The sequence below is a fragment of the Ursidibacter arcticus genome, assembly GCF_009761375.1.
GTDB classification, from domain to species: Bacteria; Pseudomonadota; Gammaproteobacteria; order Enterobacterales; family Pasteurellaceae; genus Ursidibacter; species Ursidibacter arcticus.
The window spans coordinates 1-57,671 of sequence record NZ_LEKM01000221.1 but is presented as its reverse complement, the minus strand read 5'-3'; the positions used below and the strand labels follow the sequence as shown (position 1 = coordinate 57,671).

Below are 57,671 nucleotides of genomic sequence, written 5' to 3'. Positions count from 1 at the left end.
TAACCGCCGCTTAACAGGTAAAACTTATCACGTCTATATCAAGCCACCACGAGAAGTGGAGGAAGAAGCAATAAGAGTTCACGGTATTACCAATGAAATGTTGGTGGATAAACCCACTTTTGCCGAAATTGCGGATGAATTTCTTGAGTTTATTAAAGGGGCAGAGCTAATTATTCATAATGCCCCCTTTGACGTAGGCTTTATCGATCACGAATTTTCATTTTTAGCAAATCCCCCTGACAAAGTTGCCGAAATGTGTACGGTAACAGATAGCTTACAGCTCGCTCGCAAAATGTACCCTGGCAAGCGAAATAATTTAGATGCTCTTTGTGATCGATTAGGTATCGATAATAGCAAACGTGTATTACACGGAGCTTTACTGGATGCGGAAATCCTTGCTGATGTATTCTTAATGATGACAGGTGGGCAAATTGCACTGCTAGCTGATGAAGAAACAGAAACAAATGCTATCGACAGTGATAGCCATTTTGTGCAAACCGCTATCAATAGTGAAGGTTTAATCGTGTTACAACCAACCGAAGAAGAACAACAAGCACATTTAGACTACTTGAAGTTACTTGATAAAAAATCTAAAGGAAATTGCTTATGGGCAAAAATAGCCACTGATGATGACACTACCATAAACTAAAAAATGCACGAACTGTATAGTAAAAAAGCAACCAAAAACAATTTTTGAAAAAAGTATTTGACGCTACATAACGAAATTATTATTATACGCCTCGTTCGCTGCGGAGTGGTAGTTCAGCTGGTTAGAATACCTGCCTGTCACGCAGGGGGTCGCGGGTTCGAGTCCCGTCCATTCCGCCAACTAATTTAAACGTCATAATATACCTCCTTAGTACGTTAGAAAGAGCCACTTAATAGTGGCTTTTTCGTTTCTAGCCTAAGTGGTGTAATGGACAAAAATTTGTTTTTGTCCATTACACCCCAATAGCAGAAATCCCCGATAATGATGAATTATTCGGGGATTTTTTACTGGAATTAAATTACTTCAATCCTAGTTTTTTCTCTAAATAGTGGATATTAGTCCCACCTTTACGGAAGTTTTCATCAGATAAAATTTGCTGATGAAGTGGGATATTCGTTTTAATCCCTTCAATAATGGTTTCTGATAACGCATTTTCCATACGGCGAATGGCAATATCTCGATTTTCAGCATAGGTGATCAGTTTACCAATCATTGAGTCATAATGTGGTGGAACAGAATAGCCTGCATAAATATGAGAATCCCAACGAACACCTAAACCGCCAGGGATATGTAAGCGAGTGATTTTGCCTGGTGAAGGTAAGAATGTATTTGGATCTTCCGCATTGATACGGCACTCAATCGCGTGTCCACGCACTTTAATATCTTCTTGTTTAACTGAAATAGGTAAGCCAGCAGCAACACGAAGTTGTTCTTTTACTAAGTCGATACCTGTAATCATTTCTGTAACAGGATGTTCTACTTGTAAACGAGTATTCATTTCGATGAAATAAAACTCACCGTTTTCATATAAGAACTCGAAAGTACCCGCTCCACGATAGCCAATTTCAATACACGCATTAGCACAACGCTCACCGATAAATTTGCGTAATTCTTCAGTAATACCTGGTGCAGGTGCTTCTTCAACGACTTTTTGATGGCGACGTTGCATTGAACAGTCACGTTCTGCTAAATACACTGCATTTCCGTGCGTATCTGCAAGCACTTGAATTTCAATATGGCGTGGATTTTCTAGGTATTTTTCCATATAAACCATATCGTTATTAAATGCGGCTTTCGCTTCTGCTTTTGTCATCGCAATAGATTCTTCCAAATCTTTTTCGTGATGAACAACTCGCATTCCACGACCACCACCACCACCAGATGCTTTAATAATCACAGGGTAGCCAATTTTTTGAGCGATCTCTTTATTCTTTTGAACATCATTCCCAATCGGACCACCAGAACCTGGTACACAAGGCACTCCTGCCTTTTTCATTGCATTGATAGCAGAAACTTTATCTCCCATTAGACGAATAACATCTGCTGTTGGGCCGATAAAAGTAAAACCTGACATTTCTACTTGTTCTGCAAAATTAGCATTTTCAGATAAAAAACCATAACCAGGGTGAATTGCGTCCGCCCCAGTAACTTCTGCCGCTGCAATAATCGCAGGAATATTTAAATAACTTTTGGTTGATGGTGCTGGCCCAATACAAATGGTTTCATCAGCAAGAAGAACGTGTTTTAGTTCACGATCTGCCGTAGAGTGAACCGCCACCGTTTTGATACCGAGTTCTTTACACGCGCGTAAAATGCGTAACGCAATTTCACCACGGTTTGCAATGACAACTTTTTCTAACATTGGCATTTTTCCTTAAAATGACAAGCGGTTATATTTTGCGAAAAAAATGCAAGATCTCACCGCTTGAGAGAAATGAATTATTCAATAATGAAAAGTTTTTGATCAAATTCAACCGCTTCACCATCATTTACTAAGATAGCTTTTACCACCCCAGCTTTATCTGATTCAATACGGTTCATCATTTTCATTGCTTCAACGATACAGAGCGTATCACCAGCTTTTACCGTTTTACCCACTTCGACAAATGGTGCTGCATCTGGGCTTGGGCTACGGTAGAAAGTACCAACCATTGGAGAAAGAATTGCGTGCCCACTCACTTCTGCAGCAGCTGCTGGAGTTGCAACTGCTTGTGGAGCAGGAGTTGCAGGCGTGGCGGTTGTTGCAGGTGCAACTTGTGGTGCTGCAACATATTGTACCGCAGCTTGTGTTGCAACAGGTGCAGCTCGGCTAATGCGTACTGTACCTTCTTCTTCTGAAACTTCTAATTCAGTAATACCTGATTCTTCAACAAGTTCGATAAGTTTTTTGATTTTGCGAATATCCATAGTGAGATCCGTTCTAAAGTAAAAAATAAATAAGGACTCTGTGCAAAATGTACAGAGCAAAACGCTACATAGGTTACCCGAATTCCTGCTAATTTGCGATAAAATTATTATAAAATTGGCGAAATTCGCCCAATTTTCTAACTGATCGTAGCAGTTTAGGATATAAAAATAGCGTTTAATTACGATCTCTCGAAACTAATAAGCCTTGATTTCAAACTCTTGCTGTAATTTTTCAATACTGTCGATTTTCTCGAAGCCTTTCAAATTAGCAGGTTGATTGATTTTGTCATTAACACCTATCGCTTGGCTAGCAAAAACAAAACCACTTTGTTCTATAACCGCTTTTTGATAAAACGAGATAATATCTTGTTGGGTCAGCTGTTTGATTTGCTCAATAATTTGCGTTTTGCGGTCAAACTTGTTATTTCCACGAGCAAAATCCGTAAGATATTCACTGAACTCCTGTTCTAGTGATTCGGGCTTATGCTGTAATAACTCAATCAAACTGTTGCGATATTTTTCAAACTCTGCTTGTGGCATCTCTTTGAGCTTGGTAAAGGTTTCTGCAAAGAAACGTTCATTATGTTGCATAATAGTTTGGGCTGATGCTGTTGGGCTTTGCACCAAGAATTGCAATCCCGATGTTTTACCTACTGCAGTCGTTGTGGCATAGACCACATAGCCAAGCTGTTTGTCGGTGCGTAAATCGTCAAAATACCAACGAGAAATAATGCTTTTCAGTAATGATGCTCGACTGACGCCTTCTAACTCTTGATAATTCGTTGGGAAAAAGGCAATAGCAAAAGCATTATCTTGATGTGGAATCTGTTTAATATAATTTATTTTACGTTGGCTTTGGTTAATATCCAAATAATGACCAAAATCTAACGTTTTATTATTATTTTTGAGTAATTTTTCTGTTTCTAATGCAATGTTTTTTACCTGTTCATCAGATAAATTTCCCACAGATAATAAACGCAAACTGGTTGGTTGAGTTAAAAGTTTTTCACGAATAAAAGCAATATCCGATAATTTAACTTGAGCAATCATTTCTCGTTTTTTGCTATTTTCAGCATAAGGATAATTTGCAAAATTACCTAAAGCCATATTCGCTTGACGAGCTGCATTATCTTTATCTAAACGATCTAATGCCTCTAAATAACGCTGTTTTGCTTGTGCAAGAAAATGTTCGCTTAATTCAAATTGTTTAAAGTTTAAAATGCTATCTTGCAAGAATTTTGCCATATTCTGCGTATAGCCTTCTACGCTAATTGCCACACCATTTTCGCCTAAAACTGGGGAAAGTGACATTCCAGCTACTGATGCCTGAAATGCCAATTTAGTACGCGCTAAATCTGCCATATAGCCAAGTAATACAGCACTCACGCCTTGTTTTAAATCCACTACTTCAGGAGAGATTTTTAAACCTAGCAACAAGGCAACTTTTGGCTCATTTGGGAAATAATGGCTTGGCATTGCATAAATTTCCGTCCCAGCTTGTTTATCAATAAGCTGTGGTTTTTTACGAGAATTATCCACCTTATTTAGTGAGAAATCTGTTGCAAAATAAGGGTTTAATTCAGGTAACTTAATTTCTGGGTTATGGGCAAAATTAAGCCATTGTTGTCTTTGTTCGGCACTAAATTTTGCAACAGAATAAGGTGCTTCGAAATATTTAGTTTTTTTATCTGTTGAGACTTTATCGTCAATCAACATAATACGGGCATTATCAATATGCATTTCTGCTAGTTTTGCTTGAATAGCTTTTTTATCTATCGTTTCGATGAGATAAGGCTGGTCGATAATATGTTCTAATGGATAATTCAACATTTGGCTAACCAGTTGAGCAACATAATTTCCGCTTTTTTCGACTTGTAAATGTTGAAACTCTTGATTTAGACTCTCTTTTAATTCATTAAAATAACTCTCTTGAATACCTGATTGTTTTATTTTTTCTATTTGCTGAAATACTAATGAAATAATTTTATCTTTTTCAGCAAGCCCTTTTTCAGTTAATTGAATATAGAAAGTAAAATCACCACGATTACGGCTTACATCATCAGATGAAGCTGCTTGAATACCACTATCAGATAAACCTTGTTTAATTAAATAATCTGATAATGTACCATCGCTATTATTACTAAATACATAAGATAGGTAATTACCTGATTTTGCTTTGAATGCAGATTTATCTTCTGGTAAATCAAAAGAAATGGCTAACATTTTATTAGGCTTAACAGGTTTATAAGAAATGAATACCCCTTTATCTTCTGCTCTAAAAAATGGCACAGTAACTTTAGGTTCAGATAATTTTTTATTTTCTACCTTACCTAAGGTATTTTCAGCTAATTTAGCCAGTTTTTCGATTGGTTGGTTAGAATATAAAACGGCTTTCATTAAATTTGAAGAATAATATTTTTGGTAGAATTTTACTAATTCTTCTTGTAATTTACTGTCTGCTTTATCTGATAAGGTTATATTATTTCCTACTGCAAATTTAGTAATAGGGTGATTAGGATTTGCAGTAGCTAAATTAACATCGTGCATTAAAAAACCATCATTAGATTTCGCTCTCACCATTTCAGCATTCACTGCATTAACTTCTTTTTTCGCATTACTTTCTGACAATAGTGGTTGAGCAAAAGCATCACTTAAACGAGACACAGCTTCATCAAAAGCATTATTATTCACTTCTAAGTAATAAACGGTGCGATCTGATGCTGTATAAGCATTATTGTATCCACCATTTTTAGTTAGAAAACCATCTAAACTATTGGTTTCAGGGAAAGATTTTGACCCCATTAAGATCATATGTTCAAGGTAGTGAGCAAGCCCTTGCTGTAATATTGGATCTTCCATTGAACCAATTGGTAAGCCAACAGACATCAATGATTTATTTGCTTTCTCATCAGAAATCAACAATACTTCCATTCCATTTGCCAATTTAATTCCTTGATAAATGGCTTTATCTGTGGGGCTTTTGTTGATAACGATATTGATTAGCTCAAAGCCTTTTTGCTGTTGGCTAACGGTGATAGCGGTCGGATTTTGCGTAGAATTTGCAAAAACTTGTGTAGAACTAACCGCTCCTAACGCAAGAATAGCTTGTAATGTATAGCTCAATACAGATTTTCTCATTATTTCTCTCCTTTTATATGTTCAACCATTGTGGAAAACCAGTCGAGTGTACGCTGGTGAATTTCAAGATAATTTAATTCATTTTGCTGCATTAAAATACGTTCAATATAATTATCGTCTAATACAGACACTGCATTTGCACAATAATTCGCTATATTGATATCCTTTTTATTTAAATCTTTAAAATAACCTATAAGATTATAGTTAATCACAATTTGTAACATTTCTCCGCTATTTAAATAATCTTCAATATAGCGAGTAAGTAATGATCTCGCATCTTCTTTACTAATAGCTAAGAATGTCAATAATTTTACATCTTGATTATCACGATAATAGAATTTAATTTGTTTTATACCAACATTAGATAATGTTAAGATTAGATGATATATCCATATCTGAATTATGTCTTTATCACGCAATTTTCCTACTCGCCACAGAACAATTTCATCATTGAATTTATTTTTTATATTGCCAACTAATCTAAAATTATTTCCTAATAGTGTAAATCTCTCATCAATCTCGATGATATCACTTGGTTGAGATAAATAGCCATCAATTTTCTCTTTGATTTTTTCTATATTATCAATTAAATTCTCTTTAGATAAAGTCTCAAAGTATTTTACAGGCAAATTACCTTTTAAACGTTCATTCGTGAAGAAATGTTCAAAATTTTCTTTATCTTCTTTAACTAAATGGTCTAATAAAATAAATTTATCTAAATGAGATAATGAAAAATTTTCCGCATCGGATATTTCATCTTCGTATCTTTCAAAATTAACACCAAGATGAACATTAAAAAAGAATTTCACTGGTGATTGTAAATACTTAATTAAATGTTGAATATCAATTTCAGTCTGTACTTCAACATTATCACGAGTAATTGGAGTAATAAAAAATTTAGCTTCAGTACTTTGCTTATTATTTTCCAGCCATTCTTTATCGTAACTAATATGGCTATCTTGAACATTCTTAGGGCTAAATACTGTCATTGGATGATGACTAATTTCAATCTCTTTATAGTAGCTCTGTTCAGGGATAATATTTTCTTGCACAAAATTCAGTAGCTGTGAGACCAATACCGAAGGCAATTTTTCTGAATTATCAGTTAAGGAGCGTCCAATATAACTAATATAAAAAATATTTTGAGCCGATAATAAGGCTTCTAAAAATAGATAACGATCATCATCACGTCTTGCTCGATCTCCTTTTTGTGGTGCATATTGCATTAAATCAAAACTATTTAAGGTTTGCTGACGCGGAAAATTCCCTTCATTCATTCCAAGCAAACAGACAACTTTAAAAGGGATAGCTCGCATTGGTAATAAGGTACAGAAATTCACTTTCCCCATTAAGAAATTTAGATTACTGCGTTCTTGATTTAAATAGCGTTCAAATAATTGGGCGATAACTTCAATATTGAGCTTTTCTGTAAATTTAGCTGTTTCAATATAATTAACAACTTTTTCAATAGTTTGCTGTAATACTAAAATTGTTTCTGCATATTCATTATTATCTGCATAAAATTGGTTAATCAACTCTGTTAATTGTATTTTCCAATCATCAATCCCTTGAGCATATTGAATAAAACTAAACCAAGCGGTGAGATTTTCAATAAATTTTGCAATGCTACCTACAAGTTCAGCACTGAGTCCATAGCTCTCATTAAAAGCTAAAACATCTTGCCAGCTATTATTTTGCTCTTTTAAACTCGTTCCGAGTAATAGTCGGTTAATGCCATTTTCCCAAGAGTTATAATTTTGCCAGTCTAGATTATCTTTATTAAATCCGTAGCGAATACCTGATGAAATTACCCATTGTTTAATTATCGCAAATTGTTCTTCAGATAAATTGAATTTATCTCTGATGGCTTTCACATCAAATAAATCTAGCACTTCTTCTGTTGTCATTTTTCTCTCTTTAAAAGAGAGCAATTGTAAGAAACTCGCAATAATCGGATTTACATAGCTAATTTTCTGATCGGATAATGTAAAAGGTATAAAACGGGGATCTTGATAAGCATAGCGTGAAAATACAGCATTGATATAAGGTGCGTAACTATCGATATCTGCAGACATTACAATAATATCTTTAGGTGATAACTCTGGGTTTTGCTCAAACATAAAGAGAAGTTGGTTATGCAAAACTTCAATTTCTCGCATTTTGCTATGACAAGAATGAATTTGAATAGAGCGATCATCTTCTGCAATAGATAATTCAGGTTTATTCTCGAAATTTAAAATAGATTGTTTTATCTGTGTTAAAAGCACACTATTTTCTTGTACTATTGGTGTAAATAAATTGACTTCTTGATGCTGTTTTTCAACTAATAAATTTAGAAATTCTTTACCTTGTTTTCCCCAAGTGTTCAGTAAATAATTGCCTTGATATATAGAATTCTCTAATTCTTGAGCTGATAATTTATGTTTCAATACCAGCTTTTCTAATAATTTTTCTTCTTGATTATCAGCCCAGAAAATTTGGCTAGGATTAGTAAAAAATAGATGTATTTGGCAATGTTCACTTAATTTATGTAAGACATTGATTTGTGTTAATGGTAAAGATGAAATACCAAAAATAAAAATACGTTTAGGTAGTTTCTGTTTTTCTATTTCAGTTAAATTCTCTAATTTTTCAAAATAACGTTGTTGTAAATAGGCACGATGGGAAGTATTAAAAACAATTTCATCACTGTCCTGTTTTAAATCATTAACTAACGCATTCCACAATAGGCTTTGCCATTGAATATTTTGCCAAATTTCAGTTTCATCTTTGGAAATAAAAGGACTCTGCTGTTTAAGCTGAGTAAAATGGCTTTCGAGATTTCCTTTTTCCCAATCAATCAGCCAATCTGGGCGATAAACTAAATATTGGTCAAATAAATCAGCTATTTTACTGGCGAGTTGAAACAATTTGAGTTGCTCAAAAGGGTTTAAATAGGCTTTGAGTGGTGAAAAATTAGGGTCTTCTAAATAGTCAGGAATTAAACGCATTAAACGCCATATCATTGCATCACGTTCAAAAATATTCTCTTTGGGGAGTTCAGGAAAAAGCAAGCGATACTGCTGCCATAGGAAACTTGTCGGGTAAGGAAAGTGAATATTTCCAGCAATACCGAGCTTGTCCGAAATTTGAATTTGTAACCATTGTGCCATTCCTAGACTTTGTACCAAAATGGTTTCTGGCTCAAAGGGATTGGGATTTGGATCTTCTTGTAAAATTCGGATAAGAAGTTCTTTTTGTAGATCTAATTGATCTGAGTGATAAACAATAAACATAGCCATTCCTTTTGTGTGATGAGCTATTTTACTCTGTTCACTTTGAATGATCTACCTACTCCGCAGTGCCAATTTCTACCTTTCCAAGCGGAAAGATAACAATGATTTTTTGCTCTAAACAGCTGATTTCAAAATTAAGATTATTTTGTTTAACCATTTTTTCGCAAGGTTCATTAACAGCTTTTAAATTGAGCTGATTTTCTGCAATCTGTAAGGCTTGTTGCTGTTGATAAAGATAATTTGCCTGTTTATTTTGCAACGATTGCCAATTAGCATAAGCTAAAAATAAAATCATAAAGAGAGAAATTGCGATAAGTAGGCTTGTTAATGTTTCTGCTTTTACTATTTTAGTCATTTGCTAATATATTACTTGAGTTTGGGAGATATTGCCAATAGGAGAATTGTTTCTCTATGGCATCAACAACAGATCGCTTATAAGTTAAATTACGTTCTTCACGAAAGTTGTCATAAGATGAATAGAGTACGCCATAAATTTTTTTACCTTTAATATCAAAATAGTAATCGGTGATAATAATTCCATAGAAATCTTTTTTTAAGCTCTCGTCTATATCATTTTCCATTATGACGATTTGTGGATTATTTTCACTACTATCAGGTAATTCATCTAAAGAAGAAACATAATGTAGAGCAGGTTGATATGTTTCTAAATCTAGCCAATTAAGAATATTATCTACTTGAATGTATTTATCTTTTGTTGGCTTGGGTTGAATAAAAATACTCTTAAAATCACAACTGTATTGATATTGAATATTACTAGCGTACTTAGTTATCCTTTCTTGTTTATATTTATTACATTCATTGTTTAATTCATCTGAAGATTTTTGTAATTCAGTGAGTAATTTATATTTCTGATTAAGGTATTGATGATAGCTATTCTGCGTATAATAGTTTCTATATAGAATATCTTGTTGAGATAAAAATATCACTGCCAAAATAGCCACAATAAGTAGTAATGAAGTTAATAATGCACTTGCAGGATATGTTCTGCTCATTTTATTTCCCATTTAGTATATGAATATAGCTATTAAGTTCATATTTTATTTTAGGGTCATTAGCATTAGCTGTAATAAGGTGGATATGTATTAAATGATCTTTATTCTTCCAACTAAAGTTAAGTTTTTCCACGAAATAATCAGCTAGATCAGACATCTTACGCCAATTTCCTTTTTGACAATTAAATAAATAATCTTTACATTCACTATTATGACAACTATCTATATTTTTATCTTCAAATACATAAACCATATTATTTTCGAATTTGAAACCAAAGAATTCTTTACTCATCTCTTTTGTGTTATTTAATTGATTTATAATGCAACTTTGCTTTTTATTTCTATTACCAATGCAACCATCACCATTGAGATCATAGAAAAAAGCAAAGCACTGTTTATTTAAGAAATAATGTTGATCATTATCAGAGAATAACTCAAAATTAGATTGCTCTCGATAATCACCTTGATAAGCAAGATGTTGTATGTTTTGTTGCAAATAATTGATAATTTGATGAGACTGTTTTTGTAAGTTAAATAATTTCTCTTGTCTATATTGATTAACGTAAAAATGATTTAGTAAGTTAGCAATAGAGAATAAGATAATTGTTCCAATAAAGAGTACAACTAGTATTTCAATAAGCGTAAAGGCACTATAAGTTCGTATTACAATTCGATCTTTTATTTTTCTGAATAACATTTACTACTCCATTTTGTTCAAAATGTAATGTTTCACTTAATTTGTTAATTGATACCCCTAAACATTTTGATTCCACCCGACCTGATTTACCATCTAAATTGATAAATGTTTTGGGATATAAACTTTTACTTCTAAAATTCACACCGTAATGTTTATGCTTATATATTAAATAATTTCCTGAAATATCACAGCTAGAAAGGTTTAAACAATCACAGCTTAATTTCTTTTTATCATCGACTTTCTCCGATGCAATAATGCACCAATCTTGTTTATCCGAATGAATAGTAAATGAATAATTCCGTTTAGAATAATAAGCTTGTGTTTGAACTTGATAGAAGAATGATCTAATTTGGTTAATATGATTGTTTAAAATAAAGTAATCTTGTATTTTGAAAAATATAGGGGAAATAAAATAGATAGCAATAATTGAAATTGCTAGGGTAGTGAATAATTCAATAATTGTGAATGCTCTATACATAATATCTCCCAAAAGATAGGGAGATATTAAGTCAAAATATCAATTTGTATAGTCGCTTAATCAAATTTTGCGATCGAGATCGAAAAATTAGAATGAGCTAGTATCTTGGAATAAGCCTACTTTAAGATCTGTTGCGGTATAAATAACTTTACCATCTACTTCTACTTCGCCATCAGCAACACCCATTACTAATTTACGGTTGATTACTCGTTTCATATTGATGCGATAAATTACTTTTTTCGCTGTTGGTAAAATTTGCCCTGTGAATTTTACTTCACCAACACCTAATGCACGCCCTTTACCTTTACCACCGATCCAACCGAGATAAAATCCAACAAGTTGCCACATTGCATCTAAGCCTAAACAACCAGGCATCACAGGATCGCCAATAAAATGGCAACCAAAGAAAGGTAAATCTGGGTGAATATCTAATTCCGCTTCAATATAACCTTTCTCAAATAAGCCTTCATCTTGTGTCATTTTGGTAATTCTATCCATCATTAGCATTGTTGGTGCAGGTAACTGTGGCCCTTCTGCACCGAATAATTCACCACGACCTGATGCGAGTAAATCTTGATAATCATAGCTAGATTTGATGTTAGGTGTACAACTGTTCATTATTTTTTCCTGTAATAGATGGGTAGAAGCCTATTATATTAGGCAGTTTATATACCATCATAGTAACAGAGTTATAAAATAGCGTACAGTTGTAAGCTGACTTGTCGGATCAGTTAGCGAGCTTTAAAAAATACTTTGCAAAGTTTTTGTAGAATCGAACCGCTTGTTCCTTCACTCTGATTATTTTCAATCTGTTGATGAACTAAAGCATAGATTGACGATTGCTCACTGTCTTCGGGGAGATCTTCATCATAAAATGCGTATTGTAGTAAAATTTGAATCGCTTCAGACACATTTTCTACCGTCCATATATGAAACCGCTGTTCTTTAATTGCAGCGAGTACTTCGGGTTTTAAACTCAAATGAGATAAGCAAACACTTGGAATAATCACGCCTTGTTTGCCAGTTAATTCTCTAGCTTGGCAAATATTAAAAAAGCCTTCAATTTTTTGGTTTACACCGCCAACGCTGAGAACATTTCCAAATTGGTCAATTGCTCCCGTTACTGCCAGAGATTGTGGTAAAGGTAACTTTGTCAAAGCACTGATGAGGACGCAGAAGATCGCTAATGATGAGCTATCGCCATCGACTTCTCCGTAAGATTGTTCAAATGCAAGAGAGGCAGAAAATGGTAACTGAGTTGGAAATTCAAGTAAATTTGCTAAACAGGATTCTGCAATCATTATTCCTTTAGAGTGAATGTTGCCTCCAAGCTCAACTTTACGTTCAATATCCTGAATTTCACCATCGCCATACTGAATATTACAGCTAATACGCAATGGCTCGCCGAAAGCGTAAGGTACACCATCAAACTCAACAACGGAGAGTGCATTTATTTGTCCAACAACTTCATCTTCTGTTTCGATATAAAGCTGGTTATCTAAAATATCTTGTAGTACATATTGATTTAAAACTGCGGATTGCTGTTCTAATGTAGTTAAATAATCTTGAATATCAGCAAATTCATTTTGGTTTGGATAAAAAGTCGCGATTGCCAAAATATGTTTTTTCAACAATGTAGGTGAAATTGAAATGAGTTTCTGATTTTCACTTTCACGAATATAGTGGCGAAGTAATTGGTTAAGTGCTTTATGTGAGAAACGCTTACTCAATAGTTTTTGAGTAAAAGTTTGCACATAATTGCCCCATTGTTCGATTTGTATTGGCTCTAAAACGGTAAGATAAGATTCTATTTCTGCATATTGGCAGAATTGATATAGCGAATTATCATAAGCGTAGAGTGTTGCAATATCATCTCGGCTACCCACTAAAATCAGTTTAAATTCCGCTTGAACGGTTGGCTGTGCTTTAGGGATGGCATTAACCATACAGGGTTCATAATGTTTGAACAGCAGTGCTTGCTTTAACTTATCCCATTGAGTGAGATCAAGTAATAGCATATTGATATTGAGTAGTAAAACGCCATTCTCTAGCGTCTGTAAAATCCCTTCTACATTTTCAATACGATTTTCTTTCTCTAAATAAAAATAATATCCAAATAAACTATTACGATTAAACTCATTTTTAATCGTTACCTGAATATGCTGTTTAGCTAAGAAACTATTTATCTCTGTTAAAAATTCAGGAAGTGTTTCTGTTTTTAGAATTAAACAAGTGCCTGTATCAGCTAAGCCAAATTGCTGTATTGCATTTTGAGCATTTTTCTGAAAATCAAAAAAACTGATAGGGCTATACTTATCTGAAAATGAATATTCAATATTTAGTGATTGCCATTTAATCGGAGAGAACTGCACAAGATTGCCTCATTATAGAAATTTGCCCCATTATACCTAGAATTCAGCTATACTTCACAACATAGTCGCTTGATTTTGGAAATTTCATCGACTATGTATTCGGAGGCAAAATGAGATATCAGAAACTAGAAATTCAAGAAGCCAATTGGAAATGGAAATATCTACTTAAAAAGCATCGAGAAGGCGAAAACATTACCAAACATACGGAGCAAACGCTGATCGAATTAAAAGTCCAACTGCTGACTACATTACAAGAACCAGAAGAAATCGAGCAATGGATTAAGGCTGAAATGACTTCCGAGCAACGCAAAAAAATGCGTCAATCTATTCGTGCAAGACGTAAACGCTTTTTTAATGCCGAGAAGCAATCGACACGCAAGAAATCCATTGATTTAGACTATGCAAGCTGGCTGAGACTATCCAAACAGTCCACTGATATGGGAATGACTTTATCAGAAACGATTCATTACTTAATTGATGAGCTTGAAAATAAAGCGATTTATGCGGAACAACTCACTAAAATGAAAGCAAATTTGAAATCGTTGTTGAAGTAAGCAAGGGATATTATCCCTTTACTTACTTCTTGGTAAATATGTAGCTATAACATATAAACTAATTTAATGGAAAGCCACCCCAAAATACAACTAGATCCTAAATGAGAAACTATGTCGGATTAGGTTTAATCTTCTACAGTTTATTTACCTAAACATTCACTAAATTGATCCGCAAGTGATTGTAAGAATTGTGGATAAGCATCTTTTCCTAGTTCAACTTTTGCACCAAGCGGATCTAATTGTCCAACTTTCGCAGATGTCCCTTTACTCAAGCTTTCAATAACTTTTGGAGTAAATTGTGGCTCTGCAAATAAACAAATTGCCTTATTCTTAGCAATACTTTTCTTGATTGTATTTAACGTTTTGGCCCCTGGAGCGATGGTCGGATTGATCGTAAATGAACCAAGAGAGTTTAAACCGTAGGCTTTTTCAAAATAACCATAAGCATCATGGAAAGTGTAGTATCCTTTTTCTTTTACATTCGTAAATTGTTTAGCAATTTCTGTGCTTTTTACGTTTAATGCAACTTTAAAACTTGCTAAATTTTCTTCAATTTTAGCTTTTTGTTCAGGCATATGTTGGCTTAAACGCATTGCAATCTGCTCCGCAATTTTCTCACTTGCTACTGGTGAAAGCCAAATATGCCAATCTTCATCATGATCATGGTGATGATCATGTCCGTGAGAGTGATTGTGTTCATGTTTATGATCGTGTTTATGTTCGTGCTTATGATCGTGGTCGTGATGATCTTCTTTCTCTTCTTTTGCATGCTCTACGATATGTTTAATGTCTTCAACATCTCCCAAGGTGAGTACCTTTTCTTTGGATAAATTATCTACACTCTTTTCTAAGAAAGCCTCCATTTCTTCGCCAACCCAAACCACTAAATTTGCGGATTTTAGCTTTTCAACATCTGAAGGTTTTAGGCTGTAATCGTGTGGAGATGCACTGGTAGGCAGTAGAACTTTTGTTTCAGTTACCCCGTCTGTAATTGCACTGGCAATGAAACCTAAAGGTTTTATTGTTGTAAGGACATCAGCATTTGCAGCTGCCGTAACACTTAATAAAGCAACGCTAAGAGCAGTTCGTTTAAACATTTTATTTGTCTCCTTTATGTTTATTGACGATCCGATCTTAGCAGAATTTTATAATATTTCTATAATTTTTTTATGGTTATTTAGAATTGCTAATTTTTAATAATAATTCGTTAAATTAAGGAGTTCTTATTCCAGTAACTCTCCAACAGTAAACCAATCACTCCGCCCATTTAAAAAGTCTTGAATAAACATCGGTTTTTTTCCTGCGGGTTGTAGCTGTGTGATATTTAATACGCCCTCTTGAGTGGCAATTTGAATTCCATTTTTATCAACAGCTAAAATCGTTCCTGCTGTTTTGGCTTGATGTGGAAGTACGTTTGCTTGATAAATTTTAATGCGTTCTTCCACGCCTTCTCGCACTAATGTCAAATAAGCAATAGGTGCGGGATTGAAAGCTCGAATGTTACGCTCTAACTGACAAGCGGTAAGATTCCAGTCTAGTTTTGCTTCTTCTTTTGTTAATTTTTCCGCATAGTTTGCTAACTCATCTTGTTGTTTTTCAGGGCTAAACTGACCATTTTCTAAGCCATTTAATACTTCAATCAGTGCAGGCGGTGCTAATTCGGCGAGCTTGGCATAAAGTGTCGCAGATGTTTCTGTTGGTGTAATTGGAGTTGTTACTTTATAGAGCATATCGCCTGTATCCAGTCCGATATCCATTTGCATAATGGTAATACCTGTTTCGTTATCGCCTGCCCAAATAGCACGCTGAATTGGAGCTGCACCACGCCAACGTGGAAGGAGTGAACCGTGAACGTTTAAACAACCGTATTTAGGAGCGTTAAGCACTGCTTCAGGCAAAATAAGCCCGTAAGCCACTACAACCATTACATCGGCATTGAGTGCTTGTAACTCTGCTTGAGCCTCTTCTTTACGCAGAGATTTAGGTTGATAAACAGGAATATTATGCTGTTCAGCCAACTGTTTTACAGGGCTTGCTTGCAATTTTTTTCCACGTCCTGCGGGCTTATCTGGCTGAGTATAAACAGCAATAACGTTATGTTGCGAGTTAAGTAATGCTTGTAAATGAGTTGCAGCAAAATCAGGCGTGCCTGCAAAGATAATGTTAAGTTTTTTCATCGTTGATAATAAAAATGTCATTTTGTCGAATGACATTATTGTAACGTAAAAATGGCTTTAACGTTGAAACAAATTAGGCAATTAAATAATGTTCAATTTTTATGCTTGCTCTATTTTATCAATAGAAGTAATATTGTATCTACTTAACTACAATATTAGGGAGAGAACAAAATGCCAATTATGACCTGTCGTGAATTTAATCAACGTTCTAGTCAAGCTCAAAAAGCAGCGATGATTGAGCCTGTGATCATTACGAATCGTGGAGCACCCGCATTTGTGTTAATGACATATAGTGAGTATGAAAAAGCACAACAGACAAAACCATTTCGTTCTGCTTTAGATGCTTTATTGCCTATTGATGATGAAGATATTGAGCTTGAATTGCAACCACGCAGTCGTGGGCAACGCCGTCCTATTGATTTAGAAGATTAGGGGTAAAAATGTACTTACTTGATACAAATGTAGTCAGTGAAGTTCGCAAAATCAAACAAGGTAAAGCAAACCCTAATTTTGTTGCGTGGTTTTCAATAATCTCAGAACAAGATATTTTTATCAATGCTATTGTGCTAATGGAAATTGAACGAGGTATTCTGGCGAAAGAATATAAGGATTTTCGCCAAGGTGCTGTTTTGAGAACTTGGTTCGATAATGTCGTTTTACCGACATTTCACAGTAAAATCCTTAAAATAGACGAAAAAACAGCAGAGATCTGTGCCAAATTACATATTCCTGATCACGCTCCTGAAAACGATGCTTGGATTGCCGCCAGTGCTATTCAACATAATTTAACTCTCGTTACTCGAAATTCGGCTGATTTTATACGTACAGGCGTAAAGTTGTTTAATCCGTTTGAAGTGTAAATTGATTGAATACAAGCGGTGAGTAAACAAGTTTTTTTGTGTAATAGACAAATTTGTTTCTAAAAAACCATTTAAGTCCATTAATAAAGAATTTTCCTTCAAGAATAAATTAGAGCTAATTAGAATTTGGATGGATTATATGTTTGGCAAGCAGACCTAGCCTGTCCATTGTTAGAGCAGTTTGATTCACACAACAAAAAGGTATATTTTTGCTATACTTTACCGACTTTTTATCTTGACTAATTTAAAATAAAAAATGAATAGACCAACCGTTTTAGACTTATTTTGTGGCTGTGGGGGCTTGTCGTTGGGTTTTATACAAGCTGGCTTCGATGTTAAGTTAGGCATAGACTCGTGGAATGATGCCATCAAAACGTTTAATGCAACACATACCAATGCACAAGGTATTGTAGAAAATCTTTTTACGACAAAACCTCAAGAAATTGCGGAGAAAACAGGATTAAAATCCGTTGATGTAATTATTGGCGGTCCTCCTTGCCAAGGCTTTTCCATTGCTGGTAAGCGAATGATTGATGATGAACGAAACCAGCTTTATAAATCATTTGTAGAGTTTGTGGAATTTTATCAGCCTAAAGCCTTTTTAATGGAAAATGTGCCAAATATGATGTCAATGGGAAAAGGAATTATTAAAGAGCAAATTACGCAAGATTTTGAGAAATTGGGCTATTACGTTCATTCTCAAATTCTGATGGCATCGGATTTTGGTGTACCACAAAATCGTCGCAGAGCATTTTTTGTTGGTTTTAAAAAAGCGTGCAATTTTGAGTTTCCAATTGCATTAACAACCACAAAAACAACCGCTTTTGAAGCAATTTCTGATTTGCCTGATTATTCGGTAGATGATGGGGGAAATTATCCGCTTTCTGCATCAAGTGATTATCAAAATAAAATGCGAGAAAAAAGCAAAGGTTTATTTAATCACCAAATAACACAACATACCGAAAAAACCGTAAGCATTATTTCTTTAGTGCCTGACGGCGGTAATTATAAAGATCTACCTGAAGAATTCAGAAAAACAAGAAATGTAAACATTGCGTGGACAAGATTGAATAGCCAAAAACCAAGTTTTACGATTGATACGGGACACAATCATCATTTTCATTACCAGTTTAATCGTGTGCCAACGGTACGAGAAAGTGCCAGAATACAGTCATTTCCCGATGATTTTATTTTTCTTGGTACGAAAACCAGTCAATTAAGACAAGTAGGCAATGCAGTTCCACCAATGTTGGCAAAAACACTTGCAAAGCATATTCTAAAATATATGGAGTAAAATTATGTTTAATCCTGACATTCAGTATCGATGTACAATTATTCGTGGTAAAGCGCAAAAAGAATTAGATAATTTACTACCTGCTTATGCTAGTATGATTGCAGAAATTTGCCCTTGTTTAAAACATGATTTTGATAAAATTTTTAATGATAGATTATCAAATGTGATCTATGGTAAAGATTTTTTATCATTAAATGAAGCTCACAAAAAAACAATTAGAAACCATATTACTGAAATTGCAGGAAAATTATTTGGTTTGTATTTTGAAAAAGATGGCTTGGTCTATGAAGGACATAGCAATGCAAAATTACTTGAAGACAATGATCAACCAGCTTTCTTCAAAAATCTATGTTTGAATTTTCAATTTCCAAATGGAACACAAAAAATTCAAACTATAATTGATAGATTGAAAAACAAAATTAAATTTAAACCATTTCATTTTATCATTTCCCTTTTAGATCTAGCTCAAACTGAAAATATAAAATTAACTAAAGATGAAATTGGTTATTATGTACTTAATGCTCAAGAAGTATTGCAAGGAGAGATTACTACAAGAACGGTATTGAACGTAATAAAAATTGACAGAAATAACGGCATAATTAAAAGATTAGGTAATGGTTCAAGACATACTCAACATATTAGAGAACAATTAAATTTATTAGAATTAGCAAACCTGATTATTATGGATAATAATTACATTTTATTAAATAACAACGAAAGAAGTGTAATAAAATTATTTATTGAAGAATTGGATAAGCCATTGTCTTTTGATATCTATTCTTATGATTTAGGTAATGAGTATCAAAAATTAAAAATGTATTCAGATTGGTCAGAATATTTCTCACAAATTGCAGTGAAAAATCCTGAGATATTAGCAACCACATTGTTTTATCAGGAATCTCAGCAGAAAAATGCAGATAAGAAAATTAGCACTACTGCTTTAGGTGATCAAGGCGAAGAATTTATCTTCAATTTAGAGAAAGAGCGTGTTGCAAAAACACACCCTAGACTGGTGAATAAAATTCAGCTAGTCGGTAAACAACGTGGATTGGGCTATGATATCCTTTCTGTGGATGCAGCAGAAAATAAAGAAGATCCTGAATTTGCAAGATTTATCGAAGTTAAATCCACTACTCGCATTACAGAGCCAGACTTAAAAGATTTAAGCTGGCTAGATACTGTTAATTTGACAAGAAAGGAGTGGATAGCCGCTAAGCAATATCGTGATGCTTACAATATTTATCGAGTTTATTTTACTCTTGGCAAGGTAGTGGTAAGAAAGATAAATAATCCTTTTGATAAAAATGAGAAAAATATAATCCAAGTTATCCCAACAATGTATAGAATGGATTTTAATTCAGCAGGTATTGATTTAGAGTATTAAAATGAAAAAACTAAAAGTAGCATCTTTTTTTTGTGGTTGTGGTGGATCTGATTTAGGGATTATTGGCGATTTTGATTATTTAGGAAAGTATTATAATGAATTACCATTTGAAATTAATTATGCTTTAGATATTGATAAGTTTGCAGTTAAAACATACAACCAAAACTTTAAACACCCTGCTATTTGTGGGGATATAAAAGATGTAGAAATTGAACATTTATCTGATTTTGATGTATTGCTAGGTGGATTTCCTTGTCAATCATTTAGTACGATTAATCCAACAAAAGACACCAATGATGAACGAGCTAATTTATATAAACAACTAGTAAAAATTTTAAAAATAAAACAACCAAAAATTTTTATTTGTGAAAATGTAAAAGGTTTAATGACTTTGCAAAAAGGTGAAATTTTGAAGAAAATTTTAACTGAGTTTGAAAGTGTGGGCTATCAAGTTGAATTTAAATTATTGCTTGCTTCTAATTTTGGCATTCCACAAAAACGTGAACGTATTTTTATTGTCGGTGTAAGAAAAGATTTAAATTTAACTTTTAAATTTCCTAACGAAACGCATTCTGAAAATGCAGAATTGTATACAGAAAAGTGGGTCGCTCTTAAAAATGTAATTCCCAGTTTAACCATTGATGAGCAAAAGTATTATTTTTCAGAAAAAGCGGTTCAAGGAATGAAAAATGCTAAAAATAATATGAAGCGTGGCGTGTGGCAAGATTTAGAAGGACAATGCCTAACAATCACTTCGCATTTATCCAAAGCAAGCTTAAATTCTAGAGATCCCGTTTTACTGGTTGACCCATCTAAAGAGATCTATCGAAGATTTACCCCTAAAGAAGCTGCAAGTATTCAATCTTTTCCTGATAACTTTGTATTTCCAGTCAGTGATATTCAGGCTTATAAGCAAATCGGAAATGCCATCCCCCCAGTCCTAATGTGGCATATCGCAAAAGAATTAGGGGATTTAGTTTTAGCGAGTAATGTGGCGTACTGAACAAAATTGATTGAACAACAAGCGGTTAGATAGCGAAAGGATTTTGCAAATTGCAAAAATACCTTAAAACCCTACCGCTTGTATTGATTGCCTAACGCAAAATCAAAATTGGCTTATCGCTATTGCGTGCAACTTTAACCGTATTTGAACTTAAACCTTTCGCTTTTGGTTTACTACTTGCTAACATCACAATCAGATCAACCGATTTCTCTTCAGCAATACGGTTAATTTCTTCATAGATTGTACCGTGAGCGACGATGTGTTGTACTTTCGAACCTGCTGGGAAATGTGTTTGAGTAAATTCGTGTAAGGCTTTATTCGCTTCTTCAATCACAGATTTATCAAAGTTCTTAGGTAAGAATGCGGAGATAAAACTATCATCAATCGGCTCAATAATGGTAACAACACGATAAATCGCATCAGGATTATTTGCGGTAATTTTTAATGCAGTATCTACGACAAATTTGGCACTTTTCAAATCACTTAAATCAATCGCAATTAAGAGTTTATTATACATATTGATTTCCTTTAATAAGCGGTCAGATTCTTGCAAAATTTTCCAATCATCTCACCGCTTTAGTTTTATAGTTAAGGTTTACGACGACGTTGATTCCACGCAACACCTAAAATAAGTAACAATGCAGGAATAAACATCAACTCTTTTGGTAATGAGCTTTGTGGCAAGGCAACATCAAGAATGGTTTGATCCCAATTTAAGCCGACTTTAGCGGCTGGGGACTCAAGCTCGACATTATCAATAATAATTTTCGGTGATGCTTTACCGTCAATCTCAATTTTCTCGCCTGTATCCAGTAACGTTAAACCAAGTGCTTTAATTCGATCTTCACCACTATCGCCCTGTGGTACAGTGAGCTGTGAGTAAAATTCGATTGGTTTGCCGTATGGGTTTACACCCGCCACTTTAATGGTTAAATGTTGCCCCACTGGCGTTTTCGCAATTTCTTCAACCATTTTTGCAGGCTCAATATGGCGAGCAGTTGGTGAAATATGCTCCATAAAGAACCCTGGTCTGAATAATACAAAGGCTGCAAAAATAAGTACGAGACTTTCCCACAGTTTATTTTTCACTAAGAAATAGTTCATTGTTGCTGAAGTAAAAATCAAGATACCAATAGTCGCACTCAAGAAGACCAAAATACCTTTCGCCCAACCTACATCAATTAACAATAAATCGGTATTGAAAATAAATAGGAATGGCAAAATAGCGGTTCTTAAACTGTAATAGAACGCTTGAACCCCTGTTTTGATTGGGCTACCGCCTGAAATTGCCGCAGCAGCAAAAGAGGCTAAGCCAACAGGTGGGGTTACGTCTGCCATAATGCCGAAATAGAAGACAAAAAGGTGAACAGCAATAAGCGGTACGATTAGACCATTTTGTTTACCTACTTCAACAATAACTAATGCCATTAAAGAAGATACGACAATATAGTTTGCGGTGGTTGGTAAGCCCATTCCAAGAATTAAACTGAAAATTGCCACAAGGATTAACATCAACAAAATGTTACCCATTGAAAGCATTTCAATAATGCCCGAAAGTTGTACGCCAAAACCTGTTAATGACACTGCACCCACAATAATACCTGCGGTTGCGGTTGCAATACCAATGCCGATCATATTGCGAGCACCAGACTCTAAACCATCTACCAGTTCTTGTACACCTTGTTTGAACAATGCAGTTTTATTGCCCTGATCTTGACGGAAGAAACTTAATAGTGGGCGTTGAGTGACTAAAATAACAGAAAGAGCAGCCGTTCCCCAGAAGGCAGATAGCCCTGGTGACATTTGCTCAACCATTAAACACCACATTAACACAACAACAGGAAGAAGGTAATGTAATCCTGCATTCACTGTTGGTTTGCGATATGGTAATTTTGCAACTTGTGAATTCGGATCGTCCATTTCTAAATCAGGGAAACTTGCCACACGCTTAATTAACGCGAGGTATGCCACTGCTAATAATACACAGACAATTAAGAATGCAAAATCAGGTGTAACGGTTTTGATCCAACCTAAGCCATAGTAAACAGCACTTGCTAAAGCGACAACTGCTAAGATATAGCTTACAACTTTTAGTAGGGTAACAAGAATAGGGCTAATTGGCTCAACTCGCTCTAATCCTTTTAATCCCATTTTTTGAGCTTCTAAATGCACAATATAGACAAGGGCAATATAAGAAATCAGAGCAGGTAAGAATGCGTGAGTAATTAACTGGCTATATGGCATATTAACGTACTCAATCATTAAAAACGCTGCAGCCCCCATTACAGGTGGCATAATCTGACCATTCACTGATGATGCAACTTCAACAGCTCCTGCTTTTTCAGCACTCAAGCCGACACGTTTCATCATTGGAATGGTAAATGTCCCCGTAGTAACTACGTTGGCAATCGAAGAGCCAGAGACCAACCCTGTTAAAGCAGAAGAAACCACTGCAGCTTTACCTGGCCCACCACTTAAATGCCCTAAGTAAGCGAAAGCGGTTTTAATAAAGTAGTTACCCGCACCAGCTTTGTCTAGCAATGCACCGAATAACACAAATAAGAACACATATTTTGTTGAAACACCAAGTGCGACACCAAATACCCCTTCAGTTGTGATCCACTGCTGGTTAATAATTTGAGAAAGTGAGCCTGAGCGGTGGCTGATAATCCAACTGGTTGGTAAGAACTGCCCGAGATAGTTATAAAGTAGGAAGACTACGGCAATAATCACCAACGGCAAACCAAGGCTACGGCGACAAGCTTCTAATAACAGCAAAATCCCTAAACAGCCTGCAATAATATCCTGTATATTCGGTGCCCCAAAGCGAGTGACTAAGCCTTCATAAAAGAAAATATAGTAAGCAGCTAGAAATGCTCCTAAGGTTGCAAATAGCCAGTCTTGATAAGGTACTCGATGTTTAGGTGAAGTGGCAAACGCAGGGAAAGAGAGATAAGCTAAAAACATTGCAAAGGCAAGGTGAATTGAACGAGCTTTGGTGTCATCAATTACCACATTGAGGTCAAATCCCCAGTTGCGAATCACTTCTTGTAACCAGAATGGGAACGGTGAAGTGTAATAGAGTTGGAATAACGACCATAAAATTGCCGTTGCGACGATAATCTTTTTGGTTAATCCAGCAGGATTACGCCCACCTGAATCGTTCGATGCAACCATATCTTGTAGATCATCGTAACTGGCGGTCTTTTCTTGTGCGGACATAAATAAAATATTCCTAAAATGAGAAAACAAGCGGTCTGTTAGTTTAAAAATTTTGCAAAATTTTATACGCAACTAACCGCTTGTGATGTTGAACCGAAAAAGGCAGGAACTGACCTGCCTGTAAAAATAAAAGGGCTAAAATTATTTAATCCAACCTTTTTCTTTATAGTAACGTTCTGCTCCTTCGTGTAATGGTGCAGATAACGCATTTTTCACCATATCTTCTGCTTTTAAGTTCTCGAATGCTGGGTGTAAACGTTTGAAACGGTCAAAGTTATCAAATACCGCTTTCACTACCGCATAAACTTTATCTGCTTCAACATCAGTAGAAGTTACTAAAGTCGCATATACCCCGAAACTTTCCACAGGGTTATCCGTACCTTTATATAACCCACCTGGAATAGTTGCTTTTGCATAGTAAGAGTTTTCAGCAACTAATTTATCAATTGCTTCGCCTGTCACTGGGACTAAGTGAGCATCACAAGATGCTGCGGCTTCTTTTAATGCACCATTTGGGTGACCAACGTTATAAGTGATTGCATCTAAGTTGTTATCACACATTACTGATGCCATTTCAGATGGTTTTAATTCAGACGCAACTTTAAATTCTTTGTCTGTCCAACCTTTTGCATTTAAAATCACATTCATTGTCGCACGAGTACCTGAACCAGGGTCGCCCACATTTACACGTTTACCTTTTAAATCATCAAAAGACGCAATTTTGGCATCGGTACGAGCCATTACGGTAAACGGCTCTGGGTGAATAGAGAAAATAGCACGCAATTTATCGTTTTTCTTCCCTTCAAAAGAGCTTGAACCGTTGTAAGCGTGGAATTGCCAGTCAGATTGTGCAATCCCCATATCCATTTGTTTAGCCGCAATTGAGTTTAAGTTAGCCACTGAACCACCTGTTGAAGGGGCATTACATTTTACTTGTGTTTTTGCAGTATCGCGGTTTACTAATTGACAAATAGACTGACCAACAACGTAATAAACACCTGTTTGACCACCTGTACCAATAGTAATAAATTTCTCTTCTGCTTGAGCAGAGATTGCAGTGGTTGCAAGTGTTGCGAGTAAAGAAAGTTTTAATAATTTTTTCATCTAATGGATCCTCTTATCAGGAAAGAATAGAATATGTTGTGTTATGATTTGATTATCGTTAGAAAACAATAACAGGTAACAGATATACAAGACTTTTAAATGATACGCAAACGATTTCTTCATTAAATATGAAGAAAATCACAATTTTGTTACAAATTTTTTACGAAAACAGAAAATGGAATATTTTATCCCCAAGGCAGAAATTATCTTTGAAGAAGAGATCAAAAAAAGCCAATTTATCACTTACCTACGCCATACGGAAGGTTTAGAACAAGCAAAAGCCTTTTGGACGGAGATTAAACAGCAACATCCACAAGCTCGTCATCACTGTTGGGCTTGTGTTGCAGGTTCGCCCAACGACTCACAACAATATGGCTTTTCTGACGATGGTGAACCATCAGGCACAGCAGGTAAGCCAATGCTCAGTTATCTGATTGGAAGTGGTTTGGGGGAAATCAGTGCGGTAGTCGTTCGTTACTATGGCGGGATTTTGCTCGGCACTGGTGGGCTAGTAAAAGCCTATGGCAACGGCGTGCAACAAGCTCTACTGCAAGTGGAAAAATTCCGCAAAGTTTTACGCCAATCTTACCGCTTACAATGCGAATATGATCAATTTAACAGCTTGCAACATCTCATTGATGAGTGGGACATTGTTATTGAAGAACAACAATTCAGCGATAAAATTGAGCTAACGCTCGCTATCAATCCAACACAAGTTGAAACCTTTCAAATGCTTTTAACCCAACGGTTTGCAGGCAAGCTAGCACTTGTAAAAGCGGTTTGATAGTGGAATTTTTTTACAAGTTTAATTGCTTGGAATAACCGCCTCTCTCGCAATCCAAGTCATCCAAGTTTGTTGTAAGAGCGGTTTTAATTCGGCACTATTTGCGGTTAGTGTTTCAAGCTCTTGCAAAATATTTGCTAATGATGCACTTTGCTCGCTCAAATAAGTGAGTAACCAGAAATCCAGTTGGTTTAACGTTTGAAAATAAACACCAAATTCACTGTCTCGCCACACAATCAGTTGAGTAGCTTGAGATGCCAATTCAGCAAATTGTGAGCTAATAAAATCGCTCTCATAACTGCGTAAAAAAGCACAACCTGATAATTTCATTTCTGTTTGTTCGTCCCACTCAAATGATGACGGTACATTTTCTTGAGACACTTCAGCCAATAGCTGTGTATATTCAAAATCCATTAGCTCAAGAATGGCGGGCGTAAATAACTCTCGTTGTTGGCAAAAAATGAGAAATTCCCCTGCGATATCTTGGAAATAAGGCGAATGGGCTTTCCCTTCTCGAATAAAGGTTTCTTTGCTTTCTGCCCATTGTGAACTTTCAAGATGCTTCGGCACTTCTACATAGCAACGATCGATAAACCCTAAGGTATTATTTCTGACTAAACGAGCGTAAACAGCTAAACGAGTGGGATCGTACGAATGCTCTGCCGATATACCTTGCCGAATGGCATTGGCAAGGGCTTGTTGAGTTTCAACAAGTTGATTATGGCTATTTGTGATATTTTTTGTGTTCATTCGCTTTCCCCTTTTTCGTTATTTTGCATATTTTTTCTGTAATGTGGCGATATGCTGTACTTCAGCACATAATTCTGAAAAGGGTGGAAAATTAAAATCACGTTCCAATAATGTTGGCGGAATATGCGGTAAACGCTGATAAGTATAATCCAGCAGATCCCAAACCGTTCCTTTTACCGCTTCACCGTGAGTATCGATCAATAATTCGGGTAGATGGCGAAATTCTCCTTTGACTTTATTAAACGATTCGCCACTTTCATTGATAGGCGTGGTTGCCGAATGATCTTCATCGTGTCCTGCAATATGAATGTAATTTACTCGGCTCACATCGACATTATCAATAAACAGATAAGGATCGAGCAAATTGTGATTAACGCCATTTACATAAATGTTATTGACATCTAAGTGAATGCCACAATCAGCTTCCTGAGCAATTGCATTTAAAAATTCCACTTCATTCATTGTGCTAGTTGGTGAATGTAAATAGTAGGACGTATTTTCTAGCGAGATGCGACAGCCTAAAAAATCTTGTACATCACGAATGCGTTGGGCTGTATGCTTTACCGCTTCATCAGTAAATGGCATCGGCAATAAATCGTACAAATGCCCTTCACATTCACAATAGCTTAAATGCTCGGAGAAAAAATGTGCGTTGTATTGCGTCATTAAGGTTTTGATTCCTTGCAATAGCTCTCGGTCTAAAGGGGCTTGTCCACCTAAAGACAAAGATAAGCCGTGAACAGCAAGGGGGATTCGTTCTGCAACTTGGTCAAATTGATAACGTGCTAATCCGCCCATTTTTAGCCAATTCTCAGGGGCAACTTCCATAAACTGAATTGTACGGTTATCGGGTAGCTTTAAAAAATCTTCCGCTAAATCACGTCGATAACCTAAACCTGCTCCAACTAACATTATTTTCTCCTGTTAATTAAGCGGGTTGATTTGCAGAAAAAATAACAAATCTACCCGCTTATTGTGTAGCGTTATGGTTTACTTTGAACCACCACATTTACCTTCGCCGCATTTACCTTCAGCCGCTTTCATTTTTGGATCAGCTTTTTTATCGTGTCCACCACATTTGCCTTCACCGCATTTACCTTCAGCCGCTTTCATTTTCGGGTCAGCTTTCATATCATTGCCACCACATTTGCCTTCACCACATTTACCTTCTGCGGCTTTCATTTTTACGCATTTGCCATCTTTCATTTCCATACAATTATCAGTAGCCATTTTGTCCATTGACTTGGTTTCTGCACTCACTTGAGCTGAAACTGCCATTGCTAATGCACCTGCTAATGCGGTTAATGTTGTTACTTTTTTCATTTTAAGCTCCTATTAGTTTTTTTATAAAATTAAAGAAATTTCAACCAGTTATAAGTTGAATGTTTTTTCTGTAAGAAATAATCCACAGAAAAGAACCCTGCTCCCTGCATTAAGAGCGGTAATAGCGTTATCAAGTAAATCAGTGGCATTTTAAAACCGCTATTACATACGTTATACCCTAGCCCTGCGTGAACCGCATACCAAGCAACCAACGTTAAAACAGCTAAACTTAATGCACTAAATCGTGTGAATAAACCGAATGCAAGCAATACAGGAAAGAGTAATTCACTTCCCATTGCAACCACCCAGTTAAAATCAGCAGGTAAAAGATGAAACGGAAATGGAAACTGATCTTGAATTGAGCCAAACCAATTTTCTCCATTCCATTTTTCAATGCCAGCTTCTAAAAATTCATAGGCTAAAAATAGGCGGAGCCCTAATAAACCTAATCCTGTTGCTGACAAGCATTTAACCTGACACGCTGTCGGTGTTGCTTTTGTTAGCATTGTTGTCTCCTTTTATTTATTCTTTGCAAAATTAGACGGAGTGCTTTCTAGGTTCTTACAAAAATTTCAAGATTTTTTTGGAATAAGTTATAAAGAAAACAAAATATCATTATTCATCAATGAGTTATGATTAAAAAGAGTCGAGAAAGGAAATGAGTAATAAGTCGGTTAATAAGGATATTTGTGCATCAAGGGGCTTGTGTCTATTGTAGTTACGATGGATTAAGACTTTTTATCACAATGACATTTTGGGGGAACAGGATCATCACCCCCTTCACTTAATGGATGGCAACGGCTAAGGCGTTTTGCGGTAAGCCAACTGCCTTTTATTGCACCGTGAATACGAATTGCATCTAACGCATATTGTGAGCAAGTAGGGTAAAATCGGCAACGGGGGCCTAGCAATGGGCTAATAACGTAACGATAAAAATGTACCAATCCAAGCAATACATAAGCAATTAAGCTTGGTTTTGTTTGGTTTGTTGGGCGAGACGAATGTGGCGTTGCCATAGTTTTTCCAAAATCTCGAATAATTCTGTGTTACTTAATTTGCCAATGCCTGCTTTAGCGACAAAAACAAAATCATAACAAGGTAGCTGTTGCTGTTTTAGGCGAAAACTTTCTCGCACAATACGTTTAATTCGATTGCGATCGTGGGCTCGTTTTAAATGTTTTTTGGCAACAGTTAAACCTAAGCGTGGGTTTTCAAGGGAGTTTTCTCTTGCAAGAAGAGTTAATTGTGGAGTGCTTGCACGAAAAGGCTGTTCAAAAACAGCTTTAAATTGAACGGGAGCTAACAGACGTAGCTCCCGAGAAAATGTTAGCTTCACACTAGCCATTTTTAAACTAAGTGTTTGGGCTTATGCTTACTGCTATTACGCAGATAAGCTCTTACGACCTTTAGCACGACGACGTGCTAATACTTGACGACCGTTTTTAGTTGCCATACGAGCACGGAAACCGTGAGTACGAGCACGTTTTAATACTGATGGTTGAAATGTACGCTTCATTTGCTATCTACCTAATAAATTAAATAATATTGGCTATATGCCAAATAAGGATTACGAAAAATAGAGTGCGAATTCTACCGATAAAGAAAGTAAAGATCAAGGTAATTCATCCGTTAGTTAGCGTTTAATTGCTAAAAATAGTACACCAAGTACGATTAAACCAATTCCTGTCCATTCTTGCCCTGTTGGTCTTTCTCCTAAAAAGAGTACCGCAAATAGCGTAACAAATAAGATACTCAATTTATCAATAGGGGCTACTTGTGATGCTGAGCCTAGTTGCAAAGCTTTAAAATAAGCGACCCAAGATGCCCCTGTTGCCAAGCCTGATAGCATTAAAAATGTCCAATTTTTGCTAGTCAATTGCCCAAAAGGTTGCCATTTTCCGCTATAAGTAAGGAAAGCACAGAGAGCGATTAAAATCACAATGGTGCGAATGAAAGTAGCAAAATCAGAATCAATTCCCTGTAAACCGACTTTCGCAAAAATCGCAGTAAGCGAAGCAAAAATTGCTGAAGCTAATGCCCAATAGAACCATTCTTGTGACATAACATTCCCTTTTTAACCTTAAATTGAAGCCGTTATTGTATCAGCAAGCGGTTAAATTCAGCATATTTTTTGCAATTGATTTACCCTTGATTTCTTAGGGCTATTTTGTTAAAAGATTATTCTCATTGGATGTGATTTTATTTTAGGGGGAAATATGATTCAGCAGATTAAGCAATTTCTGAAAATGGAGTCGGCAGGGGGCATTTTATTATTGATTTTTGCAACCTTTGCGATGATTTTTGCCAATTCACCATTAAGAGAACTTTATTTTGACTTTCTTGAAATGCCTGTGAGTATTCAAATTGGTTTATTTAGCATTCATAAACCCTTACTAATGTGGGTCAATGATGGTTTTATGGCGGTATTTTTTATTCTTGTTGGCTTAGAAGTGAAACGAGAAATGCTTGTCGGGGCACTTTCTAGCTACCAGAAAGCCATTTTCCCTGCAATTGGAGCTGTTGGCGGAATGGTTGTGCCAGCACTTATCTATGCCTTATTTAATTTATCTTACCCAGAACACCAATCAGGCTGGGCAATTCCAATGGCGACAGATATTGCCTTTGCTGTGGGCGTACTTGCTCTACTCGGAAAACGAGTGCCTTTTGGGCTAAAAATATTCTTATTGGCACTTGCTATTATTGATGACCTTGGTGCGATTGTGGTAATTGCAATTTTCTTTTCTCACGAGTTAAGTACGACAGCATTAGTCTCCGCAGCTATTGCTATTGCTATATTAATTGCAATGAATCGCTTAAAAGTAACCGCTTTATGTGCCTATTTAGTGGTTGGGATTATCTTGTGGGCATCAGTATTAAAATCAGGGGTACACGCCACCCTTGCAGGCGTTATCATTGGTTTCTGTATTCCATTAAAAGGGAAAAAGGGCGAGCAACCGTTAATGGATCTAGAACATATTCTTGCTCCTTGGTGTTCTTTTGTGATTTTGCCACTTTTCGCATTCTCAAATGCAGGGGTTTCTTTATCGGGAATGGGGCTACACAGCTTAACATCAACCCTAACCTTAGGGGTTGCATTGGGGCTTATTGTAGGAAAAACCTTAGGCGTATTTAGTTTTAGCTATTTAGCGGTTAAATTAGGTATTGCAAAATTATCTGATGATGTAAATTTAAAACAGATTTTTGCGATTGCTGTTCTCTGTGGTATCGGTTTTACAATGTCGATGTTCCTTGCAGGGTTAGCATTTGGTGGTGAAGAAGCTGATGGTAAATTTATGTCTTTAGCTCGCTTAGGTATTTTAATCGGCTCATCAGTGTCTGCAATACTAGGTTATGTGTTACTAAAACGCTTTACTAAGCCTGTAAAATCAGCCAAAGCTGCATAATTTAGGTGTAATGGACAAAAATGTGGGATTTTTGTCCATTACACCAAAGTTATTTCACTAACCCACCGCTTGCTTGTAAATCAGCGTGATAAGAAGAGCGAACGAAAGGCCCACACGCTGCGTGTTCAAAGCCCATTTGTTCTGCTTTTTCACGGAACATATCAAATTCTGTTGGGTGAACATAACGAGCCACAGGTAAATGGTGGCGACTTGGCTGTAAATACTGCCCAAGTGTCAGCATTGTTACCCCGTGTGAACGCAGATCTTGCATTACTTCCAGAATTTCTTCATTCGTTTCGCCTAAGCCAACCATAATACCCGATTTAGTTGGGATATCAGGGAAGACAGCTTTAAACTCCTTGAGTAATTTAAGCGACCATTCATAATCAGCTCCTGGACGAATTTCACGATATAAACGTGGCACATTCTCAAGGTTATGGTTGAATACATCAGGCGGATTTTCTTTCAGAATTTCAATGGCTTGCTCAATACGCCCACGGAAATCTGGCACAAGAATTTCAATTTTAATCCCTGGGTTAATTGCACGAATCTCACGCACACAAGCGGCAAAATGCCCTGCTCCACGATCGGGTAAATCATCACGATCCACTGATGTGATTACCACATATTTCAAACGCATATCTTGAATTGTTTCAGCTAATTTGCGTGGTTCATCTTGATCTAATGGCAATGGTTTACCGTGTGCAACGTCACAGAATGGGCAACGACGTGTACAAATTGCCCCCATAATCATAAAGGTGGCTGTACCGTGGTTAAAACATTCGTGTAAGTTTGGGCAAGATGCTTCTTCACAAACTGAATGTAAACCGTGACGACGCATTCCATTTTTGATACTTTCAATTTTTGCCGAATTAGCTGGCAACTTAATTTTCATCCACTCTGGCTTTTTGAGTAGCTCTTGGTCTGGATCGATATTTTTTACGGGAATAATAGACGTTTTAGCGGCATCTCTATATTTTACGCCACGTTCCATTTTAAAGGGTGTACCCATCGATAATTCCTATTTGTTAATAACTTGTTGAGTATTATACCCGAGAATTTCACGAAAGTAATTGACCAATTTTGCCGAAACTTTCTCACAATTAGCTTCATCTTCACTTACAAAATCAGCCAGTTGGCACATTTCTAGCCCTGCATAGCCACAAGGGTTAATTTGGCGGAAAGGGGTTAAATCCATTTTAATGTTTAATGCCAACCCGTGAAATGAGCAACCTTTACGAATACGCAACCCAAGTGAGCAAATTTTTCGTCCATCAATATATACACCTGGAGCATCAGGCTTTGGATAAGCCTCGATATGATAATCAGCTAAGGTTTTAACTACCGATTGTTCCAAGGCTGATACTAAATCTCGCACACTTAAATCATTGCCATTGGCTTTATGGCGTTTAATATCAATCAATACATACATAATTTGCTGACCGATACCGTGGTAAGTAATTTGTCCACCGCGATCCGATTGCACCACAGGAATATGAGTTGGATTGAGCAAATGCTCAGGTTTGCCTGCAGAACCCTGTGTAAATACTGAAGGATGTTGAACTAACCAAATTTCATCAGGCGTATCTTCAGTACGATTATCCGTAAACTGTTGCATTTGTTGCCAAGTTTCTTGGTAATCTCGGATACCAAGCTGACGAATAATAAGAGTAGATGTCGTTGCCATTGTATATCGCTCTTTAGTGATGAAGAAAGTAAGCGGTGGTTTTCTGCAAATTTTTTGCTAAAACTCACCGCTTGCGAAGATTATAGTACCATTCTCACGCCTTCAATTTTGGCAAGATCAGTATAAAGTGTTTCAACCTGTTCAATATTCTCTGCTTGAATAGTAATTGATACAGAATGATAAGTTCCTTTACCACTCTCTTTTAATGTTGGGTTGTAATCCCCTTTTACCACTTTCTGTACTTCGCTAACCACATCATCAACTAATCCATCTCGCTTCGCACCAACTACTTTGAAAGTGAATGAGCAAGGGAATTCAAGTAAGTCTTTTAATTTTGCTTGTGGTAAGTCGGATAAATTTAGAGTTTTATTTTCTGTCATTTTTTGTTCCTTATTGAAATATACAAGCGGTGGGATTTTGCAATTTTTTACAAGATCTCACCGCTTGCGAGCTAAGATTGGGATAATTTCTAAAATTACAAGGGGGAATAATTGACTAGGAATTAGTTAAATAACCCTTTGATTGTTAATACAACCCAGTCCCACGCTTTGCCAATAAAGCCAGCTTCGGCAACATCTTGCATCACTTGTAAATCAATTGACGCAATATCCTTATCATTTAACTGATATACCACTTTCCCAACCACTTGACCTTTCGCTAATGGTGCTTCAAGGGTTTTCTTCTCCAACACATAACGAGCCTTTAATTCCCCTGTTTTACCTTTTGGCACAGTGATATAGCTATCTTGTAAAGTTCCTAACTGAATTTTATTTAAATCACCATAATATACGCTCTGTTCTGAAACAGTCTGGCCTGCGGCTAATGGCTTAACGGTTTCAAAATTCGCAAAGCCCCATTGTAAGAGCTTTTTGCTCTCAATTTCACGTCCTTTAATACTTTCTACGCCCATTACCACTGAAATCAAACGGGTATTGCTATTGTAAGCAGATGCAACAAGATTATAGCCAGCTTTATCTGTATGCCCTGTTTTCATTCCATCTACATTCATTGTTTTATCCCACAACAAGCCGTTACGGTTTGGTTGTTTGATTTTATTGAAGGTAAACTCTTTTTCAGCGTAAATTTTATACTCTTCGGGTAGATCACGAATTAAGTGAGCCCCAATAATTGCCATATCACGAGCCGATGAATATTGATTTGGGTCATCTAAACCGTGGACGGTCGCAAAATGGGTGTTTTTTAATCCAAATTGCTGTACATATTTATTCATCGTATCAATAAAGGCTTGTTGTGAGCCAGATAAATGCTCAGCAATCGCCACACAAGCATCATTACCTGATACCACAATAATACCGCGATTTAAATCATCAACAGAAACTTGCTGATTTAAATTTAAGAACATTTTTGAAGAGCCTGGGAATTTTTGTCCCCAAGAACTTTCCGTAACGGTAACTAAATCACTATTTTTGATTTTCCCTGTTTTCAAGGCTTCACCAATAACATAACTGGTCATCATTTTAGTTAGACTAGCTGGGTATTGACGTTGGTCTGGGTTTAAACTTGCCAATACCGCACCTGAATTATAGTCCATCAAAATGTAGGTTTGAGCATTGATTTGTGGAGATGAAATACCATAATCCACATCGCTATTAGCATAAGCGATACTAGAAAAAGCTACCGCACATAAACTGACTGATTTTAGAAATTTACTTTTTAACATAGTTTGCTTCCATTCTTTGGATTAACTTTTAAAACTTACTCTTGAGCTTTTATAGCTAAAGTATCCCCTTCACCTTTGATCTTCAAAGGTAACCCCTCTTTTTGGGCTAATTGTAACAAGGCTTGAGCCCCCTTACCTGAAATGTAGCCTTGTTTATCGACTTGCAACGCTTCAATACGCACCTTAGCAACGCCCGAGTGTATCATTCCGATTTCACGAGCCGCACCTACTGAGAGATCAATTACACGACTGTGGCTAAATGGACCACGATCATTGATGCGAACAATCACTTTACGTCCATTACGCAAATTAGTTACTAACGCATAAGAGCCTAGTGCCAATGTTTTATGAGCCGCCGTAAAACCATTTTTATTATAAATTTCACCACTTGCGGTTTTTCTACCGTGGAACATTCCGCCATAATAACTAGCCGTACCTACTTGACCGTATTGGCGTGATGCTTCTTTATTGATAGTTGTGTGGTTCTTCCCTTTTTCACGATAAGTGAGCTTTTTATTACTCACTTTCATATATGTTAGATTTGCCCCTTTTACGCCATAACGTTTTTTAGTTTCGTTTTTGGTGCTTTTGGCTATGGATTTCGCACTCTTTGTCGGCGATTTAACGGACTTCTTTTTTGCTTTCGCAGTCAGAGCCTTTGCTTTACTATGTTTTATGCCACTACTAACTAACGTAGTCTTCTCTTTTTTTATTGCTTTAGTTTTTTCTTTCTTTGGTGCAGAAAAGCCGTAAGAAGAAACAAAAAATAATGTAATTGTTAGGAATAATTTACCTATTTTGCTTAAATGCATAATTTCTCCCTTGCTTTCCAAAACAGCAAGAAAGCAAATATATTAAATAATTATTAACGTATGTTATAAGGGTTAGTATCTTTACGTTCACGATGTACATAAAGCGACATCATTAACCCAAACGCAGCCATTAGTGTAACGTAAGATGTTCCGCCATAACTAAATAGTGGTAATGGAACACCCACAACAGGCAAAATTCCACTTACCATTCCAATGTTTACAAAAACGTAAACGAAAAAAAGTAATGCAGTACCACCAGACAAAATTCGTCCAAATGCAGAACTTGATTTAGCACCGATCATTAGCCCCCTTGCAATAATAAAGAGATAAATGGCTAACAAAATCAGCACGCCAATCATTCCGTGCTCTTCACTTAATACAGCAAAAATAAAATCGGTGTGTGGTTCAGGCAAAAACTCAAGTTGAGATTGTGTCCCTGCCATCCAACCTTTTCCTTCTAACCCACCAGAACCAATCGCAATTTTGGACTGAATAATATGGTAGCCTGCTCCTAAAGGGTCTTTCTCTGGGTCAATCAATGTCATTACTCGGGTTTTCTGGTAGTCGTGCATTAAGTAGAACCACATAATCGGAATAAACCCAGCAAGAAAGACAACACCAGCACCAATGAGTTTCCAACTTAACCCTGCAAGAAACAACACAAATACTCCTGCGGCACAAACGAGAATAGAAGTTCCCAAATCTGGTTGAAGAGCTACTAAGATCGTTGGCACAATAATTAACCCTAGAGCAATAAAAGTGTCTCTAAAATTAGGTGGCAGTGAGCGATTGCCCAAGTAAGTTGCGACCATTAACGGAACGGATAATTTAGCAATTTCCGAAGGCTGAAAACGGACAAAACCTAAATTTAACCAGCGTTGTGCTCCTTTACTGGTTTCCCCTGCAACATCAACCAAAATCAGTAAAACAATACAGACCGCATATAAATAAGGTGAAACTCGCTCATAAAAACGAGGTGGAAAGAGTGCCATAACAACCATTAACCCCATTCCGAGAGAGACCTGAACGACACGATTAAAAAACATTCTCTCACTACCGCCACTCGCACTATACAGAACCAATAAGCCGTAGCCAGTAATAGCTAATAAGCCAACAAGAAGAAAAATATCAAACGCTAATAATTTTTTGCAAGAACGTAAGAACTTATTCATTATTTATTCCGTCTAGGTTAAGCGGTGAGTTTTGCTCATTTTTTTGCAATTCCGTATTTGCGGCATTGGAACGTAGTAGCATATAGTCCATAATTTTTCGTGCCATTGGGGCTGCTGTACTACCACCGCCACCAGCATTTTCTAAAATAATCGAAACAACCATTTTCGGATTTTCATAAGGTGCATAACCAATAAACCATGCGTGATCGTGATATTTTTTAGCGATTGCATTTTTATCGTAATCCTTACCTTTTAAACTTTTAACTTGTGCAGTTCCTGTTTTTCCTGCTGCTCGATACGGCACACCAGCAAATGCTTTCCGTCCCGTCCCGTTACTTGCGTGTAACACGTTATACATACCCAATTTAGCAATTTGCCAAAAACGTGGCGGAACATCTTTAATATCATCGTATAAAAGTGGATCTTGGTAAGGCATATTTTCTCGTGACATCACTTCCATCATTAAATGGGGCGTATTCACTTTACCATTGTTGATTAAGACCGCCGTTGCTTTAGCAAGTTGCAATGGGGTGGAAATCCAATAGCCCTGACCAATTCCAGCATTGATGGTATCTGCGGCTAGCCAAGGCTGTTTTTTATAGCGTTTCTGTTTCCACTCTCTACTTGGCATAATGCCCGTGGACTCTTCCGCCAAATCAATGCCAGTTTTTACTCCAAAACCAAAGCGTTTCATCCAATCTGACATTTTATCAATTCCCATATCATAGGCGAGCTGATAAAAGTAAGTATCCGAGGATTCTACAATGGCTTTATTTATATCTGTTCTACCGTGTCCACTTCGCTTCCAGTCACGAAAACGTTGCGTTGTGCCAGGTAAAATCCAATAACCTGGGTCAAATACTGTACTGCCTGCGGTAATTTTATTTTCGGTTAGCCCTGCAACTGCCATAAATGGTTTGATGGTTGATGCAGGGGGATAAGTGCCTTGTGTTGCTCGGCTGTAAAGTGGGCGATCCTCATCATCTAATAACTTCTTATAATCTCTGCCTGAAATACCATCAACAAAGAGATTGTTATCATAACTTGGGTTCGTTACCATCGCTAAGATACTGCTATCTTTCGGATCGAGCACCACAATCGCTCCTTTCTCATTACCGATTAACGATGAAACATATTGTTGCAATTCCACATCAAGCGTTAGACGAATACTGCTACCTGCCACTGCAGGTTGATCACGCAATTTGCGGATAACTTTGCCACGGTTATTGATTTCAACTTCTTCAAAACCTGTTTGCCCGTGTAGCTGTTCTTCATAAAACTTTTCAATCCCCAATTTACCAATATCGTGAGAACCCGCATAGTTACCGAATTTCCCTTCGTCTTGTAAACGTTGCTTGTCTTTATCGTTGATTTTAGCGACATAGCCTAGGATATGTGTAAGCACATCACCATAAGGGTAAGTTCGTTTAAAGTAAGGTTGTACGTCAAGGCTTGGAAAGCGATATTGATTTACTGAAAAACGAGCAATTTGTTCTTCGGTTAAATTAGGTTTAAGTAATATTGGAGTATAGCGGGAAGATCTTGCACGCTCTTTACGAAAATTCTCAATATCCTCATCGGTTAAACCGACAATCGTTTTAAGTTCGATAAGGGTTTCGTCCAAGTTATTCACTTTCTCAGGCACGATATATAGCCCAAAGAATGTCAGATTTTCTGCCAATACTTTGCCGTTTCGGTCATAAATCAAACCTCTAACAGGTGGAATAGGCAATAATTTAATGCGGTTGCCATTTGAACGAGTTTGGTAAGTGTCATAATCACGCACTTGTAAATGATATAAATTAGTTAGCAATACGCCTGTTAAACCCAATACACCTAAAAATGCGATCAAAGCACGACGGACAAACAGATTTTTCTCTGCTTGTCCGTTACGAATTTTCTCTCGCTGTTTTGGTGAGCTGAATTTACTTAATTTACCAAACATCTATATTCTCGTACTACTCTCGATGATAAGGGTGGTTTGCCGTTAAAGACCACGCTCGGTATAAACTCTCTGCAACAACAATTCTTACCAATGGATGTGGTAAGGTTAAAGGCGAAAGAGACCAACTCTGTTCAGCCGCCGCTTTACATTCAGGGGAAAGCCCTTCAGGGCCACCAATCAATAAGCAGACATCACGCCCATCATTTTTCCACGCTTCAAATTGTTGAGCGAGTTGCTCTGTCGTCCAAGGTTTCCCTGGAATATCAAGTGTTACCACTCGATTTCGCCCAGCTGCCGCTAGCATTGCTTTGCCTTCTTGCTCTAGGATACGCTTTATATCTGCGTTTTTTCCCCGCTTACCCGCAGGAATTTCGATCAGCTCAAAAGGGAAATCTTTTGGGAAACGGCGTTGATATTCCTCAAAGCCTTTTGTCACCCAATCAGGCATTTTTGTTCCGACTGCAATTAATTGGATTTTCATTATGCCCAGAGTTTTTCTAATTGATACATTTCGCGACTTTCACGTTGCAAAATATGGACAATCGCTTGTCCGAAATCGATCACAATCCAATCTGCTACTGCTTTGCCTTCGTGAGCAAAGACATCTAAGCCAGCTTTTTTACTTTCAGCAATTAAGTTATCTGCCGTTGATGCGACGTGACGGCTTGATGTACCAGTACATAAAATCATTGTGTCAGTAATTGATGATTTTCCTTTCACATCAATGGCTTGGATGTCTTCTGCTTTTAAGCCTTCTAGTGTATGAGTGAGGAAATTAACGAGATTTTGTTCCATATATAATTTATTCAATAATAAAAAGGGGCGGATTATAGCATAAAAAATAGCTAGGTTAGTCTATCAATAAGACAAAGCGGTACGATTTGCAAAAAATTTAACAAATCGCACCGCTTTTAGTCTAATCGCAGGCTAGGCTTTATCCGCTAAAGCGGCTTTTTCTTCTGGCGTTAGGTATTCAATACGAATATTTAAGCTAGCAAGAATCACCGCAATAATTGGGATCATATAGTTCATTACCGCATACGGAGCATATTCAAAAGCACTGACTTGTAACATTGAGAACGCATAAACACCACAAGTATTCCAAGGGACTAATACCGATGTAACCGTACCTCCATCTTCTAAAGCTCGAGAGAGATTTTTTGAACTCAAGCCTTTATCTTGGTAGGCTTTTACATACATACGACCAGGTAATAAAATTGAAATATATTGCTCTGACGTTGTTACGTTAGTAACTATTGCAGAAACGATGGTCGCAATAATGACACTCGATGCCTTTTTAGCAAAATTCAAAATCGTTTCAACAACGGAACGTAGCATTCCCGTCTGTTCCGCAATCCCACCGAATGTCATTGCTACAATGGTTAATGAAATGGTGTACATCATAGATTCAATACCACCACGATTAAAAAGCGTGTCGATCATCTCGTGACCACTCTCAATTTTGAACCCATCGTGCAAAGTCTTAACCGCAACGCCGACTTCACCACCTTGAACAAAGATATGACATAACCAGCCAAGCAGAATGCCTGCAGTAAGTGCAGGTAATGCAGGGACTTTCTTCGCCACTAATACTACAACCATCAAAGGCACTAATAATAACCAAGGCGAAATCACAAAATGTTTTTCCATTGCTTGCATTACATCAGTGATTTTGGCTAAATCCAAGTTCTCTGCACTAAATTGTAAACCTAGATAGAAATAAACCGCTAATGCAATCAAGAAAGCAGGTACGGTGGTTACAAGCATATGGCGGATATGGTCAAAGAGAGGGGTATTTGTGATACCTGCGGCAAGGTTGGTCGTATCAGAAAGCGGTGACATTTTATCGCCGAAATACGCTCCTGAAATCACCGCACCTGCCACCATTGGTGCAGGAATGCCAATGCTTAATCCAATTCCCATTGCTGCCACACCAATCGTTCCCATTGTGGACCAAGAACTCCCAATAGCTAAAGTAACAATCGCACAGATAATACAGATGGTAAATAAAAACAGCGAAGGAGAGATCAGTTTTAAACCATAGTAGATCATTGTTGCAACAATACCGCCACCAAGCCAAGCCCCAATGGTTAAGCCGATCATAATAATGATCACTATCGCAGGCAGTGCCATTTTGATGCCACGATAGATCCCTTTTTCGATAGTATCCCAACGATAACCAAAGGCAAGAGCAATGATACTGGCGGTAATAGCCCCAATTAACAGCGGAATATGTGGCGATGCTTCAAATTTGATAATCGCAACCGCCATTACCGATACCATTACCAATACAGGCAAAAAGGCATAAAAAAACGGGATCCGAATGTTTTGTTGTTCTGTTGTGTTTGCCATATTTCCTCCTTGGGAAGCGGTCAGATTTTTTAATTTTTTTGCAAGATCAGCCCTTATTTTAGCACTTCACGAATACGTTCTAACGCCCAATCTAAATCCGCTTTCTCAATGACTAACGGTGGGGCAAAACGAATAACAGTGTCGTGAGTTTCTTTACATAATAGCCCTTTTTCTTTCAAGGCTTCACAATATGGACGAGCGGCTTCTGTTAGTTCTAAACCAATAAATAAACCACGTCCACGCACTTCTTTAATTTTCGAATACTCAATTTTTTTCAATTCATTTAGGAAGTATTCGCCTAACTCACGAGAGCGTTCCGCTAAGTTCTCTTCCACCAAAACATCAAGAGCCGCAAGCGATACCGCACAGGCTAGTGGGTTTCCGCCAAAAGTTGAACCGTGAGAACCTGGGTTAAAGACCCCTAAAATTTCTTTATCGGCTAACACACAAGAAATTGGGAATACACCGCCGCCCAGTGCTTTACCTAAAATATACATATCTGGCTCAAAACCTTCCCACTCGCAAGCAAATAATTTCCCTGTTCTACCTAAGCCTGCTTGAATTTCATCAGCAATAAACAGTACATTGTTTTCTTTACATAATTCGTAAGCTTGTTTTAAGAAACCTTGTGGTGGAATTAAAATACCTGCTTCCCCTTGAATTGGTTCAACTAAGAATGCCGCCGTATTTGGTGTGATCGCATTTTTCAGTGCATCTAAATCACCATAAGGCACTAACTTAATCCCACCTAATAACGGACCAAAACCACGTTGATAATCAGGATCAGAAGAGAGCGAAACCGCCGCCATTGTTCTACCGTGGAAGTTGCCTACACAAGCGATAATTTCCGCTCGATCTTTTTCAATACCTTTTACATCGTAACCCCAGCGGCGTGCAGTTTTAATTGCTGTTTCCACCGCTTCTGCCCCTGTATTCATCGGTAATGCCATTGATTTTTTTCCTAGCTTACAGATTTTTTCATACCAAGGCCCAAGCTGATCGTTATAAAAAGCACGAGAAGTTAAAGTAACACGTTCCGCTTGGTCTTTTAATGCTTTAACAATTTTAGGGTGACAATGCCCTTGATTGACCGCAGAGTAGGCACTTAACATATCTAAATAACGTTTACCTTCAGGATCTTCCACCCAAATACCTTCCGCTTTGCTAATTACGATAGGTAATGGTAAATAGTTGCGAGCACCATATTGTTCGGCTTGATGAATGATTTGTTGAGATGAAGCAGTCATATCTTTCTCCTAAATTTGTTAAATAAATGTTACCAAGGAGTGTAACAATATTTAAACAAAAAAGGGATAATTTTTTGTTTGTTTTATGATCTACTTCTCATTTTTGATAGATTTGCTTACTAAAGCGTTCTGTGATTGATTTAGCAATTTTATACTAAGTCTCGCTACCGCACATAACTGCATCTGTTCATCATAAATCATTACTTGCCATACTTGATGTGTCTTGCCTAAATGCTGTGGAGTGGCTTTGGCGGTTGCTTTTCCTTGCTTAATTGCTTTAAGGTGGCTGATGTTGAGTTCTGTGCCTACTGGGAATTGATCTTCATCACAACAAAGTAATGCCGCAGCAGATGCAACAGTTTCAGCGAGGGTGGCACTTATGCCACCGTGTAATAAACCGAAAGGCTGAGTGGTGCGATGATCAACCGCTAGCGTGGCTTCTAACCAATTTTCACCTTGTGCAGTAAATTCGATACCCAAATGTGATACGGCACAATTTTGGCAAAGTTGATTAAGTTGCGAAAGCGAGAGTGTTTTTTTCCAAATCATTGGCTTGCCTTATAAGATACTCAATAATGCCTGAACAGGGTGCTTTAAGACCCGATGTTCCATTCGTTTTACTTGGCTACGGCAGGAATAACCTGTGGCTAAACAGCGATCAAGATCTTTGCCATTGAGTTTTTTCTGCCACGATTGTGCATAAATCGCTTTTGACATCGAAATATGTTTCGTTTCGTGCCCAAATGTTCCAGCCATTCCACAACAGCCTGTATTCTCACCCACTAAGCGTTCCCCAAAATGGGCAAAAATTTGTTGCCACTCTTTTGTGCTATTAGGCAAAGCAGTTGATTCTGTACAATGACTAAACAAATGCCATTGCAAGCGGTCTGTTTCGGCTGATTTTTTGCAGGTATGCAAATGCCCTTGTTTGAGCTGGCTGAGTAGCCATTCGTGTGCAAGTTGTACCTTAAACTCGCCACACTCTTCCTTCAAAATATCTCGATATTCTTCACGATAAATTAACGTTAATGCAGGATCCACCCCAACCATTGGGATACCTAACTTCGCTAAACGAGTCAGGAAATCCGCTTGGTTTTTGGCTGTTTTAGCAAATTGATGTAAAAAGCCTTTAACGTGCTGTGCTTTTCCTGTCGGTTTAAATGGCAATACAATCGGTTTAAAACCGATTTTTTGGCACAGATGAACAAAATCTGCCACAACTTTAGCGTCATAATAAGAAGTGAAAGGATCTTGTACCACAAATAGATATTGGTAAATTTCTTGTCCGATCTGACCGCTTGTGATTTGTTGCTCAAGGCTTTCTAAACTTTCAGCTTGATAGCCAATTTGGTTGAGCTGTTGCTGTAAATTGGGTACAGAAAGCGCAGGCAAATCAACCATTCCAATGGTTTTACTCGCGATATTTTCCGCCCATTTATTCGCACTGAAGAAATTAAAGAAAGCAGGTTGTTTTGCCATTAACGGAGCGACACGTTCTAAATTGGAGACCACATAATCTTTCATTGGGCGGAAATAACGACTATGGTAAAGATCATTAAATTGGGTTCGGAAAGTCGGCACATCAATTTTGATCGGGCATTGGCTAGCACAGGCTTTACAGGCTAGGCAAGTATCCATCGCTGCTTTCACTTCGTGAGAGAAATCATACTCTTGCTTTTTATACCATTGATTGCGTAGTTTTTTCGCAAAATCGACCAATTTTCTACCATTTTTATGTGGCTTGAAAATAATATCGTCAGGGGAAACATTTTTCTCTGCCAATAAACGCAACCACTCACGAACCAGTGCGGCACGCCCTTTTGGTGAAAAAAGGCGATTACCAGAGATTTTCATTGAAGGACACATTGTGCTGTGTACATCAAAATTAAAACATAGCCCATTACCATTACAATTCATCGCACCTTTAAAATTTTCACGCACTTGAATTGGGATTTGGCGATCAAAATCAGCACGCATTTGTGAGTCAATTGGGTAAAGCTCATCTTGGCGATGTAATGGCGTACAAATTTTACCTGGGTTTAAGCGATTTTGTGGATCAAACAGTTGCTTAATATAGCGTAGCTCCTGCCATAAAGTTTCTCCAAAAAACCGTTCGCCATAGGCAGAACGCATACCTTTTCCGTGTTCTCCCCAAATTAAACCACCGTATTTGGCAGTGAGTTCAACCACTTTATCCGAAATCTGTTTGAATTTTTGCACCTGTGCTTTATCGCATAAATCAAGGGCAGGACGAACGTGAAGGACACCCGCATCAACGTGTCCGAACATTCCATATTCCAAACCGTTTTCATCGAGTAATTGGCGAAATTCAACAATATAATCGGCTAAATTTTCAGGGGGAACGCAGGTATCTTCCACAAAAGCGATAGGTTTTGCCCAACCTTTTGCATTACCGAGCAATCCTACTGCTTTTTTACGCATTGCGTAAATTTTCTCAATCGAATCGACTTCTTTGCAAATTTGGTAGCCAATCAGACCGCTTTCATTATTGGTAATTTTTTGATCGAGCGAATGACAAAGATCGGCGACAAGTTGTTCATTAAGATCCTGATCGTTTGACGCATATTCTACAATGTTGATCCCTAAAATTGGGTTCTGTTCATCTTCAGTTAAAAGATCCGAAACGGAGTGCCATACAATATCTTGCTTGGCTAAGTTTAATACTTTGGAATCAACGGTTTCTACTGACAATGCTTTAGCTTGTAGCATAAAAGGGGCAGAACGTAATGCCGCATCAAAAGAATTATATTTGATATTGATCAGTGTACGATATTTGGGAATGGGTAATAAATTGAGTTTAGCTTCGCAAATAAAGGCTAGAGAGCCTTCCGAACCTGTAAGAATACGAGTTAAATTAAATTCAGATTCGTCATCATTAAATACATTTTTTAAATCATAGCCTGTTAAAAAACGGTTTAACTGTGGTAATTCTTTTAAAACGACTGGACGTAGGGTTTTGCAGCGTTGGAAAATTTCTTGATGAATCTTTTTACCATTTTCAGATAAAGGTAATTCGGCAAGATTTGCAGAAAAGTTGTCAGATCTCACCGCTTGTGTGTCTAAAATTTCCCCGTTCATCAATACGGATTTGATCGCCAAAATATGATCGGAGGTTTTCCCATATTGTAATGAACCTTGCCCTGAAGCATCAGTGTTAATCATTCCGCCTAATGTGGCTCGATTACTGGTCGATAATTCTGGGGAAAAGAATAAACCATAGGGCTTTAAGTATTGGTTCAGTTGGTCTTTAACCACGCCTGCTTGTACTCGAACCCAACGCTCTTCTACGTTAAGCTCTAAGATCTGTTTCATATGGCGAGAGAGATCAACAATGATATTGTTGTTGAGTGATTGCCCATTTGTCCCCGTTCCACCACCTCTTGGGGTAAATGTTAATGCTTGAAACGGAGTTTTTTGAGCTAATTTGGTTAAAATAACCACATCAGCTACTGATTTTGGGAATAAAATCGCTTGTGGTATTTGCTGATAAACGCTGTTATCCGTTGCAAGCGAAAGACGGTCGGCATAACTTGATGCAATATCGCCTGAAAAATGTTGTTCCACAAGCTCGTTAAGAAAGGCTTGTACGGTTTCTGTCAGTTGTGGTGTGTTTGCTAAACGTGGGATCATATAATGGCTATTCTATAAAAATATAACTCGTCAAATATTAGCAATATTTACGCTGAGATTTAAGCAAAAATCTTATCTAATACTTATTTATTCTCTGTCTTAATCATTGAAAGTGCGGATTGAATGCTACGCTCAATGGTTGGTCTGCGAGGGTCATTTTCAGGTAAAAATTTAAGCATCATTCCCCAAGTCATTGCAGCCATTTTATAATCTTCTTTTTCAAAAGAGGAGAAGGCCAGTAAGCTCAAAGCATCAACATTAGTATGATCAATACGAATAATCTCTTTTACCACTTCTTCTCCTTTCTCTTTATCTTTTGGATCGCTAGAGAAAAGTAATAATTGAGCATATTTTTGCTTATATTGTAGATTATCAGGCTTTAATGCTACTGCCTTAGCGTAGCTATCAAGAGCGATTTGTCCATTATCTAATGCCATTCCAACTTGCCCAAGCATAAACCAAGATTTATCGTCAGTAGGTTTCTCTTGTAATTCAACTCGTAATGCCATTGCAAACTGATTGAGCTCTTGATCTGAAAGTGGGTCTGTTTCTTCTGTTTTGATACGTTCATAGAAATAATCCAATTTTTTATGTGTCATTTCTAGCATCGTGCCTGTAAACCACGAACCAACATTCCAATAAATTGCAGAACTCGTTCCTATAACTAGGATAATAAGTCCAATAAACCATAATGGACTTAGTGATTTTTTCCCATTAACAGTAATATCAGGCTGTGATGGAATGTCATCTAATAGGCTTTGTTGTAACTCCAATTTAGTCTGTTGGTTATCTTCAATGAGCCCTTCTTTTTCTTCTTGTTCTACTTCTTTAAGACGATCAAAATAAAATGCTTTATTTAATTCATTACGTTTTTGGCTATTTTGATGCGTATTTCTTTTTAATAATGGGTAGAATGCGATAGCACCGATTGCTAACGTAATCCATATTGCGATGATCCAAAAATTCATTATTATTCCTTATCGTTCAAAATTTGTTTTAAGCGTTCTTGATCAAGATTTTTTGCAAAAAATTTGTCTGAACCCACCGCTTGTACATTCGATTTTTTTCGTTTTAACATTATGCCAAAACCAATTAAAATCAATAAGATAGGCATTAACCATAACATTATAGTCGCTGGGGTTATCGGTGGATCATAAGTAACAAAGTTGCCATAACGTTCTACCATATAATTAACCACTTCATCTTTGCTTTTCCCTTGTTTGAGTAATTCCAGTGTTTTATTACGCATATCTGTGGCAATAGTTGCGTTGGAATCAGCAATGTTGTTATTTTGGCATTGTGGGCAACGTAATTCTTGAATGAGTGCCCGATAATCAGATTCTTGCTGTGTATTATCGAATTGTTGAATCTGCTGACTTGCAATGCTTAATGTAGGTAGAATCAATAAAAGTGCAAACCATTTTTTCATTATTGTACGTTTCCTTTCAATTTATCGTAAATTGGTTTAAGTGTTTCATTCCACACTCTTGCATTTACATCTCCAGCGTGGCGATAATGAATTTTCCCTTGCCCATCTAAAATAAAGGTTTCAGGTGCTCCATATACCCCTAAATCTAAGCCAAGAGAACCTTTAGGATCGTAAATAATCGCTTTATAAGGATCTCCATAGTTTTCTAAGAATTTTAATGCTTTAGATCGTTCATCTTTATAATCAATGCCAACAATTTCAATACCTTGTTTTGCAAGCTCAGTTAAATACTGATGTTCAGCAAAGCAAGTTGGACACCAAGTTGCCCAAACATTTAATAGTCGTGGTGAGCCTGATTTAACAACATTAGCATTAACACTTTGCTTTTCATCATATAACGATTCAAGTTGAAATTCAGGAATTGTTTTACCTATTAGGCTTGACTCAAGGGCTTTAGGATCTTCACCATTTGAATTACGTTGCAGTTGCACCATAAAGGCGATAATAAGTCCCACAAAAATAAGAAGAGGAAGTAAAAAAATTTTTTTCATTTTGATATAAGCGGTTATTTTAAGAAAATATTTTGTAATTATAGACAAAAAAGCGAGTAGGGCTACCACTCGCTTTCGTTTATTTGATTTTAACTAAGGATTTTTGCTAAAGGTTCGCCCATTCGGGTTGGCTCGCCAGCAATAAGATGAGAAGATAAAGCAACACTCTCTTTAGGGAAAAGGTTAATGACCGTTGAACCTAAGCGGAAAGCGCCCATTTCTTGCCCTTTTTTGAGATGAATTGCACTTTCTCCTTCTGCAAGATATTCGTACACAAGAACTTCTTTAGAACGTGGTGGATTAATAATACCTGCCCAAACAGTACTCATACTCGCAGTAATGGTTGCACCGACTAAAATCTGAACCATTGTGCCAAACTCCGTATCAAATTCACAAATAACACGTTCGTTACGAGCAAATAAGTTTGGAATATGTTCCGCTAAAAATGGATTAACTGAAAATAATTCACCCGGAACGTAAATCATCTTGCGTAGTGTTGCATCGCAAGGCATATGCACACGATGGTAATCTCTTGGAGAGAGATAAGTGGTAATAAACTGGCCATCTTTAAATTTTTCGGCTAATGCGATGTCGTTAGCCAATAGCGTTTCTAAGGTAAACGTATGCCCTTTGGCTTGTAATAGCAAGTTTTGTGTAATCTGCCCAGCTTCACTTACTCTACCATCAGCAGGTAAGCATAAGGTTTGAGCATCTTGATCGATAGGGCGAGCATTTTCTTTTAATGGACGAATAAAAAATTCATTAAAAGTGGCATAATCTGAAGGATTTGTCTTTTCTGCTTCAGCTAAATTAACTTGGTATTTCTTGGTAAATACTTTAATCACAAAATGGGTTAATGCACCTAATTTTTTCTCTGCAAACCACCCTGCAAGGCGAGTTAAACCTTGTTGTGGCATTAAATATTGAAATGCAATTTTCGCACGTTGTGCATAACTTGGCGCTTTATAAGCTGTTAATGACATTTGACTATCCTATGTTCTTTTCAAAAGGCGAGCAGTATAGCAAAAGCCACAAAGTTTACAATCTAAGCAAGTTCCCCTTAGTAGATAGGTAATAAGGGGAACAAGCGGTTAGATTACTCTAAAACAATACGATCACGATTTTTATCAAGCGTTGCTTTTCCAATACCCGATACTTCTGTTAATTGTTCAATATTGAGAAATTTACCATTTTTCTCTCGATATTCCACAATGGCTTGTGCTTTTTTAGCACCGATACCAACTAATTTATCCTGTAATTCTGATGCAGTTGCGGTGTTGATATTGATTGCATTTGGATTTGCAATTTTTGTTTGGGTTTGCACCGCTTGTACTTGAGCTTGAGTTTCAGATGGTGTGCTTACACCTTTTTCTTCTGCGCTAGCAGTTAAACTAAATGCACCTAAAAGCAGGGCAGAGACATATTGAGTGAGTTTTTTCATAATAAATAGCTCCTTTCTGTGTTGTGGTTGAGATAAAACGAACAGTCGCTACTTTAATCATTGGCAGAATAAGCTCAAGAATGGCTAATTTATTTTTCGATCTTGATCGAAAAAATAGTGGGGAGAAAATAAATAAAATAGTGATTTCAAAGAAATTTGATGATGATAGGCAATAAATCCTTTAAAATGACTGCCGTTTTTTTAGTTATTTCCCTTGGATTTTTATGAGCCAATATAATCAACGTAAAGAGCCGACTTTTGGTCAGCCAACAGCAATTACAGCAGAAACAGAAAAAGAAATTGAACAACATAGCAAAACAGAAGTCACAAAGCCGAAAGTGATGTTTTCGCTATCGTCGAAACAAGCACCTAATTATACATTCACACCCGTAATGAAACGCCCTGTGGATAAAGCAAATGAGTTATCAACCTTAGAAGAACAAACAATGTTAAAAGAAAATACCCCTAAAACAGAAATAGCAGAAGACACTCAAAAACCGAAAGGTTTTACATTCGCTCCAGTTGTTGATGACGCGGATAAAGCACCAGCTAAAGCAAATGCTACGGTTGATACGCCTAGAGTCGATGAGCCAAAAACAGTACAACCACCAGTGAATGAGCAGGAAAAAGTAAATGCAGTAAATCCAAATACGGTTGAGCGAGTAATTCCTACGCAAACAGCCCAAACAGCTAAACCTTCTGTTACAGAGAAAGTACCATCAAAATATCGCCGTTTATTGATCGTAATTTTATTAGCACTTGCTCTATTATTAGCATTTTTCTTATTAAAGCCGAATACGCCTGAAACAGTAGAGTCATTGCAGGAGCAAGGCACAAGTTTACCGATTGAATTCCGCCCTGTTGATGAAGAAGAAGCAAAACGAGCTGAAGCAGAAGCTAAGGCACTACAAGATGCTCAAATGGCACAAGCAAAATCTGAACAACAAGCTACGGAGCAAACAGCAACAAATACTGTGGTAGAACAACCAGCTCAAACAACTGAAATGACTCAACCTACTGTTGAAAATCGTGTAGAGCCTACACCTGCTGTTGTGGCAAAACCTGCCGAAGTTAAATCTGAACCAAAAGTAGCAGAAACTAAACCTGTGGTTATTCAACCTGCGAAGAAACCAGAAACAACAGGAAGTGTGATTTATCAACCAGAAAGTAAATCAACGCCTGAGCCAGTTAAAAAAGCACAACCACAACCAAAAGTAGAAAAAGCACCAGTGAAAGTTGTTGAAACTAAACCTACTGTGGTTAAACCAACACCAGCAAAAACAGTTGAAGTTGCATCGAATTCAGTTTCAAGTAAAACAATGGTAGTACCGAAAGGCGTTTCTTTAATGCAAGTATTCAGAGATAACAATTTGAATATCTCAGATGTTAATGCAATGAGTAAAGTAAACAATATTGTAAGCAATTTGAAAGTGGGTGAAAAAGTAACAGTTCGCTTAGATGCAAATAATCGTGTTACTGAAATGCATATTGGCTCTGGTGGTAAATTTATCCGCCAAGCGAATGGTAGCTACATTTATAAATAATAAGGAATATTCGGAGCAACGCATTGCGTTGCTCTTTTTTTCTGGAATGATATTAAGGGGACAACAATGTATTTATGGAAAAAAGCATTTTCTTTGCTCACTGCAACTGTGCTACTAGGATGTAGCACTACAACTATCGCACCAGCAGAACAAGTTGAACAAAAAATTCAACAACCTGAACAGAATATATCGCCAATAAAAAAAGATGTAGTCAAAAAACAGCGTATTGTTAGTTACCAATGTGCAAAGAATCAAACCTTAAGAGTTCAATTTTTAAATAGCAAAAAAAATAGCCAGATTACCCTGACTTTTAACCGCTCTTCTTACACACTATCGCCGAGTGTCGTTACACAAGGGAAGAAATACAGCAACATTCGTTGGATTTGGACAGAAGATTTCAATGGCGTAGGCACATTACGAGATAATCGTAACAATTTACTTGCGGAAAAATGTATTAAACAATCATAAAGGGAAGTTATATGAATATTTTGATTATTGCACCATCTTGGGTTGGGGATATGATGATGTCCCACAGCTTATATCAACAGCTTAAACAAAATTACCCTGATTGTCATATTGACGTAATGGCTCCTGATTGGTGTCGTCCTTTGTTAGCCAGAATGCCTGAAGTGCGTAAAGCCATTTCAATGCCGATTGGACACGGATCTTTTGCTCTTTGTAAGCGGTATGATTTAGGTAAAAATTTGCAAAATCAATACCAAATGGCGATTGTTTTACCTAACTCTCTTAAATCTTCTTTTATTCCCTTTTTTGCTCGCATTCCCCATCGCCGTGGTTGGAAAGGCGAAATGCGTTATGGATTGCTTAATGATCTCAGAAATAATAAGCAGGATTATCCACTAATGGTACAACGCTATGTAGCTCTTGCCTTTGATAAAGGACATATTCCTGTTGCTGATCAATTACCTATTCCTTACCCTTATTTGCAAGTGAATACTGAGCAGATTATTCAAACAAAGCAACATTTTGCCAAACAGCTAGATTATGCAGAAAATCGCCCTGCAATCGGTTTTTGTCCAGGGGCTGAGTTTGGACCTGCAAAGCGTTATCCACATTATCACTATGCAAAAGTGGCACAAAAATTGATTGAACAAGGTTATGCTATTCGTTTATTTGGCTCGAAGAAAGATGAAATTGTAGGCGAAGAAATCCGTACATCATTACCAGTGGAACAGCAACGTTATTGTATTAACCTAGCAGGGCAAACAGATCTTAATCAAGCGGTAGATTTAATTGCCGATTGTGTTGCCGTCGTTAGCAATGATTCTGGGCTGATGCATATTGCTGCAGCATTAAATCGTCCATTAGTAGCGCTTTATGGCCCCACAAGCCCACAATATACGCCACCGTTATCACACAATGCGGTAATTATTCGTTTAATTGAAGGTGGGCTAATTAAAGTGCGTAAATCACAAGATAGTGCCGAGGGTTATCACCAAAGCCTCATTGATATTCAACCTGAAATGGTGTTAGCTAAACTTGATGAACTGATTAGAAAAGTGAATTAGAAATGAAAGTTTGTCTTATAAAAACATCATCAATGGGAGATGTTATTCATACTTTACCTGCACTTACTGATGCTCAAAATAAGATACCCGATCTCCAAATAGATTGGGTTGTTGAACCTGCTTTCGCAGAAATTCCCCGTTGGCATTCAGCCGTAAAAAAGGTAATTCCCTTTGCATTTCGAGCGTGGCGTAAGCGGTTACTTTCTCAAGAAACATTGCAACAATGGTCATCGTTCAAACAGCAATTACAGCAAGAACATTATGATGTTGTGGTTGATGCTCAAGGGCTATTAAAAAGTGCTTTCTTTGCGACTCGTTTAGCCAAAGGCGAAAAACACGGTTATGATCGCCGCTCTATTCGTGAACCAATAGCCGCCTTGTTTTATGACAAAAGGCACGCTATTTCCTATCAGCAACACGCTGTTGAACGTATTCGTCTGTTGTTTGCTCAAAGTTTGGGGTACTCGTTAGCTGATACACTTGGTGATTATGCTATTGCACGCCATTTCACTTCACTTGCAAAAGAACAGGAAAATCTCACCGCTTCGCCTTATCTAATTGCTATTCACGCAACGACAAGAGCAGACAAACATTGGCAAGAAAATTCGTGGTCTGAGTTTTTTGAATATTGTGTCAATTCAGGGGTAGAAATTCGTTTACCTTGGGGAAATCAAAAAGAATTTGAACGAGCAACTCGTTTAGCTGAACTGTCAGAAAAAATTAAAGTATTGCCTAAGTTAAGCCTAACGGAGCTTGCAGAGCAAATTGCGAATGCTCAAGCAGTGATTTCTGTTGATACAGGACTTAGCCATTTAACCGCAGCGTTAGATAAACCGAATATTATCTTATATGGTGCAACAGATCCCAATCTCATTGGTGCTTACGGTAAAAATCAGCACTATCTACAAGCTCAAGGAATGGAAAATATTTCAGCTCAACAAGTATGGCAAAAGTTAGTTGAAATTTGATACTCGCTAAATCTGCCAAACTCTAACGCAACGCAAGCTGAAATAAGACCGCTTCTGCTTGGCAACTAAAATTAAATGTTGCATTAAGTGTAACGCCATCTTCTTGTGAAATGAATTGATGCGTTATTTGGCAAGGCTCATTTTCAATTTGTTTGGCTTTATTGATTAAGAAATCAAGTGCTTGCTGAGCAGTTTCTTGATCTGGATAATGTTGCTCAAAATCAATCTGAGAATCGGCATTGTCAAACATTGCTGTACTAGTTGGTTTGCAATTTACTTTGCAGTTTTCTGCTTCATCGCTAAAAGTCTTGCTCATAATATATCCTTAATGGGTAAAAAACAGAGCGTAGCAGAGACAATGATAAATTTCTTTGAGAAAAAACAAACCTAGGATAATTTTATCCCACTTCAAACATCATCGACTACCTCAATGAAATAAGGTAAATTAGCTTATCTATTCTTTTTATTATGATATGTGATGCTTCGCCGATTTACTGCTTTTTCTGCTTGGTCGATTTACACCATTATTGTGGCACTTTATGCGTTTAGTTTATGGGCGTTATTTGAACATCGTGCCGATGAAACTTTTTGGTCTGTTGGGGAAGCCTTACAAATTCTCAAACAGAGCTTATGGCAAGCATTACTTTCCGCTCTTTTCTCCACCATTTTGGGCGTTTTTCTCGCTCGCAGTTTTTTCTATCTCAATTTTAAAGGGAAAGCATTACTCTATAAGTTAATCTCATTTGCGTGGGCATTGCCATCTTTAGTGGTTATTTTTGCTATTATCGGAGTATGGGGCAATTCAGGTTGGGTAATTCAGCTCTTAAAATTTTTAGGCATTCCTGCCACCTTTAATCTATATGGATTGCAAGGCATTTTGCTTGCTCATTTATTCTTCAACATTCCGTTGGCGACTAAATATTGTTTGGAGGTCTTGCATTTAATCCCAAGTAGCCAGCATCAACTTGCCACGCAATTAAATTTACAAGGATGGCGATATATACAAATTGTTGAATTGCCAATGTTGAAAAAGGTATTACCTTATACCTTTATGAATATTTTTCTAATCTGTTTTACCAGTTTTCCGATTGTGTTAATGCTAGGTGGTGGACCGAAATATAGCACTCTTGAAGTTGCCATTTATCAAGCGGTGACTTTTGAGTTTGATTTTGCAAAAGCGGTAATGTTGATAATGACCCAAATTCTAATCGGGATTATCTTGCAAATTACGATGGATATTTTGACGAAATTTGCATTTTCTCAGGTTAAACATACCGCTATTCCAGTCGATCATATTTGGAAACCGAGAGCTAAAGGTGTTAATAAATGGTTATTACAAGGCGTTATGATACTAATGGGAATGATGATCTTAATACCTATCGCAAATGTTATTTGGACAGGCATTAGTGTTTCTCACGTCTTTACACGTTTAACCAATCCACTACTTTGGGAGGCGACAGGTTTCTCGCTCTTGCTCAGTGCGATTTCAGCGGTAACAGTAATTATTATTGCCTATTTGATTGCCCTTGAAACGAAGAATTTAGCGTATCAAAAACATAAAATTCTCCATAGTTTTCTAGCAGGAGTGGCGACTTATCCGTTAATTATGCCTGTATTTATGTTAGCTGTCGGTCTGTTTTTATTATTGATAGATACGCCACTTTCTACTTGGCAACTTTTATGCTTGGTTGGAGTATGTAACGGATTGATGCTACTGCCTTACATTTATCGCTTACTATTTACTGCGGTTTGGGAAGCTTTTATTACTCACGATAAATTAGCAAGAGAATTAGGTATTACAGGCTTTCGCCGTTGGTGGATTGTGGAAAAAAATTACCTGATCCGACCGCTTCGTAATGCATTTGCTCTGGCAATGTCGGCTAGTTTAGGCAGTTTTACTGTCATTGCCTTTTTTGGTAGCCCTGATTTCAGTACGTTACCCTACCTTCTTTATCAACAATTAGGGAGCTACCGAATGGACGATGCTGCAGTAACGGCATTGGTGTTAATGCTTCTTACGTTTTTACCATTTTTGATTATTGAACAGCGAGAACAAAATAGATGATCCAAATGAATGTCGAGTTTGACTATCCTGAACTTCCGATGAAATTTAAGTTAAATATTGCCAAAGGCGAGAGAGTTGCTGTTGTCGGTGAAAGTGGTTCAGGAAAAAGCACGTTACTCAATTTAATTGCTGGATTTGAGCTAACAAGCCGAGGGGAAGTTTACCTTGCAGGGCAAAATCATACACATACGCAACCCGCAGAAAGACCTGTTTCAATGCTATTTCAAGATAATAATCTTTTTCCACATTTAACTGTTTCACAGAATATAGGACTAGGTTTAACCCCGAGTTTGAGATTAAGCCAATCACAAAATGAAAAAGTAGAAGAGATTGCTTATCAAATGGGGCTTGCTGATTTCCTATCACGCCGAGCAGATAAATTATCGGGAGGGCAAAAACAGCGTGTGGCATTGGCAAGAACGCTCTTAAGAGATAAACCGATTTTTCTATTAGATGAACCCTTTTCAGCTTTAGATCCAATCAGACGAGAAGAATTACAAGAGTTAGTTTATACACTTTGTATCCAAAAAAATCTGACACTACTGATGGTTACACATCAATATGATGAAGTAAAACAGCTATTTACTTCTGTTATTCAGATTGAAAATGGGAGCAATATAGATGCATAGTAAGAAGGCGTACCCAAGAGTACGCCTTCTATTTATTCGCTTTTGCTACATCAATTATTTGATGATTTTCGCTACAACGCCAGCACCTACTGTACGGCCACCTTCACGAATCGCGAAACGTAAACCTTCGTCCATTGCGATTGGGTGAATTAAGCTTACTGTCATTTTGATGTTATCGCCTGGCATTACCATCTCAACACCTTCTGGTAATTCGATAGTACCTGTTACGTCCGTTGTACGGAAGTAGAATTGTGGACGGTAACCTTTGAAGAATGGAGTATGACGACCACCTTCTTCTTTTGATAATACGTAAACTTCTGATTCGAAGTCTGTGTGTGGTGTGATTGAACCTGGTTTCGCTAATACTTGACCACGTTCGATTTCTTCACGTTTTGTACCACGTAATAATGCACCTACGTTCTCACCTGCACGACCTTCGTCAAGTAATTTACGGAACATTTCAACACCAGTTACAGTTGTTTTTGTTGTTTCTTTGATACCAACAATCTCAACCTCTTCACCCGTACGGATGATACCACGCTCTACACGACCTGTTACTACTGTACCACGACCTGAAATTGAGAATACGTCTTCAATTGGTAATAGGAATGGTTTGTCGATTGCACGCTCTGGCTCTGGAATGTAAGAGTCTAAGTGTGATGCTAATTCTAAGATTTTCTCTTCCCACTCTGCTACGCCGTTTAACGCTTGTAACGCTGAACCACGTACGATTGGTGTATCATCACCTGGGAAATCATATTGAGAGAGAAGTTCACGAACTTCCATTTCTACTAATTCTAATAACTCTTCGTCATCCACCATATCGCATTTGTTTAAGAACACGATGATGTATGGTACACCTACTTGGCGACCTAAAAGGATGTGTTCACGAGTTTGTGGCATTGGACCATCTGTCGCTGCTACTACTAAGATTGCACCGTCCATTTGTGCCGCACCTGTGATCATGTTTTTAACATAGTCCGCGTGTCCTGGGCAGTCAACGTGTGCGTAGTGACGAGTTTCTGTGTCGTACTCAACGTGTGAAGTGTTGATGGTGATACCACGCGCTTTTTCTTCTGGCGCGTTATCGATTTGGTCGAATGCACGAGCTGCACCACCGAAGTGTTTCGCTAATACAGTTGTGATCGCTGCTGTTAAAGTTGTTTTACCATGGTCAACGTGGCCGATTGTACCCACGTTAACGTGCGGTTTTGTACGTTCAAATTTTTCTTTAGACATT

General features: G+C 37.1%; 58 protein-coding genes and 1 tRNA gene (1 of these 59 running past the window's edge). 16 read left to right on the top strand and 43 right to left on the bottom strand.

Annotated elements, in window-relative coordinates; genetic code table 11:
- Both dnaQ and A1D25_RS10710 read left to right on the top strand, forming a co-directional pair.
- Window positions 1-649, top strand: partial view of a DNA polymerase III subunit epsilon gene (dnaQ, locus tag A1D25_RS10715; RefSeq protein ID WP_157395666.1) — the 3' portion only. 119 nt of this gene lie to the left of the window's left edge; only the last 649 of its 768 coding nucleotides appear in the window; the start codon falls outside the window, past its left edge; the stop codon is at window positions 647-649.
- A 102-nt stretch (window positions 650-751) separates the two neighbouring features.
- Window positions 752-828 (top strand) — tRNA-Asp (locus tag A1D25_RS10710).
- Window positions 829-1,007: 179 nt separating this feature from the next.
- On the opposite strand, the gene accC is transcribed toward A1D25_RS10710, so the two are convergent.
- From accC to A1D25_RS10660, 10 genes are all read right to left on the bottom strand, one after another.
- Window positions 1,008-2,351, bottom strand: coding sequence for an acetyl-CoA carboxylase biotin carboxylase subunit (accC, locus tag A1D25_RS10705; protein WP_157395665.1), 1,344 nt, complete (start codon window positions 2,349-2,351; stop codon window positions 1,008-1,010).
- 77 nt (window positions 2,352-2,428) lie between these two features.
- Window positions 2,429-2,896, bottom strand: coding sequence for an acetyl-CoA carboxylase biotin carboxyl carrier protein (gene accB, locus A1D25_RS10700; protein ID WP_157395664.1), 468 nt, complete (start codon window positions 2,894-2,896; stop codon window positions 2,429-2,431).
- Window positions 2,897-3,091: 195 nt separating this feature from the next.
- Entirely contained in the window at window positions 3,092-6,034 is a 2,943-nt protein-coding gene (gene ptrA / locus A1D25_RS10695) for a pitrilysin (RefSeq protein WP_157395663.1), read from the bottom strand.
- A complete protein-coding gene (gene recC / locus A1D25_RS10690; protein ID WP_157395662.1) occupies window positions 6,034-9,309 on the bottom strand; it encodes an exodeoxyribonuclease V subunit gamma in 3,276 nt (1,091 codons plus the stop codon). Before recC ends, ptrA begins: the two co-directional genes overlap by 1 nt.
- A 55-nt stretch (window positions 9,310-9,364) precedes the next feature.
- The gene (locus A1D25_RS10685) at window positions 9,365-9,664 is read right to left on the bottom strand and encodes a DUF5374 domain-containing protein (RefSeq protein WP_157395661.1); all 300 of its coding nucleotides are present in this window, start codon (window positions 9,662-9,664) and stop codon (window positions 9,365-9,367) included.
- Entirely contained in the window at window positions 9,657-10,322 is a 666-nt protein-coding gene (locus A1D25_RS10680; protein ID WP_157395660.1) for a DUF2572 family protein, read from the bottom strand. The genes A1D25_RS10685 and A1D25_RS10680 overlap by 8 nt, the downstream gene beginning before the upstream one ends.
- Window position 10,323: 1 nt before the next feature.
- The gene (locus A1D25_RS10675; RefSeq protein WP_157395659.1) at window positions 10,324-11,019 is read right to left on the bottom strand and encodes a prepilin-type N-terminal cleavage/methylation domain-containing protein; all 696 of its coding nucleotides are present in this window, start codon (window positions 11,017-11,019) and stop codon (window positions 10,324-10,326) included.
- A complete protein-coding gene (locus tag A1D25_RS10670) occupies window positions 10,973-11,497 on the bottom strand; it encodes a Type II secretory pathway, pseudopilin PulG (protein ID WP_157395658.1) in 525 nt (174 codons plus the stop codon). The genes A1D25_RS10675 and A1D25_RS10670 overlap by 47 nt, the downstream gene beginning before the upstream one ends.
- An 87-nt stretch (window positions 11,498-11,584) precedes the next feature.
- A complete protein-coding gene (gene fabA, locus A1D25_RS10665) occupies window positions 11,585-12,115 on the bottom strand; it encodes a bifunctional 3-hydroxydecanoyl-ACP dehydratase/trans-2-decenoyl-ACP isomerase (RefSeq protein WP_157395657.1) in 531 nt (176 codons plus the stop codon).
- Between the two features lie 113 nt (window positions 12,116-12,228).
- A complete protein-coding gene (locus A1D25_RS10660; protein WP_157395656.1) occupies window positions 12,229-13,869 on the bottom strand; it encodes a S16 family serine protease in 1,641 nt (546 codons plus the stop codon).
- Between the two features lie 110 nt (window positions 13,870-13,979).
- Here A1D25_RS10660 and matP point away from each other — a divergent pair, with 110 nt between their 5' ends.
- Window positions 13,980-14,423, top strand: a complete 444-nt coding sequence (matP, locus tag A1D25_RS10655; protein ID WP_157395655.1) for a macrodomain Ter protein MatP — start codon at window positions 13,980-13,982, stop codon at window positions 14,421-14,423.
- A gap of 140 nt (window positions 14,424-14,563) precedes the next feature.
- Here matP and znuA read toward each other — a convergent pair whose 3' ends face one another.
- Window positions 14,564-15,520, bottom strand: a complete 957-nt coding sequence (gene znuA / locus A1D25_RS10650; RefSeq protein WP_157395654.1) for a zinc ABC transporter substrate-binding protein ZnuA — start codon at window positions 15,518-15,520, stop codon at window positions 14,564-14,566.
- A gap of 126 nt (window positions 15,521-15,646) precedes the next feature.
- Window positions 15,647-16,600: a methionyl-tRNA formyltransferase gene (fmt, locus tag A1D25_RS10645; protein ID WP_157395698.1), complete on the bottom strand. Its 954-nt coding sequence runs from the start codon at window positions 16,598-16,600 to the stop codon at window positions 15,647-15,649.
- A 171-nt stretch (window positions 16,601-16,771) separates the two neighbouring features.
- Here fmt and A1D25_RS10640 point away from each other — a divergent pair, with 171 nt between their 5' ends.
- The 5 genes from A1D25_RS10640 (at window position 16,772) to A1D25_RS10620 (ending at window position 21,141) form a co-directional block, all read left to right on the top strand.
- Entirely contained in the window at window positions 16,772-17,032 is a 261-nt protein-coding gene (locus A1D25_RS10640) for a type II toxin-antitoxin system prevent-host-death family antitoxin (protein ID WP_157395653.1), read from the top strand.
- Window positions 17,033-17,040: 8 nt separating this feature from the next.
- The gene (locus tag A1D25_RS10635; protein WP_157395652.1) at window positions 17,041-17,460 is read left to right on the top strand and encodes a type II toxin-antitoxin system VapC family toxin; all 420 of its coding nucleotides are present in this window, start codon (window positions 17,041-17,043) and stop codon (window positions 17,458-17,460) included.
- A gap of 256 nt (window positions 17,461-17,716) precedes the next feature.
- Window positions 17,717-18,754, top strand: coding sequence for a DNA cytosine methyltransferase (locus tag A1D25_RS10630; protein ID WP_157395651.1), 1,038 nt, complete (start codon window positions 17,717-17,719; stop codon window positions 18,752-18,754).
- A 4-nt stretch (window positions 18,755-18,758) separates the two neighbouring features.
- Window positions 18,759-20,138 carry a protein NO VEIN domain-containing protein gene (locus A1D25_RS10625; RefSeq protein WP_157395650.1) on the top strand — a complete coding sequence of 460 codons (1,380 nt, stop codon included), beginning with the start codon at window positions 18,759-18,761 and terminating at the stop codon, window positions 20,136-20,138.
- Between the two features lies 1 nt (window position 20,139).
- On the top strand, window positions 20,140-21,141 hold the full coding sequence (locus tag A1D25_RS10620) for a DNA cytosine methyltransferase (protein WP_157395649.1): 1,002 nt from the start codon (window positions 20,140-20,142) through the stop codon (window positions 21,139-21,141).
- Window positions 21,142-21,232: 91 nt separating this feature from the next.
- Here A1D25_RS10620 and A1D25_RS10615 read toward each other — a convergent pair whose 3' ends face one another.
- The 3 genes from A1D25_RS10615 to A1D25_RS10605 form a co-directional block, all read right to left on the bottom strand.
- Entirely contained in the window at window positions 21,233-21,658 is a 426-nt protein-coding gene (locus A1D25_RS10615) for a universal stress protein (protein WP_157395648.1), read from the bottom strand.
- Between the two features lie 71 nt (window positions 21,659-21,729).
- Entirely contained in the window at window positions 21,730-24,363 is a 2,634-nt protein-coding gene (locus A1D25_RS10610; RefSeq protein WP_157395647.1) for a TRAP transporter permease, read from the bottom strand.
- Between the two features lie 141 nt (window positions 24,364-24,504).
- A complete protein-coding gene (locus A1D25_RS10605; protein WP_157395646.1) occupies window positions 24,505-25,467 on the bottom strand; it encodes a TAXI family TRAP transporter solute-binding subunit in 963 nt (320 codons plus the stop codon).
- A 175-nt stretch (window positions 25,468-25,642) separates the two neighbouring features.
- On the opposite strand from A1D25_RS10605, the gene A1D25_RS10600 reads away from it, so the two are divergent.
- Window positions 25,643-26,251, top strand: coding sequence for a YigZ family protein (locus A1D25_RS10600; protein ID WP_157395645.1), 609 nt, complete (start codon window positions 25,643-25,645; stop codon window positions 26,249-26,251).
- Window positions 26,252-26,272: 21 nt separating this feature from the next.
- On the opposite strand, the gene A1D25_RS10595 is transcribed toward A1D25_RS10600, so the two are convergent.
- From A1D25_RS10595 to A1D25_RS10560, 8 genes are all read right to left on the bottom strand, one after another.
- Complete coding sequence (locus A1D25_RS10595) at window positions 26,273-27,001, bottom strand: HvfC family RiPP maturation protein (RefSeq protein ID WP_157395644.1); 729 nt, start codon at window positions 26,999-27,001, stop codon at window positions 26,273-26,275.
- Window positions 27,002-27,019: 18 nt separating this feature from the next.
- The gene (locus tag A1D25_RS10590; RefSeq protein WP_157395643.1) at window positions 27,020-27,913 is read right to left on the bottom strand and encodes an HvfB family MNIO-type RiPP peptide maturase; all 894 of its coding nucleotides are present in this window, start codon (window positions 27,911-27,913) and stop codon (window positions 27,020-27,022) included.
- A 78-nt stretch (window positions 27,914-27,991) separates the two neighbouring features.
- A complete protein-coding gene (gene hvfA / locus A1D25_RS10585) occupies window positions 27,992-28,324 on the bottom strand; it encodes an oxazolone/thioamide-modified RiPP metallophore HvfA (RefSeq protein WP_157395642.1) in 333 nt (110 codons plus the stop codon).
- 29 nt (window positions 28,325-28,353) lie between these two features.
- Complete coding sequence (locus A1D25_RS10580; protein WP_157395641.1) at window positions 28,354-28,830, bottom strand: HvfX family Cu-binding RiPP maturation protein; 477 nt, start codon at window positions 28,828-28,830, stop codon at window positions 28,354-28,356.
- A gap of 222 nt (window positions 28,831-29,052) precedes the next feature.
- Window positions 29,053-29,340 (bottom strand): membrane protein insertion efficiency factor YidD, encoded by a 288-nt coding sequence (yidD, locus tag A1D25_RS10575; RefSeq protein ID WP_157395640.1) that lies wholly within the window; start codon window positions 29,338-29,340, stop codon window positions 29,053-29,055.
- Window positions 29,289-29,669: a ribonuclease P protein component gene (gene rnpA / locus A1D25_RS10570; protein WP_157395639.1), complete on the bottom strand. Its 381-nt coding sequence runs from the start codon at window positions 29,667-29,669 to the stop codon at window positions 29,289-29,291. The genes yidD and rnpA overlap by 52 nt, the downstream gene beginning before the upstream one ends.
- A 36-nt stretch (window positions 29,670-29,705) precedes the next feature.
- A complete protein-coding gene (gene rpmH / locus A1D25_RS10565) occupies window positions 29,706-29,840 on the bottom strand; it encodes a 50S ribosomal protein L34 (protein ID WP_005599701.1) in 135 nt (44 codons plus the stop codon).
- A 117-nt stretch (window positions 29,841-29,957) separates the two neighbouring features.
- Window positions 29,958-30,386, bottom strand: coding sequence for an EamA family transporter (locus A1D25_RS10560; protein ID WP_157395638.1), 429 nt, complete (start codon window positions 30,384-30,386; stop codon window positions 29,958-29,960).
- 154 nt (window positions 30,387-30,540) lie between these two features.
- Here A1D25_RS10560 and nhaA point away from each other — a divergent pair, with 154 nt between their 5' ends.
- Entirely contained in the window at window positions 30,541-31,728 is a 1,188-nt protein-coding gene (nhaA, locus tag A1D25_RS10555) for a Na+/H+ antiporter NhaA (RefSeq protein ID WP_157395637.1), read from the top strand.
- Between the two features lie 49 nt (window positions 31,729-31,777).
- On the opposite strand, the gene lipA is transcribed toward nhaA, so the two are convergent.
- The 18 genes from lipA to A1D25_RS10465 form a co-directional block, all read right to left on the bottom strand.
- Complete coding sequence (gene lipA, locus A1D25_RS10550; protein ID WP_157395636.1) at window positions 31,778-32,740, bottom strand: lipoyl synthase; 963 nt, start codon at window positions 32,738-32,740, stop codon at window positions 31,778-31,780.
- A 9-nt stretch (window positions 32,741-32,749) separates the two neighbouring features.
- On the bottom strand, window positions 32,750-33,415 hold the full coding sequence (lipB, locus tag A1D25_RS10545; RefSeq protein ID WP_157395635.1) for a lipoyl(octanoyl) transferase LipB: 666 nt from the start codon (window positions 33,413-33,415) through the stop codon (window positions 32,750-32,752).
- An 80-nt stretch (window positions 33,416-33,495) separates the two neighbouring features.
- Window positions 33,496-33,795 (bottom strand): DUF493 family protein YbeD, encoded by a 300-nt coding sequence (gene ybeD, locus A1D25_RS10540; protein ID WP_157395634.1) that lies wholly within the window; start codon window positions 33,793-33,795, stop codon window positions 33,496-33,498.
- A 122-nt stretch (window positions 33,796-33,917) separates the two neighbouring features.
- Window positions 33,918-35,096, bottom strand: coding sequence for a serine hydrolase (locus tag A1D25_RS10535; protein WP_157395633.1), 1,179 nt, complete (start codon window positions 35,094-35,096; stop codon window positions 33,918-33,920).
- Between the two features lie 35 nt (window positions 35,097-35,131).
- Window positions 35,132-35,908, bottom strand: coding sequence for a septal ring lytic transglycosylase RlpA family protein (locus tag A1D25_RS10530; protein ID WP_157395632.1), 777 nt, complete (start codon window positions 35,906-35,908; stop codon window positions 35,132-35,134).
- A 53-nt stretch (window positions 35,909-35,961) separates the two neighbouring features.
- On the bottom strand, window positions 35,962-37,080 hold the full coding sequence (gene rodA, locus A1D25_RS10525) for a rod shape-determining protein RodA (protein ID WP_157395631.1): 1,119 nt from the start codon (window positions 37,078-37,080) through the stop codon (window positions 35,962-35,964).
- Complete coding sequence (gene mrdA / locus A1D25_RS10520) at window positions 37,073-39,025, bottom strand: penicillin-binding protein 2 (protein WP_157395630.1); 1,953 nt, start codon at window positions 39,023-39,025, stop codon at window positions 37,073-37,075. Before mrdA ends, rodA begins: the two co-directional genes overlap by 8 nt.
- 13 nt (window positions 39,026-39,038) lie before the next feature.
- On the bottom strand, window positions 39,039-39,506 hold the full coding sequence (gene rlmH, locus A1D25_RS10515) for a 23S rRNA (pseudouridine(1915)-N(3))-methyltransferase RlmH (RefSeq protein WP_157395629.1): 468 nt from the start codon (window positions 39,504-39,506) through the stop codon (window positions 39,039-39,041).
- Window positions 39,506-39,820: a ribosome silencing factor gene (rsfS, locus tag A1D25_RS10510; protein ID WP_157395628.1), complete on the bottom strand. Its 315-nt coding sequence runs from the start codon at window positions 39,818-39,820 to the stop codon at window positions 39,506-39,508. Before rsfS ends, rlmH begins: the two co-directional genes overlap by 1 nt.
- A gap of 132 nt (window positions 39,821-39,952) precedes the next feature.
- The gene (gene nhaC, locus A1D25_RS10505) at window positions 39,953-41,377 is read right to left on the bottom strand and encodes a Na+/H+ antiporter NhaC (protein ID WP_157395627.1); all 1,425 of its coding nucleotides are present in this window, start codon (window positions 41,375-41,377) and stop codon (window positions 39,953-39,955) included.
- A 53-nt stretch (window positions 41,378-41,430) separates the two neighbouring features.
- A complete protein-coding gene (locus A1D25_RS10500) occupies window positions 41,431-42,624 on the bottom strand; it encodes an ornithine--oxo-acid transaminase (RefSeq protein ID WP_157395626.1) in 1,194 nt (397 codons plus the stop codon).
- Between the two features lie 90 nt (window positions 42,625-42,714).
- On the bottom strand, window positions 42,715-43,173 hold the full coding sequence (locus tag A1D25_RS10495; protein WP_157395625.1) for a hotdog fold thioesterase: 459 nt from the start codon (window positions 43,171-43,173) through the stop codon (window positions 42,715-42,717).
- Between the two features lie 9 nt (window positions 43,174-43,182).
- Window positions 43,183-46,275: a D-2-hydroxyglutarate dehydrogenase YdiJ gene (ydiJ, locus tag A1D25_RS10490; protein WP_157395624.1), complete on the bottom strand. Its 3,093-nt coding sequence runs from the start codon at window positions 46,273-46,275 to the stop codon at window positions 43,183-43,185.
- A gap of 83 nt (window positions 46,276-46,358) precedes the next feature.
- Window positions 46,359-47,243: a c-type cytochrome biogenesis protein CcmI gene (gene ccmI, locus A1D25_RS10485; protein ID WP_157395623.1), complete on the bottom strand. Its 885-nt coding sequence runs from the start codon at window positions 47,241-47,243 to the stop codon at window positions 46,359-46,361.
- A 2-nt stretch (window positions 47,244-47,245) separates the two neighbouring features.
- Window positions 47,246-47,704 (bottom strand): cytochrome c-type biogenesis protein, encoded by a 459-nt coding sequence (locus tag A1D25_RS10480; RefSeq protein WP_157395622.1) that lies wholly within the window; start codon window positions 47,702-47,704, stop codon window positions 47,246-47,248.
- Window positions 47,704-48,255, bottom strand: coding sequence for a DsbE family thiol:disulfide interchange protein (locus A1D25_RS10475; protein ID WP_157395621.1), 552 nt, complete (start codon window positions 48,253-48,255; stop codon window positions 47,704-47,706). Before A1D25_RS10475 ends, A1D25_RS10480 begins: the two co-directional genes overlap by 1 nt.
- Window positions 48,256-48,344: 89 nt before the next feature.
- Window positions 48,345-49,238: an archaetidylserine decarboxylase gene (asd, locus tag A1D25_RS10470; RefSeq protein WP_157395620.1), complete on the bottom strand. Its 894-nt coding sequence runs from the start codon at window positions 49,236-49,238 to the stop codon at window positions 48,345-48,347.
- Window positions 49,239-49,351: 113 nt separating this feature from the next.
- Window positions 49,352-49,696, bottom strand: a complete 345-nt coding sequence (locus tag A1D25_RS10465) for a ComEA family DNA-binding protein (protein WP_157395619.1) — start codon at window positions 49,694-49,696, stop codon at window positions 49,352-49,354.
- Window positions 49,697-49,920: 224 nt separating this feature from the next.
- Between A1D25_RS10465 and A1D25_RS10460 the strand changes: the two genes are divergently transcribed.
- From A1D25_RS10460 to rfaC, 4 genes are all read left to right on the top strand, one after another.
- Window positions 49,921-51,240, top strand: a complete 1,320-nt coding sequence (locus tag A1D25_RS10460) for a LysM-like peptidoglycan-binding domain-containing protein (RefSeq protein ID WP_157395618.1) — start codon at window positions 49,921-49,923, stop codon at window positions 51,238-51,240.
- Between the two features lie 66 nt (window positions 51,241-51,306).
- Window positions 51,307-51,708, top strand: a complete 402-nt coding sequence (locus A1D25_RS10455; protein WP_157395617.1) for an MliC family protein — start codon at window positions 51,307-51,309, stop codon at window positions 51,706-51,708.
- An 11-nt stretch (window positions 51,709-51,719) separates the two neighbouring features.
- Window positions 51,720-52,769: a lipopolysaccharide heptosyltransferase II gene (gene waaF / locus A1D25_RS10450; protein WP_157395616.1), complete on the top strand. Its 1,050-nt coding sequence runs from the start codon at window positions 51,720-51,722 to the stop codon at window positions 52,767-52,769.
- Between the two features lie 2 nt (window positions 52,770-52,771).
- Window positions 52,772-53,737, top strand: coding sequence for a lipopolysaccharide heptosyltransferase RfaC (gene rfaC, locus A1D25_RS10445; RefSeq protein WP_157395615.1), 966 nt, complete (start codon window positions 52,772-52,774; stop codon window positions 53,735-53,737).
- Between the two features lie 22 nt (window positions 53,738-53,759).
- On the opposite strand, the gene A1D25_RS10440 is transcribed toward rfaC, so the two are convergent.
- Window positions 53,760-54,053 carry a YfcZ/YiiS family protein gene (locus tag A1D25_RS10440; RefSeq protein WP_157395614.1) on the bottom strand — a complete coding sequence of 98 codons (294 nt, stop codon included), beginning with the start codon at window positions 54,051-54,053 and terminating at the stop codon, window positions 53,760-53,762.
- Window positions 54,054-54,215: 162 nt separating this feature from the next.
- Here A1D25_RS10440 and thiP point away from each other — a divergent pair, with 162 nt between their 5' ends.
- Both thiP and thiQ read left to right on the top strand, forming a co-directional pair.
- Window positions 54,216-55,802 (top strand): thiamine/thiamine pyrophosphate ABC transporter permease ThiP, encoded by a 1,587-nt coding sequence (gene thiP, locus A1D25_RS10435; RefSeq protein ID WP_157395613.1) that lies wholly within the window; start codon window positions 54,216-54,218, stop codon window positions 55,800-55,802.
- Window positions 55,799-56,431, top strand: coding sequence for a thiamine ABC transporter ATP-binding protein (gene thiQ / locus A1D25_RS10430; protein WP_157395612.1), 633 nt, complete (start codon window positions 55,799-55,801; stop codon window positions 56,429-56,431). The genes thiP and thiQ overlap by 4 nt, the downstream gene beginning before the upstream one ends.
- Before the next feature lie 54 nt (window positions 56,432-56,485).
- Here the strand turns inward: thiQ and tuf are convergent, their stop codons facing one another.
- Entirely contained in the window at window positions 56,486-57,670 is a 1,185-nt protein-coding gene (gene tuf, locus A1D25_RS10425) for an elongation factor Tu (RefSeq protein WP_157395611.1), read from the bottom strand.
- Between the last annotated feature and the right edge of the window lies 1 nt (window position 57,671).

Excerpts from the sequence above, each read along its gene's own strand:
- accC (WP_157395665.1), bottom strand. The coding sequence starts at position 2,351 with ATGTTAGAAAAAGTTGTCATTGCAAACCGTGGTGAAATTGCGTTACGC.
- accB (WP_157395664.1), bottom strand. The coding sequence starts at position 2,896 with ATGGATATTCGCAAAATCAAAAAACTTATCGAACTTGTTGAAGAATCA.
- ptrA (WP_157395663.1), bottom strand. The coding sequence starts at position 6,034 with ATGAGAAAATCTGTATTGAGCTATACATTACAAGCTATTCTTGCGTTA.
- recC (WP_157395662.1), bottom strand. The coding sequence starts at position 9,309 with ATGTTTATTGTTTATCACTCAGATCAATTAGATCTACAAAAAGAACTT.
- A1D25_RS10685 (WP_157395661.1), bottom strand. The coding sequence starts at position 9,664 with ATGACTAAAATAGTAAAAGCAGAAACATTAACAAGCCTACTTATCGCA.
- A1D25_RS10680 (WP_157395660.1), bottom strand. The coding sequence starts at position 10,322 with ATGAGCAGAACATATCCTGCAAGTGCATTATTAACTTCATTACTACTT.
- A1D25_RS10675 (WP_157395659.1), bottom strand. The coding sequence starts at position 11,019 with ATGTTATTCAGAAAAATAAAAGATCGAATTGTAATACGAACTTATAGT.
- A1D25_RS10670 (WP_157395658.1), bottom strand. The coding sequence starts at position 11,497 with ATGTATAGAGCATTCACAATTATTGAATTATTCACTACCCTAGCAATT.
- fabA (WP_157395657.1), bottom strand. The coding sequence starts at position 12,115 with ATGAACAGTTGTACACCTAACATCAAATCTAGCTATGATTATCAAGAT.
- matP (WP_157395655.1), top strand. The coding sequence starts at position 13,980 with ATGAGATATCAGAAACTAGAAATTCAAGAAGCCAATTGGAAATGGAAA.
- znuA (WP_157395654.1), bottom strand. The coding sequence starts at position 15,520 with ATGTTTAAACGAACTGCTCTTAGCGTTGCTTTATTAAGTGTTACGGCA.
- fmt (WP_157395698.1), bottom strand. The coding sequence starts at position 16,600 with ATGAAAAAACTTAACATTATCTTTGCAGGCACGCCTGATTTTGCTGCA.
- A1D25_RS10640 (WP_157395653.1), top strand. The coding sequence starts at position 16,772 with ATGCCAATTATGACCTGTCGTGAATTTAATCAACGTTCTAGTCAAGCT.
- A1D25_RS10635 (WP_157395652.1), top strand. The coding sequence starts at position 17,041 with ATGTACTTACTTGATACAAATGTAGTCAGTGAAGTTCGCAAAATCAAA.
- A1D25_RS10630 (WP_157395651.1), top strand. The coding sequence starts at position 17,717 with ATGAATAGACCAACCGTTTTAGACTTATTTTGTGGCTGTGGGGGCTTG.
- A1D25_RS10625 (WP_157395650.1), top strand. The coding sequence starts at position 18,759 with ATGTTTAATCCTGACATTCAGTATCGATGTACAATTATTCGTGGTAAA.
- A1D25_RS10620 (WP_157395649.1), top strand. The coding sequence starts at position 20,140 with ATGAAAAAACTAAAAGTAGCATCTTTTTTTTGTGGTTGTGGTGGATCT.
- A1D25_RS10615 (WP_157395648.1), bottom strand. The coding sequence starts at position 21,658 with ATGTATAATAAACTCTTAATTGCGATTGATTTAAGTGATTTGAAAAGT.
- A1D25_RS10610 (WP_157395647.1), bottom strand. The coding sequence starts at position 24,363 with ATGTCCGCACAAGAAAAGACCGCCAGTTACGATGATCTACAAGATATG.
- A1D25_RS10605 (WP_157395646.1), bottom strand. The coding sequence starts at position 25,467 with ATGAAAAAATTATTAAAACTTTCTTTACTCGCAACACTTGCAACCACT.
- A1D25_RS10600 (WP_157395645.1), top strand. The coding sequence starts at position 25,643 with ATGGAATATTTTATCCCCAAGGCAGAAATTATCTTTGAAGAAGAGATC.
- A1D25_RS10595 (WP_157395644.1), bottom strand. The coding sequence starts at position 27,001 with ATGAACACAAAAAATATCACAAATAGCCATAATCAACTTGTTGAAACT.
- A1D25_RS10590 (WP_157395643.1), bottom strand. The coding sequence starts at position 27,913 with ATGTTAGTTGGAGCAGGTTTAGGTTATCGACGTGATTTAGCGGAAGAT.
- hvfA (WP_157395642.1), bottom strand. The coding sequence starts at position 28,324 with ATGAAAAAAGTAACAACATTAACCGCATTAGCAGGTGCATTAGCAATG.
- A1D25_RS10580 (WP_157395641.1), bottom strand. The coding sequence starts at position 28,830 with ATGCTAACAAAAGCAACACCGACAGCGTGTCAGGTTAAATGCTTGTCA.
- yidD (WP_157395640.1), bottom strand. The coding sequence starts at position 29,340 with ATGGCAACGCCACATTCGTCTCGCCCAACAAACCAAACAAAACCAAGC.
- rnpA (WP_157395639.1), bottom strand. The coding sequence starts at position 29,669 with ATGGCTAGTGTGAAGCTAACATTTTCTCGGGAGCTACGTCTGTTAGCT.
- rpmH (WP_005599701.1), bottom strand. The coding sequence starts at position 29,840 with ATGAAGCGTACATTTCAACCATCAGTATTAAAACGTGCTCGTACTCAC.
- A1D25_RS10560 (WP_157395638.1), bottom strand. The coding sequence starts at position 30,386 with ATGTCACAAGAATGGTTCTATTGGGCATTAGCTTCAGCAATTTTTGCT.
- nhaA (WP_157395637.1), top strand. The coding sequence starts at position 30,541 with ATGATTCAGCAGATTAAGCAATTTCTGAAAATGGAGTCGGCAGGGGGC.
- lipA (WP_157395636.1), bottom strand. The coding sequence starts at position 32,740 with ATGGGTACACCCTTTAAAATGGAACGTGGCGTAAAATATAGAGATGCC.
- lipB (WP_157395635.1), bottom strand. The coding sequence starts at position 33,415 with ATGGCAACGACATCTACTCTTATTATTCGTCAGCTTGGTATCCGAGAT.
- ybeD (WP_157395634.1), bottom strand. The coding sequence starts at position 33,795 with ATGACAGAAAATAAAACTCTAAATTTATCCGACTTACCACAAGCAAAA.
- A1D25_RS10535 (WP_157395633.1), bottom strand. The coding sequence starts at position 35,096 with ATGTTAAAAAGTAAATTTCTAAAATCAGTCAGTTTATGTGCGGTAGCT.
- A1D25_RS10530 (WP_157395632.1), bottom strand. The coding sequence starts at position 35,908 with ATGCATTTAAGCAAAATAGGTAAATTATTCCTAACAATTACATTATTT.
- rodA (WP_157395631.1), bottom strand. The coding sequence starts at position 37,080 with ATGAATAAGTTCTTACGTTCTTGCAAAAAATTATTAGCGTTTGATATT.
- mrdA (WP_157395630.1), bottom strand. The coding sequence starts at position 39,025 with ATGTTTGGTAAATTAAGTAAATTCAGCTCACCAAAACAGCGAGAGAAA.
- rlmH (WP_157395629.1), bottom strand. The coding sequence starts at position 39,506 with ATGAAAATCCAATTAATTGCAGTCGGAACAAAAATGCCTGATTGGGTG.
- rsfS (WP_157395628.1), bottom strand. The coding sequence starts at position 39,820 with ATGGAACAAAATCTCGTTAATTTCCTCACTCATACACTAGAAGGCTTA.
- nhaC (WP_157395627.1), bottom strand. The coding sequence starts at position 41,377 with ATGGCAAACACAACAGAACAACAAAACATTCGGATCCCGTTTTTTTAT.
- A1D25_RS10500 (WP_157395626.1), bottom strand. The coding sequence starts at position 42,624 with ATGACTGCTTCATCTCAACAAATCATTCATCAAGCCGAACAATATGGT.
- A1D25_RS10495 (WP_157395625.1), bottom strand. The coding sequence starts at position 43,173 with ATGATTTGGAAAAAAACACTCTCGCTTTCGCAACTTAATCAACTTTGC.
- ydiJ (WP_157395624.1), bottom strand. The coding sequence starts at position 46,275 with ATGATCCCACGTTTAGCAAACACACCACAACTGACAGAAACCGTACAA.
- ccmI (WP_157395623.1), bottom strand. The coding sequence starts at position 47,243 with ATGAATTTTTGGATCATCGCAATATGGATTACGTTAGCAATCGGTGCT.
- A1D25_RS10480 (WP_157395622.1), bottom strand. The coding sequence starts at position 47,704 with ATGAAAAAATGGTTTGCACTTTTATTGATTCTACCTACATTAAGCATT.
- A1D25_RS10475 (WP_157395621.1), bottom strand. The coding sequence starts at position 48,255 with ATGAAAAAAATTTTTTTACTTCCTCTTCTTATTTTTGTGGGACTTATT.
- asd (WP_157395620.1), bottom strand. The coding sequence starts at position 49,238 with ATGTCATTAACAGCTTATAAAGCGCCAAGTTATGCACAACGTGCGAAA.
- A1D25_RS10465 (WP_157395619.1), bottom strand. The coding sequence starts at position 49,696 with ATGAAAAAACTCACTCAATATGTCTCTGCCCTGCTTTTAGGTGCATTT.
- A1D25_RS10460 (WP_157395618.1), top strand. The coding sequence starts at position 49,921 with ATGAGCCAATATAATCAACGTAAAGAGCCGACTTTTGGTCAGCCAACA.
- A1D25_RS10455 (WP_157395617.1), top strand. The coding sequence starts at position 51,307 with ATGTATTTATGGAAAAAAGCATTTTCTTTGCTCACTGCAACTGTGCTA.
- waaF (WP_157395616.1), top strand. The coding sequence starts at position 51,720 with ATGAATATTTTGATTATTGCACCATCTTGGGTTGGGGATATGATGATG.
- rfaC (WP_157395615.1), top strand. The coding sequence starts at position 52,772 with ATGAAAGTTTGTCTTATAAAAACATCATCAATGGGAGATGTTATTCAT.
- A1D25_RS10440 (WP_157395614.1), bottom strand. The coding sequence starts at position 54,053 with ATGAGCAAGACTTTTAGCGATGAAGCAGAAAACTGCAAAGTAAATTGC.
- thiP (WP_157395613.1), top strand. The coding sequence starts at position 54,216 with ATGCTTCGCCGATTTACTGCTTTTTCTGCTTGGTCGATTTACACCATT.
- thiQ (WP_157395612.1), top strand. The coding sequence starts at position 55,799 with ATGATCCAAATGAATGTCGAGTTTGACTATCCTGAACTTCCGATGAAA.
- tuf (WP_157395611.1), bottom strand. The coding sequence starts at position 57,670 with ATGTCTAAAGAAAAATTTGAACGTACAAAACCGCACGTTAACGTGGGT.